The following is a 42,048-nucleotide window of genomic DNA, read 5'->3' as shown; positions in this document are numbered from 1 at the left end:
AGTATTGACTGTGACAGGGCTTACACCATACAGGCAAGCATGCCGAAGTACGAGCAGAACACTTTCCCGATTGCCAAAACCCATGGCGGAGAGGTTAATGTTATGGCTGACCTGAAACCTATTGAGGAGATAGTTACAACAGTTATTACCCTTAACGACATTTTCTTTGAGTTTGATAAGAGCAACATCACCAAAGAGGCTGCTTTTGAACTTGATAAGTTAGTTGAGGCAATGAATAACGATAAGGATATGGTAATCATGGTTAAGGCGCACACGGATAACCGAGGTAGTGCACAGTACAACATGAACCTATCTAACAAAAGGGCTAAGGCTACAGTTCAGTATGTCATCTCAAAAGGTATCGCTAAGGAGCGTATCTCCGGACAGGGATATGGTGAGAGCGAACCACTTGTTGACTGCAAGGAGAACTGCACCGAAGAGCAACATGCTCAAAACAGACGATCTGAGTTTATTATCGTGAAGAAATAATATTTCATCATAATTATATAGTGAACAGCCTGTGCCTTTTGGTACAGGCTGTTCGTTTTTTATATAAGTATTTTGGTTTGTAATAGGTTACGTTTTTTTGTTTAAATTTAAAGTAACTGATTAAACCAACTAATTATGACTAAGAAAATATCTTTATTGGGCTATGTGCTATTGCTGTTTTTTACAGGTAGTATTTATAATTTATTTGCCTGTACACGCGTAGTGTACAAAGGGAAAAATGATTTATATCTCACAGCAAGGTCTATGGACTGGAGCGAGGATATAATGACAAACCTGTGGATTTTTCCAAAAGGGATGCAAAGAACAGGTGAAACAGGTAAGAACACCGTAAGCTGGAAGTCAAAATACGGTAGTGTTATTGCCAGTGCCTACGAAATTTGTAGTACCGATGGTATGAACGAGAAGGGACTGGTGGCTAACCTGCTTTGGCTTGTGGAGTCGGAATATCCTGAATGGGATCATAAAAAACCAGGGCTTGCCATATCGGTATGGGTACAGTATGTACTGGATAACTATGCTACAGTGAGTGAAGCGGTAGAAGGCCTGTCTAAAGAAGAGTTTGTTGTGGTAACAGATAATGTGCCGGGACAGGGGCGTAAGGCAACTCTACATCTTTCAATATCGGATGCTAAGGGTGACAGTGCTATTTTTGAGTACATAAACGGGAAACTGGTTGTTCATCACGATGGTTCCTATACGGTAATGACTAATTCGCCTGTATTTGATAAACAACTGGCTTTAAACGAATACTGGAGTGAGATAGGGGGTACTGTTATGCTGCCGGGAACTAACAGGGCTGCCGATCGTTTTGTGAGGGCTTCTTTTTATGCCGATGCCGTTCCTAAAACAGATAATACCCGTGTAGCTGTAGCAAGCATTTTTAGTGTTATAAGGAACTGTTCTGTGCCTTATGGTATATCTACCCCAAATCAGCCGAATATCTCCTCTACACGCTGGAGAACGGTCTCAGACCATAAGAATTTAGTGTACTACTACGAGTCGGTACTCACCCCAAACGTTTTTTGGGTTGATTTCAAGGATGTAGATTTCTCTGAAAAGGGTAAAGTAAAAAAACTTACCGTTGCCGGAGGGGAGACCTATGCCGGTAATGCTGTAAAAGACTTTAAGGATAGTAAACCGTTTAAATTTCTGGGAATCGAAAATTAAAATAGAAGGCTGCATATAGCAGCCTTTTTTATTTAAAACCGTTCTTCGGTAAGTTGTATGTCTTCCGGTGTACGAATCATAAACTGGTAGGTGTCCCCATATTTGGTTAGGATGCCCTTTATTTTTCCGCTTTCATGAGGGATGTTATTTCCTGCAAAAGAGGCAAAACTACTCGTTCTAAAAATAAGAGTGTTTCCGTTTTCATCGGTTAGCAGGTTGTTGGTGCCTCCGCCAATATCGTTGGCTGAATCATAAAAAGGAAGCCCTACAGCATCATCGGTAAACTGTACATTGTCTATTTCTACAAGACGATGCAGGTAGCTGTCATTTTGCAGTTGTGTTAATGAAGTATGCTGAACGATGTTTTCTTCGCTTATTACAGTACACGAGCGATTAAGTATATTGGTATATTCAGTGGGAGAAAATCCGGTAAGGGTAGCAAAACCATTGTGAACAGATAGCTCGCCTATTTGCAGTGAGCTATTGTAAATTCGGTTATACGTACCTTTAAGTTTGATGAGTACTTTTCGCCCCGGCTCATAATTAATAAATGTAGAAGTAGCATTAACCAAAACACTAAACCCGAAATCACCGTTTTCGGTTTGTAATGAAAGTGTTTTATAGAAATTTCCTGAGGCATCGCTTGAAGTCACATAGGCTTCAATTACATCATCATCGGTATATTCCTGTATGTTTTCTGTAGCATTAATATCCTGTACTCCGATTGTTTTTACCAAAGAGGTTTCGGTACATTCCAGGTTAGGTACACTGTAATCATCGTCGTTGATACAGGCTGTTATTGTAATGCAGAGCAATAGCGCGATATATTTTTTCATGCTTAGAAGTTGTAATAGATATTTAGGTAAAAAGTGCGGCCGTAGCTATAAAAATACTTGGGGCCAAAGGAAGGTGTTCCACTGGAAACATCCTGATTTAGCTGCCTGTAATTGGCATTTCTGGCCTGTTCGTAACCTCCGGTTTTGTATATGCTGTTGAATATATTATTGATACTGGCAAAAAAGCCTAAGTAGGTTTTCTTTTTAACCCGCCATGATTTTCCGCCCACGGCATTAAGCAGAAATATATTGTCAAACTGTTCCTGTTTCAAAAGTTCACGGGTGCGACTTTGTGTCGCTTCGGGAAAAGGAAAGCTGTTTACATCCTGCGGATTCTTTAAAAAGTTATCAGTACGCAGCAGTGCTGATATGTCCAGATAACTCCCCGTAAGGTAATTGGCATTTATCCCAGCCCACCAGTATTTTGGGTCACGGTATTCAAAACCAAGAGATAGCGCCTGCTGTGGCATTCCCGGCAGTTTATAATCTTTAAGTTTAGAAGTTCCAAAACTTGTTGTTGGTCCGGTAATACTACCCGGAGTATTAACCTCCTGCTGTAGTGAAGCAAAAGCATCGTTATTAATATAAACCGTAGGGTTACTGTTATAAGTGTACTGCCCGTATGCCATACTAAACAGTACTTTGAACATGGTATTGAAGTTGTATTCGGTGCTAACCTCTGTGCCCATAAGCTTTTTGTTAATCCCTGTAACGGTTTCGGCAATAAAAGCATTGGTTTCGGTATTCTCTCCTTGGTAGACTCCTTCGGCAAAAAAGAAAGAAGTTTCGGTAGCGTTATTAATCAGTGTATAAAAAGCACTAAGGCGTACTTTAAACTTCGGGACACGGATTATATAGCTCGCATCAATCGAGGCTATGTTTTCACTCTCTATACCCTGAACAACACTGTTGTTTAAGCGTGCATTAGGGAAGGTATTGCGTAGGGCAGGTGCTTTTGTCATGTACATTCCGTTTAGTGCAAAGAGCACACGCCCGGTTATTTTGTAAAGCAGACCACCCTTAAAGCCGAAGTTATCAAAATTTACCCTGTTGCTTTTACCGAGTGAAGAGTTGGCATAAATTCCGTTTCGGTATAATCCTTCTCTTTGATAATCAGAACGGGAATAGCTTTGTGACAGATACAAATCGGTTTTACGATAGGTAAACCTGAACTGCGTAAACACATCTAATTGACTGGCAAATAAATTGTAATTATAACCATAGGTGTCGTTAACACCTACTGTTCTGTTAGGATTGTTTAGGTCTGACTGCGCCTGACTCCCACTAAAAAACGGACTGATATCATTATAATGGCTACCGCCCAGTAAGTCCAGTAGTTTTTTATAGTTATGGGATTTTAAATGTTTAAACGAAATACCTCCGTTAAAAACAATATCTGGTGACAGTTGCGACTGTAATGTTGAGTTTATGGAAAGTGTATTGTCGTCATTACGGTCTTCATACAAAACATATTTGCTTACCGATGGTTCACGGCCTGTTTCCATATTGTTTACATCTGTTACCGCACGGGTATTGGCCAAATACATATTGTTCCAGTTTATTTGCGGCTTTGCTGTAAAGCTGCCCAAAGCCTGTTGTGCCAATAATGTATTTTCGGGACTGTTACCAATGTTAATACCTCCAATACCTCCTGGCTGGTAAGCGCTATCAGGGACTAGAGCCGGATTATTTTCATACTGAGAAGTGTAGTAACTGGGTAGGTTTCGGTAATAGGAAGGATCAGGGTTTGGTACGTTTTGAAAATCAATCCTGCTATTACCTATTTTACCAAACTGATAGGCAATGTTAGACTGCAGGGTATTACGGGTATTGATTTTATAGTAATGGCTTAAAATGAAAATAGGTTCGGCAATATCAATATCACGGCTGTTTCTTTTTTTACCGTCCTGATACCCCCAGTAAGAATTGTATTTTTTACCCATAAGATTGGTTACCTCCTGAGTGTTTGCCGAGTTTTTACCACGGCTGCTTTGTGCATAGATACCTGTAAAATTTACACTGTGGTTGTCATTAAACTTTTTCTCCATACTTACAAAAAGCGAATTGCCTCCGTAGTCGGTACCGTCAAAATTAGCTTCTTCCGCCCAGCGGTGTGATGCTGATAGTACATATCCGAAACCTTTTTTGTTCATGCCCGAAGCGTAGGTCGCCATGCTTCTACAGTTGTAGGAAGTGTTTGTCGCGGTAAATGATACCCTTGTTCCTTTCCTGAACTGTGATGCACGGGTGTTTATTTCCTGTGTTCCCAGTAGTCCTCCAAAACTATAGTCAGACGGGGTAGTGCCCAAATTGAATTCCTGATTGCGGGTAGCATCGTTAAGTCCGCTCCAGTTATTCCATTGTGGTCTGCCATCGCTTATTTTGTTCATCATTACACCATTTATCATTGTTGTGGCATACCGGCTGTCCAGTCCGCGGGTTTTGTATCGTGCCTGAGACCAGCTGTAGGCCGCCGCCTGTTGCAAAGCATCTTTTGAAGCCTGAAGCAGTCCGGATGTATTGTCGGTTACAATACTCTCGTTAAGGTCATTTTCGGTAAGGGTTATAAGGTTCAGTTGCTGATCGGCAGTGAGGTCAAGTTCTAAAAGGACAATTCCCAGGTCTAGGTTCCTTTCGGGGATAACTGTAAGATTAAAAGTTTGGGAGACATATCCGTTACTACTTACTGTTAGTGTTTGTTTTCCGGTTGGAACTTCTATTGCCAGTATCCCTTCAGAATTGGTAATGGCTGTCTGATTAGTGCTTTGTAGTGTGGCAATAGCGCTTTCCATAGGATAGCCGCTTTGCATATCTATTACTTTACATTGTACCATTGCACTTTGCTGTGCAATACAAGCGGAGGTGTATATAAGCAGTAAAAAACTAAATATTAGTTTTTTCATGAAGGTAAGGTGATTGATAAATATTTTCTTAAAACGGTAAATATATATTTTTTAGAATAAAATTTTAACTTTGGGTGGAAGCTTGTTTTAAAATTTACTTGTGAGGAAAAAAATTACGATAAGCATACTGCTATTATTACTGTTTTCCTGCCTTTCGGCACAGGACAGGACTTTTATGGTACATACCATAGCCTTTTACAATACCGAAAACCTTTTTGATACCATAAATAATCCCAAAACAAATGATGAGCAGTTTTTGCCTTCCGGCGAATACTTTTGGAATTCGAGAAAATATCAACATAAGTTGGATAATATTGCAGAGGTTCTTGCAGATATAGGATCTGATGCTAACCCCGACCCGCCAAGTATAATTGGCCTTGCAGAAGTTGAAAACAGACAGGTGTTGGAAGATTTGGTGCAAAACTCGAAACTGGTAAAAATGAATTATGGTATTATTCATTTTGATTCGCCCGACAGAAGGGGGATTGATGTAGCCTTGTTGTATGACAAAAAAAAGTTTAGACCCGAAAGTTATAAAAGTATACCACTGGTATTTACTATTGACGAGAAAGGCAGGATTGCTAAAAATGTTCCTGATACTATAACAGATACAAAATACAGGAAGTATTTTACCCGTAGCCAGTTGCTGGTCACGGGGCTTTTGGAAGGGGAAGAGTTTAGTTTTATAGTGAGCCACTGGCCATCAAGGGGAGGAGGCGAAAAGAAAACACGTCCTTACAGGGATGCTGCCGGTGAACTGAATCGTAAAATAGTAGATTCATTATTCAACATAAACCCTAAGGCTAAAATTGTTACTATGGGTGACTTTAATGATGGCCCATATAATAATAGCGTACGTAAGGAGCTTGCCGCTAAGGACAGGAAGGAACATGTTAAACCTTTGGAACTGTATAACCCAATGGGAGAACTGGCGCGTAGCGGAATAGGATCTGTAGCTTATAGGGACAACTGGGATATTTTTGACCAGATAGTACTTTCTGAACCCATAATTCATGACGATTTCAATACACTGCAATTCTGGAAAGCCGGAGTTTACAATAAAACTTATATCACCCAAAAATCCGGTAAGTACAAGGGGTATCCATTCAGGACGTGGGATGGCCAGGTAGGTTACAGTGATCATTTTCCGGTATATGTTTATCTTATCAGGGAGATAAAAAAATAAGTGTCTCCAGCCTCTATTTTCCGTACCTTAGTGTAAAATTTTAAATTCCTTATCATGGCAACCATGAAACCCTTTAACCTTAATAAGTGGATTGAAGAAAACCGTCATCTTTTAAAACCCCCGGTAGGAAATAAAAACATCTATCCGTTGTCGGACGACTACATCGTAATGATAGTTGCCGGGCCTAATGCCCGAAAGGATTATCATTACAATGAGACCGAAGAACTGTTCTATCAGCTTGAAGGAAGTATTAAAGTTATAGTTCAGGAAGACGGGAAGCGCAAGGAAATGAAACTTAACGCGGGGGATATGTATCTGCACCCGGCAAAAATGCCACATTCACCGGTTAGGAGTGAAGGGTCTATAGGGCTTGTGATTGAAAGAGTGCGTGCAGGAAGAGGTTTTACCGACGGCCTTTTATGGTTTTGTGAAAACTGCAACCACAAACTGCATGAGGTGTATTTTGAACTGCACGATATAGAAAAAGACTTTTTACCGCATTTTGAGCATTTTTATAACAGTGAGGAAATGCGTACCTGTAATAAGTGCGGGACGGTAATGGAAGCTGACCCTAGGTTTGTAGCTAAAAAATAGCATTTAACAGGTTGTTGATTTGTTATAGCTAAAGGCATTTGCTAAAATTAATTTTTTGCGGGAGTGCTTGCTTTCAGGAAGAAAAATTTGTTTTAATCTTATTTTGAGGGCTGAGTATTATTATTTTATAAACAAAACCCCTCTTTTAATGGTTAAAATTAAAAAAGGCATATATTTGTAAAATATAACAATTAAAAGCATAAAAGTTAAAAAATGGCAACACTTACTGATCAGTTTGGTATTCAGGAAGCCCTTTCTAAGCTGGGCATACAGGAAATAAACGAAGGTACTTCTACAGGAAGCAACAGCTTTGCTAACGGAGAAATTATAGAATCATACTCTCCGGTAGACGGTACCCTTATTGCTAAGGTAAAAGCATCTACTCAAGAGGATTATGAAGCGGCTGTGACTAAAGCTCAGGAAGCTTTTAAATCATGGAGGCTTGTACCGGCACCAAAAAGAGGTGAGATTGTACGTCAAATGGGTGAAGAACTACGCAAGTACAAAGAACCACTGGGGCAACTTGTTTCTTATGAAATGGGTAAAAGCCTTCAGGAAGGTTTAGGTGAAGTACAGGAGATGATAGATATTTGTGACTTTGCAGTAGGTTTATCACGCCAGCTTTACGGACTTACAATGCACAGTGAAAGACCAATGCACCGCATGTATGAGCAGTACCATCCGGTAGGGGTTGTAGGTATTATATCTGCATTTAACTTCCCGGTAGCGGTATGGAGCTGGAACGCTATGCTTGCATGGGTTTGTGGAGACGTTTGTGTTTGGAAACCAAGTGAAAAAACTCCGTTATGTGGTATAGCATGCCAAAACATCATAAAAACAGTTTTAGAAAGAAACAACATACCGGAAGGTGTTAGCTGCCTTATAAACGGTAGAGATAACGGTGATCGTATGAATACCGATAAGCGTTTACCACTGGTATCGTTTACAGGTTCTACACATGTAGGGCGTCACGTATCTAAAACCGTTGCCGAGCGTTTTGGTAATACCATTCTTGAATTAGGTGGTAACAATGCTATTATAGTATCTGAACATGCCGATATAAATATGGTACTTGTAGGTGCTGTATTTGGTGCTGTAGGTACTGCAGGACAGCGTTGTACTACAACCAGAAGACTAATAGTTCACGAAAGTGTCTATGATAAGACTATTGAGGTACTAAAAAGTGCTTATGGTCAGTTAAAAATAGGTAACCCGTTAGACAACAATAATCACGTAGGACCGCTTATCGATAAAGATTCGGTACAAAACTACCTTGATGCTATTGAAAAAGCAAAACAGGAAGGCGGTAATATTATTGTAGAAGGCGGCGTTATGCAAGGTGAAGGTTATGAAAGCGGATGCTATGTTAAGCCTTGTATCATTGAAGCTAAAAACAGCTTTGAAATTGTACAGCACGAAACCTTTGCTCCAATATTGTATGTAATGAAATACAATGATTTGGAAGAGGCTATTGCTATGCAAAACGATGTTCCTCAGGGATTATCGTCTTCCATCTTTACAAGTAATATGAGAGAGATGGAGTTATTCCTTTCACATGCAGGATCTGACTGTGGTATTGCCAATGTAAACATTGGTACATCGGGTGCAGAGATTGGTGGTGCTTTTGGTGGTGAAAAAGAAACCGGAGGCGGACGCGAAAGTGGATCTGATGCATGGAAAGCTTATATGAGAAGACAGACCAACACCATAAATTACGGATCTGAACTGCCATTGGCACAAGGAATCCGATTTGATTTATAGTTAATTAAACTGTTTAAGTGTTATGTGTTAAGAAGGCTGCCTGTTGGCAGCCTTTTTTAATTTTTGTTTAAGCCAAATCATTTAAAATGGCAAGTAATTTTCGGGCGTGATTTTTGGCTTTTACTGTAATATCATCACTACTGAAACCTGCGGTTAGTGAAGTTTCATAAAAGTAAATGGGGTCTATGTAAGTCATTTTGCTTTTATAGGCCGTTTGTTCCAGATTCTTACAAAACTCATGAATCCTGAAATTATGCTCGCCAAAAGTTTTGTACTCTTTTTTGGCTCCGCCGATGGTAAAACTGGATAAAAAGTTTTTCCCCTCTAATTTATTGCCTTTTGATCCAAAAGCAAACTGATATTCATATACCACATCAAACCAGTGCTTCAGTATAGCGGGCATATTATACCAGTAAAACGGGTATTGAAATACTATGGTTTTGTGTTTCAGTAAAGCTTGCTGTTCGGCTTTGGGATCAATTTTAAAATCGGGGTACAATTCGTATATGTCCCTTACCTCAATATCCGTATTATTTTTCTGTAATTCCTCAATAACGGTTTTATTGGCTACAGAGTTTTTGATGTTAGGGTGTGCTAAAATAATTAATGCCATTTTTTATACTATAAAAATTATAGTTGCAAAATTATTTTTAGTAGTATAGATTTGCAATAACTATCAACTTCGATAGGTTAAAAATCAATGAAGTATGAAAAAGGAATGCATTGGAGATCATGTTCTTCTCAACGGAAAAAAATATCCATGTACAGTGAGTCTTACCATGGATTTAGTAGGAGGGAAATGGAAAACGGTTATACTTTATCATCTCAAAGACGCTGAGAAAAGATACAGCGAATTAAGGAAAGAAATGCCTGCCGTAACTGAAATGACACTTAGCCTGCAACTGAAACAACTCGAAAAGGACGGTTTTATTTCCAGAAAGGTATATGGTAAAAAACCACCTATAAAGGTTGTATATAGCCTAACTGATTTTGGCAAAACATTTATACCCGTATTAGACGCTATCACACAATGGGGTAATAGTGTTGTAAGCAACAAAGGCACTTTTGTAAGTGCTAATGACTAGGCTTTACTTAACCCAAAGGGAGTCGGTAAAATAATGCCTGCAGTCCATAAAGTTTCTTACTACCTGAAATCCGGTTGATTTGGCTAATCTGTTTATTTCTTCTAAACTGAATTTTTTGGAAAGTTCGGTCCATATCAGTTCGTCTTTCTCAAAGCTGAAATCAGTATCCAGCACATTACTGTGAATCTGTTGTTTTTTCAGGCTGATAAGGTAAGTATGTACCTCTCCGTTTTCGGGATTGTAAAAGCTGTAAAAATCAAACTGATCCAGGTTGGCATCAGCATCCAGTTCGCTGTTTATCCTTTTAAGGAGGTTCATGTTAAAGGCCTTGGTTATACCGTGAGGATCATCATAAGCCTTTTGTATTACTTGCGGATTTTTACGGAGGTCCATTCCTAAAAGCAGCATATCGCCTTTTTTCATTCCGTCGTTAAACTTATTAAGCAGGTCTTTTGCCTCATCTAAATGATAATTGCCTATGTTACCGCCCATAAACAGGAAAAGGTTTGGTACTTTGGTGTCGGCCATACTTTTAAGCACGTCAAAATAATCCCCTGTTTTGGGTTTCATCTTTACATCAGGTAGTGCCGTTTTGATATTCTTTTCAAGAGCATTAAGGGCCTCCTGTGATATATCAATAGGGATATAGGTAAAATCAGCTTTACGGTCTAAAAAAGCCTTTAGCATCTGGCGGGTTTTCATTCCGTCGCCCGATCCAAATTCTACTATGTTAAACGGCTCGTTAAAATTAAGGCTGTCCAGTATATTGCCAGACTGGCCTGTGAGTATCTCAAACTCACAGTCTGTGGGGTAATATTCGGGCATTTTCATGATTTGCATAAAAATGCGGCTGCCATTATCATCATAAAAATATTTGGACGGGATGTGTTTTTCATCCGATTTTAGTCCGTGCAGTATGTCTTCTGCAAAGGGGGTAGGTGCAGTTGTGTTCATTTTATTATTTTTTTGCCAAACGTATTCCGGTAAACTGCCAGCGTTCGTTAGGATGAAAGAAATTCCTGTAGGTAGATCGGCTATGGTGTTTTGCAGTAGCACATGATGCCCCTCGCAAAACCATTTGGTTAATCATGAATTTGCCGTTGTATTCGCCTATGGCGCCTTTTGCTTTTTTAAAGTTAGGGTAGGCCAGGTAGGCACTGTTAGTCCATTCCCAGCGCTTTCCCCAGTCCAACTTAAACGAGGCTGCTTCCCATTCAAATTCGGTAGGTAGTCTCATGCCTTTCCATTCGGCAAAAGCGGCTGCCTCGTAAAAACTGATATGGGTTACTAAGGCTTCGGGGTTTATTTTTTGGATTCCGGCCATAGTAAACATGTGCCATTCGCCATCTATTTTGTGCCAGTATAGCGGAGCCTTAACTTCATTTTCGTTTATCCATGCCCAGCCCTCATCCAGCCAGTAATTAAAATTACTGTAACCACCTGCTTCAATAAATTCGAGGTATTCGAGATTGGTTATAAGGTTTTGCGATATTTCAAACTCTTCAAGATATACCTTATGCCTGCCGTGTTCATTATCAAAACTGAATCCGTCTCCGTTATGACCTACTTCATATACACCCTCAGGAAAGGCAAAAAATCCGGAATCAGAATTTTGCTGGTTTTCCCAATCAATGTTCACGTCATACACGGGGAAAATAGGGTTGCATCCCAAAATGTATTTAATATCGGTTAGTAACAGTTCCTGATGTTGTTGTTCGTGATTTATGCCCAGTTCCAAGAGTTCGTGTACTTGTGGATCCTTAAGCTGCAGGAGCAGCTGCATGTGTATATCTATATAATTTCGGTAATCATATACCTGTGCAACCGTAGGACGTGTTATATGGCCTCTTTCGGCTCTAAAAGTGCGGTTCCCTACCGTATTGTAATAACTGTTGAATAGAAAACAAAAGTCATCGTCATAAATTTTATAGTCCGGCAAGTATTTTTTAAGCAGAAATTCTTCAAAAAACCAACTGCTGTGCGCCAGATGCCATTTGGGCGGACTCACAAAATTTACGGGTTGCGGGACATAATCTTCAGTGTTCAGCACACTACATATTTCCTCGGTGCGCTTACGTACATGGTTATATATTTCGGTTATGTTCATTGGTGGATAACAAGAGTTTACCACTAATTTACAAAGAATGTTAACGAGGTGGATTTTTTAGGTATGCTTTTAACCAAATTATAACAATCGTTTTTTACAAAAAAAATGAATAGCGAGGGTGTTTTGAGGCAGTTTTAATGTATGTTATTGTAAATAAGTTATTTATTCTAAATTTAAATTACGGCGACAGTTTTGTTTATTAAGAAAATACTTTACATTTGCACCACAAAATAAAATTAACAGTTAAAACAGAAGTAAAAATGCGTTTAATAAAATCTACATATCAACTTGAGCTTGGAGGAAATTACCTTCATGCAGTGCCGGGTTTTATTGCGCACAATATTTTTAGATAGTCACAAAATTTCTAATATATAAGTAACCCGGAACTGAAAAGCTCCGGGTTTTTTTATGCAATGAAAAAAAGTAATGTAAACATACTATTTCACAGTACCCAAAACCTATGGGAGGACACTGTATTTTATGAACCGGATAATTCCTGAAAGGAGGAATAGTGCCTTTTTTGTAGGTATAAGCCCGGTTCTTGTTAAGGACCGGGCTTTTTTTTAAGCATAAAATTAAAAATCGATAAATGATCAGAATCAGAAAAACAGGCATCACCTAGAGCAGTGCTGCCGCAAAGCAGTAAACTATGGAAACACAAACTACAATGGCTATGGCATCAGCAGAATTAAGGGGTACAGGTTTTGTAGCTCTTGTGAACAGAGCTTTCAAACAGCCACAGCAAATTTTAGAGAAAGAAAACACTATAGAAAGTGTTATTTGCTATCATTTCTCAACAATGAGCGCTGTTAATCATACCTGGAAAAGAGAAACTTTTAGGAGTGTATTACTTCATTTATATAGTGAAGGTTGCTACACCTTGTTAAAGAGTCCTGATTTTATTGAGGTTTTAGCTAACATGAGTGCCTTTGGTAAAATGATGGTTAGGAGTGTTGATTCATGGAAAAAAGAAAGCTTTGTGGCCGAAGATCAGTTAAGGTCTTTCATAAAACACTGTTTTACCAATTATGATGTGCCTCAGTTTATGGAAAACGCCTTTGGCGGTGAAAATAAAGTACACATGTTGTGGTATATACAGTTAGGCAGGGGTGATAGTGTACAGAAGCTTAGCGGCTTCCCGGTAGAGTTTACCAAAAGGATGGCCCACGAGTTCAGGAATATTAAAAGGGCATTAACCATACCTCGGGCTATAAGAATGGCTCAGGCTTTGGGTTTTGGTGCAACTAACGAACGTGCCGAACTTATTGCATGGTCTGCTTTATCTGAAGGCTTTGATAGCGAGGCATTCCGTACAGAATTGGTAAAATTCTTTGCTGTTGCCGAAGGCGATATAAGGCTGGATTTATTCCAGATAACCATTGATTATCTGTTTTATATGAAAGCTGAAAATGATGCCTTTACCATGAAAGGCAGAACCTGGGATGTTTTGTATGTACAGGCTTTGGGCTGGCATAGGGACATGCTTAAAAAGAAAGCAGCCGAAAGCAACAATAAATGGAAGCCTGCCGATATGGGTAACTTTTGTATGGAAGAAGATGAAACCCGTTTTGTTATCACTCAGCTTACAAGCTCTGAGGCATTGTATGATGAAGGTGAGGAAATGGAGCACTGTGTGGCCGATTATGTGTATCAGTGTTCTGTAGGTGAGAGTGCGATTTTCTCTTTAAGGAAGTTTACAAAAGGTGATGAGTTTTATGAAACACTTGCTACTATTGAGGTGCTTCCTGACGAGAAAGAGGTAATTCAGGCTAAGGCAAAATACAATGATATGATAAGTCAGGAGGCTCATGATGTTATTGTAAAATGGGCTCAACAGGAGGGTCTTTCACTTCAATATGATTGTTATATGCCAGAACCTGAACCTATACCTCAGCCGCTACCACGTGCTCAGGAACGTGTGGTTCAGTTACCACAAAGGCAGGGTCAGCGTTATGAGCCTTTCCAAAATGCAGGTTTTAATAACCAAGCAGAAGACAGGCAAATAGGTTATATAATAATAGCTATTATAAAAATCCTATGGCTTGTAGCAAAATGCAGCCAGATGCATTAATACTGGCAAAGTGTAAAATTTAAAATTATGGGAAAATTAAAATTAAGAGGCAAAGACCTCATAGCTATAGGATATCCACAAAACAAATCGATAAGTATTGCCATGGAGGCTATGCTTAAACATTACAAGCGGGAACCTAAAGAAAAAGTACTTAAAATGCTTAAGGAAGTACTCCTTGCGCCTGAAAATTATAAACAGGATGGTGTTTTTGGTAAAATAGCCGAAGCACTTACCGATGTTAAGAAAACCGAGTTTAGGCACCTTAATGCCACACGTGCACCATTTACCATTTTTGGTGAAGAGGAAATACAAAAGAGTGCTAAAGACCAGTTGTATGCTGCCCTTAAATTACCTGTGGCAAAAGCAGGGGCACTTATGCCCGACGGTCATCACGGTTACGGACTGCCGATAGGCGGGGTTCTTGCAACCGAAAATGCTGTAATACCTTATGGTGTTGGGGTAGATATAGGTTGCCGTATGTGTCTTAGTATATATGATATTAACCCTTCATTTATAGAGGGGCATAAGGACAAGTATGTAAATATCCTTGAAAAGCAAACACGCTTCGGGATGAATGAGGTGCATTATAAACCTAATGATCATGAGATTTTTGAACGTACTGAATTCAGGGATATACCTTTTGTGAAAAGACTTAAAGATAAGGCTTATAAACAATTGGGCTCATCGGGTGGTGGAAATCACTTTGTGGAGTTTGGTATAATTGAGGTTACCACTCAGGATGACGTGCTTAAGGTTCCACCAGGTCAGTACATAGGAGTGCTTTCACATAGTGGGTCCAGAGGCCTTGGTGCTAATATTGCCAAGAACTATACTTACCTGGCAACTAAGCAAACCCCGCTTCCTAGAGAGGCGCAGCATTTGGCGTGGCTGGATTTAAATACTCACGATGGGCAGGAATACTGGCTAGCCATGAACCTTGCAGGAGATTATGCATCGGCATGCCATCAAGATATCCATAAAAGGATAGCAAAGGAGCTTGGCGCAAGGCCTCTTGCCATGGTAGAAAACCATCACAATTTTGCCTGGAAGGAAGTTATAGACGGGCAGGAACTTATTGTGCACAGAAAGGGAGCAACCCCTGCACAAAAAAATGTGCTGGGTATTATACCGGGTTCCATGACAGCACCGGGCTATATCGTGAAGGGCAAAGGTAATGAACAGTCATTAAACTCGGCATCACATGGTGCAGGTAGGGTTTTATCGCGTGCAGAAGCAAAAAGGTCACTTACAAGGAGTGATCTTAAAAAAGTGCTTAAAAATCATGGTGTTACACTTATAGGAGCCGGTATGGACGAAGCGCCTATGGCTTATAAGGACATCAATAGAGTAATGGCATATCAAACCGACCTGATAGACGTGGTTGGGATGTTTACGCCAAAAATCGTCCGAATGGACAAAGGATAATCAAATAACGGCTGCTATTGCAGCCATAAAAAAATAACAATGGGAATTAGTACCTATGAGGTGATGTATATCCAGGCATTGGACAATTACCCTTATAATGTGGAAGAATGTATAGAAAAGCTGCAATATGTAATTGCCGGAGATGATGAGCACGCGGGTGCGCATTGCCTTATGGGGCGTATTTATGAAGAGCAGCTTAAAGATTTTAAACAGGCCGAATACTATTACAGGATGACATTATATCTTGATAGGGACTATACTCCTGTTTACAGCCAGTTTGCAGGTCTTTTAATAAACCTTAAACGATTTAAAGAGGCAGAAACCATTATTGATATTGGGATGAAAGTACCGGGTATAGATGAGGCTTCTTTAATTTACCTTAAAGGTTTACTCTATGAAAAATATGAGATGTATGCTACGGCTATACAGTATTATACTGATGCCAAGAAACTATGTTTTAACAACTATTTCATGGATGATATGGACGGACACATTAAAAGGGTTAAAGACAAAAAAGACCTCGAGAAGAAGTCTGATAAAAATAAATCAGACAAAAAGAAGGAGAAGAAAAAGAAATCTGAAAAAAGCTCCTGATGCAAAAAAGACGGCCATGTGCCGTCTTTTGTTATTTATAAGTCATTGTGACTAGTTGCGTCCGTTTTCATTTGGGTATAGTAAATGTACGGGGTCACTTTGCCAGTATTCTTTAGTATTGGCATCCATAATGGTTAAAGGACCTTTAAATGCTGCTCCGGTATCTACGTTCCAAACATTGGCTTTGTTTATGGGGACGGTTTCACCTATTCGGGTAACGGGAGTATGCCCAATAAACACTTCCTTGTATAAGGTAAAGCGTTTTGGGTAAGAAGGGTCGTTTTTAGGTATGGTTTCGTCCAGAGCTAAAGCCGTTTCCCAAAGGGTTCTTTCCCAATAGAACATTTTGCTGAAGTATTCGTTTTGCACACCGTTAAGGTTGGTAAATCCGGCATGTACAAACAATCGGTTATCTTCATCAAGATGGTAGTTTTGCAGGCTTTCCATAAAGTCAATATGCTGTTCTTTTTGATCATCACTAACTTTAATATAAGACTGGGTTGTAACCCTGCCACCATGCATAAACCACTGTTCGGTATGGTTGCCTGTTTTAAGCCAGTCTGTAAGCAGGTCATCATGATTACCGCGCATAAATATACATTGGTACTCCTGTTTAAGTTGTATCAGGAAATCGATAACCTCTGGAGACTGTCCCCATCCGTCAACATAATCTCCTAAAAAAATTAGGAGGTCATTTCGGGTTACGGCTGCTCTTTTCAGTATTTGTTGTAGTGCCTTAAAAGCACCATGTATGTCGCCAATTACAAGTGTTCTGCTCATTTTACAAGTTTACAAAAAAATACAGGACAGCAAATATTAAAAAAAATGTAAAGTAAAAGAGGTGTTTTTGATTGTTTAAAAATGTATTTTTATCCCTCAAACCAATTAAAAACCACAGTAATGAAAAAAATCCTTACCTTATTCCTGGCGGGAACGCTGGGATGTTTTGCGCAAACTTCTGTTGAAGGCTTTGAAGGCGCAGTTTTTCCTCCGGATGGCTGGAGTATATATGACAATGGAGTGGGGCCCATAAAATTTTGGCAACAAACTATTGAAGAAAACCCTTTTACCCCTCCTTATGAAGGAAGTTACGCTGCTTATATAGATCGCGAAAATGTACCTAATGTATATGGCCCTGCTCAAGACTGGCTTGTAACACCTTATATTACTGTCACTGGAGATAGCCCGGCAATTCATTTTTATTCCAGATTAGGGTTAAATGGAGACCAGGGAGGTGTTTTCAGGCTTATGATTAGTACTGATTCAGATTCTGCTAACCTTGAATCGTATACAGCTCTTAAAGAGTGGAGTGAATATGAAATTAACCCTGCTCAACAGATGTATAATGAGATTTATGTTCCTATACCACTTGAGTTTATTGGCCAACAGGTTTATGTTGCTTTTGTAATGGAAGCTGATTTAGGAGACAGATGGTTAATAGATAATGTGTCTTTTGTAGAGAATTACTGTAAGCAGCCTACAAATCTTGATGCATCTGTTACTGTGCCTAACTCGGTTACCTTAAACTGGACAGGTGGTAATGAGTCAGTATGGGAAGTGGAATTCCTTGCACAAAATGAAATGCCAACAGGTGCTGGTGTTGAGGTAAACGAAAATAATTATACAGTTACTGGTCTCGCTGCAGGAAACTACAAATATTATGTAAGGGCTATATGTTCTGAAACCAATAAAAGTATATGGTCAGGTCCTTATAGTTTTATACTTTATAACGGTATAGACGGTGTTGTTAGTTATGACAGTGATAAAGATAAAGAATGTGATTCTCTACTTGAGGGCGCAGAGGTAGTACTCACAGTAAACGGAGAAACTCAATTTACAACCTATACAGACAGTCTTGGCTATTATAGTTTCTATCCTTTGTATTACTACACCACACTCGATGTAAGTGTAGAGGTAATTGCTCCGGAAGGATTTAAAGATATTGATCCTGTAGCCCTGTCTGTTGATTTTAGTGTTCAGCCCGATGTAAGTATTGATATGTGTTTTGATAAAGTGAAAAAACACTTGCCTGATAACATTGAGGTGGAAGCGAAGAGTGCTAAAAATTTTAGTGATACTCAGTTTTCAATATACCCTAATCCGGTTACAGACAGGCTTTATTTCACTTTACAAAATAACGGGCAGCCGGAAACTGTACAGGTGTTTGATGTAAACGGTAAACTGTGCATTGAACAAAATAAGCCACAAGGTAGTGTAGATGTACAAAAACTCCAGCCAGGCTTATACTTTATTAAGCTCAGTACCGGTACAGAAACAAAAAATATAAAGTTTATTAAACAATAAAAAAAGGCAGGTTTTAAACCTGCCTTTTTTGTAATTTATTATTTTTAAGTGTTTTAGGTGGTTGTGTAAGCGCAAAAATGTAAGCGAATACTGATTTTTTTGAAAATAAAAATGTATTTTTGGATAAAAACCAATTTAACCGCTTATGAAAAAGAAATTACTCACATTGTTTTTAGCAATGTCAATGGGCTGTTTTGCCCAAGCCCAACAGGCTATTGAAGGATTTGAGGGGGATGTTTTCCCTCCTGAAGGATGGACTATTTACGACAATGGGGTTGGAGTATTACAATCCTGGACCCGAATAAATCCAGGAGATGCTTTTTTACCTGCTTATGAGGGAGATTATGCCGCTTTTATAGATAGGGAAGATGTTCCGGATGGTAATATTGCTCAAGAATGGCTTGTAACTCCTTCAGTAACTGTTACAGGTGAAAACCCTGCACTTCATTTTTATTCAAGATTAACCCTTAATGGCGATCAGGGTACCAATTACATGATTATGTTAAGTACCGGTTCGGATCCGTCAGATCTTGGAAGTTATATTTCCTTACAGGAGTGGACTGAATATGAAATTAACCCTCAACAACAGGAGTATAATGAAATATTTGTTCCAATCCCTGAAGCTTATATTGGGCAGCAGGTTTATTTAGCTTTCGTTATGGAAGGGGATAATCAGGACCGGTGGCTTATAGATAATGTTTCATTTGACGAATCGTATTGTCTTGAGCCGTATGATGTGATTATCTCTGATATTACAGATACATCGGCGACTGTTAGCTGGACCGGTAACGGAGAAACACAATGGGAACTGGAGATTATGGCTGCAGATGACCAACCGTCCGGAAGTGGTGTAATAGCTGAAGAAAATACGTATATTATAACTGATATCGGAATAGGAGCGTATAAAGTTTATTTAAGAGCAATATGTTCTGAAACCTCACAAAGTCCATGGATAGGACCATTCTACTTTGATAACATGAATAGTTTTAGTGGTGTGGTTAATTACGATAGTGATGGAGATGAGGTTTGTGATACACCTCTTGCCGGTGTAGAAGTAGTTGTGACCATTGGAGACGAACAAATATCTCTTTATACAGATGATGAAGGGTATTATAGCCTGGGGCAACTGGAATATGATTCACTGGATGTTTCTATTCAGGTAAATGCTCCTTACGGGTTTGAAGCGATGCCTTTATATCAGGATAATCTTGATTTGAGTAATGATGATGCTACTGTAGATTTTTGTTATGATATGCCCGATCCTGTTACTGATTTGGCAGTTACGCTTATCCCTACAAACCTTGCAAGACCCGGGTTTGTGAGTCATTATGATTTATTAGTAAAAAATAATGGTACTGTAGCAGTAGCTTCGGCAACTGTATCAATAACATTTGATGATGATAAGCTTGACTTTGATGATGCTTCTGAACCATATACTGTTGCAGGGAATGTTTTAACCTTTGAAGTTACAGATATACCGGCACTATCAACAAAAAATATTGATGTTGATTTTTATTTACTAACTCCTCCTGATAATGAAGAAGGGGATGTATTAACATATACATCGGAGGTTACAATAGCTGAAAACGAGAATACTCCTGAAGATAATACAGCTGTATTAGACCAAACAGTAGTAAACGCTAACGATCCTAATGATATTACGGTACATGAAGGTGATGAAATTACAATAGACGAAGCCGAAGGTTACCTGCATTATACTATTCGTTTTCAAAATGTGGGAACAGCATCTGCCGTTAATATAAAGCTGCATAATGTGCTTGATGATAATTTTGAATGGGATACTTTTGAGCCATTGGCTTCCAGTCACGATTATGTAGTTGCAAGACAGGGTAATTTACTTGAGTACCGTTTTGATGAAATTTATCTGGCCGACAGTACATCAGACGAGCCTGCAAGTCATGGTTATGTAACTTACAGAATTAAACCAAAAAGCTCTGTTGTTTTAGGAGATACTTTTGAAAGTACTGCCGATATTTATTTTGATTTTAATGCGGCGGTAGTGACTAATACTGCTAATACAGAGATAATAGAACTGTTAGGTGTTGACCAATATACTGTTAATAATTTTGTTTTATACCCTAACCCGGTTAGTGACAGGCTTTATTTTGGTTCTCAAAACGGAGAGGAGCTAACATCGGTACAGGTTTATGATGTGAACGGAAAACTTTGCATGGAGCAAAATAATCCGCAGGGAGATATAAATGTACAAACCCTTCAGCCGGGCTTATACTTTATAAAGCTCAGTACTCAGGCTACAGTACAAAACATGAAATTTATTAAGAAGTAATAATAAAAAAGGCAGGTTTTAAACCTGCCTTTTTTATTTATGAGTATTTCATTTTTCGTAATACGCGCATAGCCTCTTTAAAGGAAACATATACCGATGGGTCTTCATAAGCCTTTAGTAGTGGTTTAGCATCTACCAGTCTGTCTTTAGCATCTTCAAATCCGTTTAGATAGCAAATCATAAAGGTGGAAGGGAGGTTATTCATATCCCTTTTTTCCCTCTCTGATAGTGATATGCCTTTTTCCAGTTTTGCCAAAAGGGAGAGGTTGGAATTGTAAATATGATACATCATTTTACGATTGTACTGTGGCGGATCGAATATCAGGTTAGAATCAATCTTGTAGTATCCATTATCATGAAAACGAATGGTTACTTCTTCCAGCGGATAATAACTGGTTTTGTCATTAAGACCAAGTGATACGTATTCGGTAATGGAAAAAGTATCATCGGTATGGTCAATGCTCACTTCATCCAGAGCAGAATAGAACAGCTTTACCTGTTCGTTTATCAGTTCTATATCCACTCTTGAATAATAGGTTTTGCCTCTAATCACTTTTTTATTTCCTGCCCAGCACACTATAAACAGCTCCTTGAACACTTTATAACCCGATGTCATATCCTTATGCCGGGTGTTGAGAAAATCGAGCACACCTTCTAACGTATGGGCAATACTGTTGCGGGAATTGTTCTCTATATCAATAACCGTAGATGTATTTTGATAGTTTAATGAAGGGACTTCCTCTACAGGTATTGAATTACTGCCCAGTCGCATAAATACCGTACCCATAGGGATGGTATAAATATTCTTTTTAAAGTAAGAAATCTTATTGTTGGGGCGTATGGTTACCAGTCCTACCACTTTATCTTTTGAGAGTTGTGGGAAAGGTACATTTTCATACTGAATACGTGGAGGATTTTCCAGAAAGGCATTTACCAGATTTTGTATGCGGCTGTCATCATAAAAATCAGTCCCTGTTATTTCATTATCATGGTCTTCCACACCCACAACAATATAAGAGTTGTTAGACGGGTTGGAGTTAGACAGTGCACATATATGCTTAACAAACTTGGCTTTTCCTTCTCTGGTGTGAAGATTAAGCTGACGCTTCTTGTCATAAAAGCTGCTCTCATCGTTGTGAGCCAGCAGGTTTTTTATGAGAAGTCGTTTGTTAATCATTTTTTTAAGGTTACTTTTTCCTTGTTTCTGGCTTAGGGTTACTTGCTGACTGATTAAATTTACTGCCTTTGTATTCGGTTGAATTAAGATAAACAATAAATGAACCTAATTTACTGTTCTCCAAATTGATTTTTACAGTTAAACTCTCAAATTGTTCTTCATTTATATTCTTTCGGTCTAACGCTCGGTATAGTTGTGACTTCAATTCTCCACAGGATCCTTTGGCAATGCTTAAAAAATGGATAAACTCCCTGTTTCCGCTTCTCTCAAAACCTTCTGAAATATTATCCATTACTGAGCCAGAAGACCTGGACATTTGATTACGCAAGTCAAAATCTTTTCCTAAAGATGTTTTTTCAAATAATAGCCATATATCGTTACAGATATCTCTGGCGGTTTGCCATACCTGTAAATCTTCAAATGATTTTATTTTAGCCATAAACTATCTGTTGTGTATTAACTCGCAACTAATAACATGGAACAAGGAACTGATTACACTTTTTTGTTTAGTATTGTCGCGCTGGCCTGTGCGGTTGGCAGTACCAACAGGTCGGCTATATTTACATGGTATGGCCTTGTTACCACAAAGGTGATAATATCGGCAATATCTTCGGCTTTTAACGGAGAGTATCCCTTATATACATTTTCGGCACGCTCTGTATCTCCTTTAAAACGCACTTCTGAGAATTCTGTTGCAACAAGCCCCGGGTTTATTGCTCCTACACGAATACCATATTGGTTTAAATCCATACGCATACCCTGATTAATGGCATCAACAGCATGTTTTGAGGCGCAGTAAACATTACCGTTAGGGTAAACCTCTTTTCCGGCTATTGACCCTATGTTTATAATGTGTCCGCTGCGTCGCTCTACCATACCCGGTATAACCTCTTTTGAAACGTATAAAAGACCTTTTACGTTAATATCCAGCATGGCATCCCAGTCATCTACATCTCCGTTTTCAATAGGGTCCAGGCCGTGGGCATTACCTGCATTGTTTATCAGTATGTCAATGTTTTTCATGTCGTCGGGGATTGATTGTATTGCATCGGCAACAGCCTCTTTGTCCCTTACGTCAAAATTAAGTGTGTGTACTTGTGTTAGTCCGGAAAACTCATCCTGAAGCTCGGCCAGGCGTTCTTCACGCCTTCCGCATAAAATAAGCCTGAAATGATTTTTTGCGAAGTAGGTTGCCGTGGCTCTGCCTATACCGCTGGTCGCTCCTGTTATTAATGCTGTTTTCATAGTGGTAAGTAGTTAATGTTATTCTTGTTTAGTTTTTGTATTGTTTGTTAGGGCACTTTATTCCCTATGCTTTCTGTCCAGATGGCAAACCAGTCTTCCAGTTCCAGTTCCACATCAACAGCTTTCATCTGGTTTTTAAGCCTGTCGGGATTAGTGGAGCCCGATACCGGTATAATGCCTGCCGGGTGTCTTAATATCCATGACAGTAAAATCACATCGGCAGTAACCTCATATTTTGCAACCAGCTCCAGCAACAGTTTTTTAAGGCGCTGGGTTTGCTCATTATCTTCTTTAAATACACTGCCTATAGGGCTCCAAGCCATCGGCTTTATATTGTTGAGTGTCATGTAATCTAGAGAACCGTTCAGCATAGGCTCTATATGCGTGGCAGAAAATTCTATCTGGTTGCAAAATACCTCTGTCCTTGATTTGATAAGGTCGGTTTGGGAATTGGTAAAGTTGGAAACCCCGAAGGAACGTATTTTTCCGTCGGCTTTCAGCTTTTCTACAGCCTCTGCAATTTCATCGGCATCCATAAGCGGACTCGGCCTGTGCAGCAGTAGTATATCAAGATAATCGGTTTCCAGGTTTTTAAGTGAACCTTCGGCTGATTTGATAATATAATCTTTAGAATAATCGTAATGCTTTACCTTATTGTTGCGTATGCCTATTGTGTGCTGGATACCGCATTTAGATATGATTTGTACGTTTTCCCTTTTTACTCCGCTATGGGTAAAAGCTTTTCCAAATTCGCCTTCGGTAGTATAACCGCCATAAATATCGGCATGGTCAAAAGTGGTGATTCCGTACTCAATGCATTTGTGAATCATTTCTGACATTTCGGCAGTACTGAATTTCCTGCTCCATTCACCCCAATTCATAGCACCGGCTATAATGGGAGATAACTTAATATCCATATATTTTTAATAAGATTTTTATTGTGATAAATTTACGTTTTTATATACTTAAACAGCGCTGTGTTCGTTTTAATTGCTGCAAATTTTATCGATTTTGCAGTTCTTTTGGCTTAAAATTATAAAAACAAAGAACTGATTTGTTATAACTTGGATGTTTTGATGTAGCATTAACACTACGTTAACAATAAAAATGCAATTTCGGCAATGAATTTGTAATGTAAAAAAAGCTTATTAACTTCACACTTCTAAACTCTATATACTATGGAAGAAAATACTGCCGCTTTAGACATAAGGGCAATTAATGAGAAAATAGAAAGAGAAAGTGCTTTTGTAGACCTGCTTGTTATGGAAATGAACAAGGTTATTGTGGGGCAAAAGTATATGATAGAACGTCTTTTGATAGGACTTCTGGGTCAGGGTCACATTTTGCTTGAAGGTGTACCGGGACTGGCAAAAACCCTAGCTATTAATACCCTTTCGCAGGCGGTGCACGGAAGCTTTAGCCGTATACAGTTTACGCCCGATTTACTTCCTGCCGATGTAGTGGGTACCATGATTTATAACATAAAAGAAAACGAATTCAGTATCAAGAAGGGGCCTATTTTTGCCAACTTCGTTCTTGCCGATGAGATTAACAGGGCTCCTGCAAAAGTGCAGTCGGCATTACTTGAGGCGATGCAGGAAAAGCAGGTTACTATTGGGGAGACCACCTTTAAGCTGGAAAAACCGTTCCTTGTAATGGCAACGCAAAACCCGGTGGAGCAGGAAGGTACTTATCCGTTACCTGAAGCACAGGTTGACCGTTTTATGCTGAAAGCCGTTATTGACTATCCAAAAATTGAAGACGAGCGTATGGTTGTACGCCAAAACCTTGCAGGCTCGTTTGATAAGGTAAACCAGGTAGTATCGCTGGAACAGATATTAAGGGCACAACAGGCCGTTCGTGAAGTATATATGGACGAGAAAATCGAGAAGTACATACTTGACCTGATTTTTGCCACGCGTTACCCTGAACAGTACAACCTAAGCGAACTAAAACCACTTATAAGTTTTGGTTCGTCACCAAGGGGAAGTATCAACCTTGCACTGGCATCAAAATGTTATGCCTTTATCAAGAGAAGAGGTTATGTAGTGCCTGAAGATGTTAGGGCAGTAGTACATGATGTGCTTCGTCACAGAATTGGTGTTACCTATGAGGCCGAAGCCGAAAACATAACTTCTATGGATATTATTAACAAGATAGTAAATCAGGTAGAGGTGCCATAAACCGTCATAAAGTCAAATGTCATAAAGGGATAAGCGGTATCGCTATACTTTATGACTTTAAAAACGTTAGACTTTTAGACTGTAAAGATTATGGATACAAAAGAGATATTAAAAAAGGTACGTAAAATAGAGATAAAAACCCGAAGGTTGAGTGATCACATCTTTTCGGGTGAATATCATACATCCTTCAAAGGCCGTGGTATGACCTTTAGCGAGGTGCGCCAGTACCAGTTTGGAGACGACGTAAGGGCTATAGACTGGAATGTTACTGCACGTTACAATGAACCATACATCAAGGTTTTTGAAGAAGAGCGTGAGCTTACCATGATGCTTATGGCCGATGTGAGTGGTTCTGAAAGCTTTGGTACCAAAAACCAGTTCAAAAGGGAAATTGTAACCGAGATTGCGGCTACCATGGCATTTTCGGCAACACAAAACAATGACAAAATAGGGCTTATCCTTTTTTCAGATGAAATAGAACTTTTTATTCCGCCTAAAAAAGGAAAATCACACGTGTTGCGTATTATTCGCGAGCTTATTGAGTTTCAGCCTAAAAGTAAAAAGACCGATGTTTCGCAGGCACTTAAATTCCTGTCGGGCGTACTTAAGAAAAAAGCCATTGTTTTCCTGATATCTGATTTTATGTCGGACGACTATGAACACAATCTGAAAATAGCAGCCAAAAGGCACGATATTACAGGTGTTAGAATATACGACCAACGCGAGGAAAAAATGCCAAATCTGGGCCTTGTAAACATGACTGATGCAGAAACCGGACAGACTATACTGGTAAATACCGGATCAAAACAGGTAAGGCTGGAGTATGAAAAATACTATCAGGGCAAAGTAAAATACTTTAACGAAACCTTTAGCCGATGTGGTGCCGGGTCTTTAAGCACTCGTGTAGACGAGTCGTATGTCACTAAGCTGCTGGGCTATTTTAAATCACGATAGTTTGGGTTAATAATCATGATAAAGATGACCAAAACAAAATTATTTTCGTTTTTGCTGATGTTGCTTGCGGTTAGCGCATTTGCACAGCAAAAGCAGGTGGAAACAAGTATCGACTCCACTAAAATTAAAATAGGGTCGCAGTTTCACCTTACTTTAAAAACCACTGTAGATACAGCCGCTAACGTAGGCTTCCCTGAAGGAAAGAACTTTGGGCAGCTGGAGGTACTTGAATCCTATCCTACAGATACGGTAAAGAAAGGTGCATTGTATGAGCTTATTAAAAAATACGGACTTACACAGTTTGATTCAGGGCGCTATGTAATACCTAGCCTTCCGGTTATTATTGACAATGAGCCGTATCAAACCGATTCGCTTAGTATAGAGGTAGCCAATGTAAAGGTAGATACCCTAAAACAAAAAATGTATGACATTAAGGATATAGCCACAGTCGAATCTAAAATGAACTGGTGGTGGCTGTATGTATTGTTAGGACTGGCAGCGCTTGGTGTAGCCGGTTATTTTGTTTACAGGTATCTTAAAAACAGAAAAGTTGCCCCAAAAGAAGCACCTGTTGTATTTTCAAGCCCTATAGAGAAAGCCACGGTTAAGCTTAGGGATTTAGAGAAAAAAGACCTGCTACAGCGAGGAGCGATAAAGGATTACTACAGTGAACTTACCGATATTGCCCGTACTTACATTGAAGAAGCGATACACGTGCCTGCAATGGAAAGTACTACGAGCGAACTTATAGAAGCAATGCGTGCGGCAGTATCGCGTAAACGTATGGCGCTTACAAGGGAAACTTTTGAAGAGCTTGAAAAAGTACTCCGCACGGCAGATATGGTAAAGTTTGCCAAGTCCAAGCCGCTTGATTTTGAGGTGGCAGAAGACCGAATGAAAATAGAAAAAACCATTGTAGTTATAGATAAGTCCATTCCGGAAGAGAAGGAAGAAGACGAAGAGCATACACTGGCGTGGCTTGAAAAACAACGTCAGAAAGAGGCCAAAAGAAAAAAGAATATAATTATTGGTAGCTCAATAGGGGTAGTAGTGCTACTTCTTGCAGGCTTTTTGGTGTTTAAAGGAGTTGGCTTTATTAAGGATAACTTCTCACCAACAAATCAGTTACTAAAAGCCGAATGGGTAAAAAGCCAGTATGGTAGCCCGGGTGTTATTATAGAAACACCTAAGGTACTTAAAAGGGCAGATGTCGATAAAACTATACCTAAGGAAGCTATTGCTGTTGTCAAAGAGATGCAAATGTTTACTTATGGCATGCAGTTCAGTAATTTTTATGTGGCGGTTTCTACGCTTAGCTATAAAAAACCTACAGATGTAAAACTGGATATGCTTTTTGATGATATGTCTAAACAATGGGAAGCCTTAAAAGCAAAAGATATATTGGTAAAACAGGAGAGCTTTACTACACCTGATGGAGCCGAAGGCTTAAGGGCTTATGGTAGTATGAGCATGCCAAATCCATTGGGTGATGGTGGTGTGAAATACGATTATGAGATACTGTATTTCAAACAGGCAAACGGTATACAACAGGTAGTAATGATGTATCCTGCAACAGATGAGGATGCTCCTAAAATTGTGGACAGAATTAAAAACTCAGTCGAATTCAGAAAACAAAACTAAGATGAAAGATGTCACTTTTTTACATCCCGGTTTCTTTTGGCTGTTTACATTACTGCCACTGGCTATAGGATGGTATATATGGAAAAGAAAACAGCAAACGGCTACGCTTAAAATAAGTTCGGTAAACGGATTTAAAGTGAAGCCTTCACTGCTGGCAAGGTTAAAACCAATGCTGTTTGTGTTCAGGGTACTGGCTTTAAGTACTATGATTATAGCCATGGCTAGACCACGAAGTGTAGATGTGGACAGCAAAACAAAAACTACCCGTGGTATTGATATTGTTATGGCGATAGATGTGTCGGGGAGTATGCTCGCAAAAGACTTAAAGCCCAACAGGCTTGAGGCACTTAAAACAGTAGCCGAGAAGTTTGTGGACGAAAGGCCTAACGACCGTATTGGACTAGTGGTTTATGCCGGGGAGAGCTATACTAAAACTCCTGTTACCAGTGACAAGGAAATGGTAAAGGCGGCTATAGAATCGGTTAAATATGACGACAGGGTGCTGGAAGACGGTACCGGTATAGGTGTGGGTCTTGCTACGGCGATTAACAGGTTGAAGGAAAGTAAGGCAAAAAGCCGTATCATAATATTGCTTACCGATGGTGTAAACAATGCCGGGTTTATTGACCCAAGGATGGCTGCTGATATTGCTAAGGAATACGGAATAAAGGTATATACCATTGGGCTTGGTACCAACGGCAATGCTGAAATGCCTTATGCAAGGAAGCCAAATGGAGAGTGGGTATACAGGACTATGAAAGTAGAGCTTGATGAGGCACTAATGAAAGAGATTGCCGAAAAGACTGACGGACAGTATTTCAGGGCAAACTCAAACAGTAAGCTTGAAGCGATTTATGACGAGATCAATAAGCTTGAAAAAACCGAAATAAAAGAGCTTAAGTATTATAATTATACCGAAAAGTACAGACCATACCTGTGGTTTGCCTTCGGGTTGCTACTTATTGAGATTATAGTAAGAAAAACGGTTTACAGAAGTTTTATTTAGTTATGTACGAATTAGACGAGTCAAAATATTTGTATTTGTTTGGGGTGCTGCCGGTTTTGGTACTGCTGTTCCTTTTTAACTTATACTGGAAAAGAAAAAAACAACGTGAGTTTGGCGACAGCGATTTGGTTAAGCGGTTAACTCCCGAAAAATCGGTTTTTAAACCTGTGCTTAAATTTATAGTACTTATGCTGGCACTTTCGGGTATTATACTGGCTTTAGTAAATCCTAAAATCGGTACTAAGACCGAAACAGTTAAACGCGAAGGTATAGATATTGTTTTTGCCATTGACGTATCCAAGAGTATGCTTGCCGAAGATATTGCTCCAAACAGGCTGGAAAAAGCCAAACAGATAGTCTCGCAAATCATCAATCAGCTGGGAACCGACAGGATTGGTATAATAGGATATGCGGGAGGTGCTTATCCGGTACTGCCTATCACGTCTGATTACAGTGTGGCAAAAATGTACCTGCAAAACATGAATACCGATATGGTTTCGTCTCAGGGAACAGCCCTTAGTCAGGCAATAGAGTTGGCTACTACTTATTATGATGATCCGCAAACCAGTAAATTGCTTGTACTTATCAGTGATGGTGAAGACCACGGAGAAGGATCGATGGAAGCTGCCGAAGCCGCGAAGGAAAAGGGAATAAAAATTATCACTATAGGTGTGGGTACCGAAAAAGGAGGAACCATTCCGCTAAAGCGTAACGGAGTAACCGAGAGTTACAAACGTGATAAGGATGGTGAGGTAGTAATTACCAAACTATATCCTGATGCGCTTAAAACTATTGCCGAACGTTCTAACGGTGGTTATATTTATGGCGGAAATACCAGGGAGGTGACTGAATATGTAAAAAAAGCGCTTGATAATATAGAGAAAACCGAATTTGAGTCGAAAGAGATTGCTACTTACGATTCACAATATCAGTGGTTTTTAGGGGCAGCATTTTTACTGCTGTTTATAGATGTTTTCCTTTTAGACAGGAAAACGGCATGGATAAGGAAGTTAAACCTTTTTAATGAAAAAGAATAGATGAAAGGATTAGTAACATATAGTTTGCTTTTATGCTCGCTTGTGGCTTTCTCCCAGGAAAAGGAGAAGGACAAAAAAGACGAATACCTTTCAAAAGGAAATAAGGAATTCTCTAAAAAGGAATACAGGGATGCTGAGGCAGATTACAGGATTTCACAATCCAGAAATCCAGCCAATTCGCAATCCATGTATAACCTTGGGAATGCCATTTACAGGCAGGGTAAGCCAGGCGAAGCCATGTATGCCTATTTTGATGCCATAGAAAAGGCTGAGACCAAGAAAGACAAACACAGGGCTTACCATAATCTGGGTAATATGCTTATGGAGCAAAAGGATTACCAAACAGCTGTAGAGGCTTACCGTAATGCTTTACGGAATGATCCTTATGATGAGGAAACGCGTTATAATTTTGCATTGGCTAAGGAAATGCTGAAAAACAATCCGCCGCAAAATCAAAACCAGAACGAGGATAAGAACGACGAGAACAAGGATCAGAATAAAGACAAAAACGACAAGAATCAGGATAAAAACCAGTCGGGAGATAATAAGGACGACAAGAACAAAAAACCTGAAGACAAAGGTAACCACCCTAAAAAAGATAAGGGAGACGACCAGAAGGACAAAGGTGGTAAGGAAGATAAGGATAAGCAGGACGATAAAGGTCAAAACAAACCCGGCGACGGCCAGCAGGGAGATCAGGACCAGAAACCACAACAGGCAAGTCCTTCAAAACAACGAATGGAAAATCTGCTTGATGCCATGAATAACGAAGAGAAAAAAGTTCAGGACAAGATAAATGCCGAAAAAGTAAAAGGCGTACCACGAAATAGGGAAGAAAAAGACTGGTAACAGTTTAAAAAGATTGGATACTTATTTGAAAAATATATATTGTTCAGATTAAGGAATTGAAAACGATGAAAAGATACATCTTACTAATACTATTGTTATTTGCGCAGGGTATGTTTGCCCAGGACGTTGAGTTTAAAGCCGAACCCAGCCGAACCAAACTGGGGGTAAACGAGCGCCTTAGGATAAGTTTTACCATGAACAAGGACGGAGATAACCTTGTACCCCCGTCTTTTAACGGATTCAGGGCACAGGGACCTATGCAAAGTATAAGGAACTCATGGGTAAACGGTAAGCATACGTACAACAAAAGTTATGACTATACACTTATACCTACCTCAAAGGGTACTTTTACCATAGGTTCGGCGAGTATTGAGATAGAAGGCAAGATATATAAAACAGACCCTATTACTATTACCGTAGGTGAGGCAGTTAAGATTTTAGATCCGTTTGAAGCAGCCAAGCAAAGTGCTGCCGAAGGGATTCATCTTGTGGCAGAGGTAAGCAACAGTAGCCCATACATTAACGAACCGGTTAGCGTGGTATATAAGCTTTACGTTAGCCAGAACAGCAGTGTGACCAATTTCTATGAAACCGAAAATCCTAAATTCAATGATTTTTGGAGTCAGACAGATCGTACCGATCCTCAAAATCTTAAGATAGAAAAAGGAATGTATAACGGAGAAATGTACCGTTATGTAGTATTACAAAAAACGGTGCTTTATCCGCAAAAAAGCGGTAAGCTTGAAATAGAACCTTTGTTGCTTAATGTAACCTTACAGGTTCCTACAGAGCGTAACCGTTTTGGTTTTGTAAGTTATTCCAATGAGGACAAGGTAGTATCTTCTGGTAGTAAATACATCAATGTGAAAGCCTTGCCTGATGAAGGCAGACCTGATGATTTTACAGGGGCTGTAGGTAGTTTTGATTTTAAGGTAACGCCTTCCAAAACCAATCTGGAAACGGGGGAATCGCTTCAGCTGGATGTAACTGTTAGCGGAAAAGGTAACCTTAAACTGTTCACGCTACCTAAACCTGTAGTGCCTTCGGCTCTTGATATGTTTGACCCTGAGCATAAGGAAAACGTATCGGTACCATTATCAGGTATGACAGGTAATATATCCGATGTTTATACCATAGTACCGCAAAACAGAGGTAAATACCCAATTAAGCCGCTTTCGTTCTCCTATTTTGATCCAAAAGCAGGTAAGTATAAAACCATAACTTCTCAGGATATTATGATTGAGGCTACCGGAGATGCCGTTGCTTCAAATACACCATCCGACAGTACAGGGGTTCAAAAACAATCGGTACAGTCGTCACAGCAGTTTAGGTTTGTAGACCTTGATACCAAACTGGTAGCTATGGATAGGGAAGATTTCTTCGGTTCAGGGTTATTTTACTCATTGCTGTTTGTTCCGTTCCTGTTAATACCGGTAATAGTACTGGCAAGGAAGAAAAAGGAGGCTTACGACAGTGATGTGGTAGGTAACAAAATTAGGCAGAACAACAAACTGGCTAAAAAATACCTTTCGGCAGCCAAAAAAGAGCTGGGTAATAAGGAGGCATTTTATGTAGCGCTTGAAAAAGCCCTTCATAATTTCCTTAAAGCCAAGCTGCGCATTGAGACTTCCGAAATGAGTAAGCAAAATATAGAGGAACTGTTACTTAACCGAAAAGCTGATGCACAAACGGTAACCAATTTCATTAAGATAATGGATAGTTGTGAGTTTGCCCGTTATGCACCGTCATCGGGTGCGGCTATGCAGCAGGATTATGAAAGTGCAGTAACGGTAATAACAGCTTTGGAGAAACAGGTGTAAGGTGTTTTTTGAATCAGGCAAAGTAGAGATACAATGAAAAATTTAGCATACATACTATTGTTTTTTACGCAGTTAATGGCTGCACAATCGGCATTTGATAAAGGTAACGAACAGTATAGGGAAGGCAACTATCAGGCTGCCGTACAAAGTTATGAGAGCATCCTTAAGCAAGGTAAGGAATCTGCCGAAGTATACTTTAACCTGGGTAATGCCTACTATAAACTTAATGAGGTAGCTCCGGCTATTTACAATTACGAGAAAGCGCTGTTGTTAAAACCTAATGATAAGGATGTAAAAATAAACCTTGGGTATGCCCATAAAATGGTTATAGACGATATTAAGGAAGTGCCAAAGGTGGGTTTTACCAAACTGTTTTATGGCATGGTGGGTACTTATCATTATGATACCTGGGCTTGGATAGCGGTAGCTTTTGCTTTTGGGGTATTACTGTTTTTTGTCGGTTATTACTTTGTTGGGTCTACAGTATTAAAAAGAATGTTTTTTGCAGGGATATTTGTTTCGTTGTTAATTATAGTTATCAGTATAATATCGGCGGTATTTGTAAAAACGCAGGAGTCTAAAATGCGCCCTGCCATTGTGTTTAGTGAAGTGGCATCGGTTAAGAGCGAACCGCTAACAAATGCGCCGGATGCCTTTATACTGCATGAAGGCTCTAAAGTCAATGTTGTTGAGGTATTGGGGAAATGGAAGAAAATTGAACTTGCAGATGAAACCACGGGTTGGATAAGCGATGCTGATATTAAAGAGCTGAAAAACTAAATAGTCTGTTCTTCGCTAAAAACTTCCGGTTTTTCTTCCGGTAGCTGCTGTTCCTTAAAGTCGGTAAACCATTCTTCCAGAATAGGGAAAATAGTGTTTGATATTTCCAGCATCGGGTAAAAAAAGATAGATTCCTTTAGAGTTTCTTCCTTAGCCAGGAGATTATTACTGTTCAGTTTCAGGAAAAAATTAAGCGATACACTCAGTATCAAAACCATTTTAAGGAAGCCAAACACTCCGCCCAGAATTCGGTTAAGCAGCCCCAGGCTGGCAAAATCGGCCAGTTTGGTAAAAAACTTGGCAAGAAGTATTATTCCTACCACTACACCTATAAAAGTGATTAAAAATGCGGTTATGGATATATAACGTGGTTCCCACTCCACATACTTACTAAGTACATCTGCCAGGAAGCCCGAGAATTTCAGTGCGATAAAAATTCCGGCAATTAGCGAAACCAGTGAGGCCAGTTCTACAAATAAGCCTCTCCACAGTCCTTTTATAAGTCCGTAAAGCAGTAATCCGCCCAGTATAATATCAATAACACTCATTGAAAACAAAGTTAGCAGACTTTGGTAATAATCCAAATACTACTGTTACTTATAATTACAAAGCAAGTAACTATCTTTGCGCTTTAAAAAAAGATATAATGTCAAGGGACGAACAACTGAAAATACGCTGGGAACAGCTTGTAGATATATTATCCAAACGTTTTGCCGATGGCGAAATGCTGGATCTGGATGCCATAATTTACCTAATAGGGGTACAGGAACTGGGCAAGTTTAAACGCAAGTTTAAAAAAGACGATAAAATAAACCTTATGCATATTGCCATTTGCAGGTTATTAGAGCCTTATGGCTATTATGAATTTGATTATTTTGACGAAGAAGGATGGCCGCATTACACGGTTAAGGAAGAGCTTCCGCCGCTAAAGGCAGGGGAGCAGTCTGTTTTAATGAAAGGTGCTATTGTAGACTACTTTTTGGAAAAGGGACTTATTTCATAATTGGGTTTATAATCCATAAATATTAAATATACCCTAAAAATAGGTGGCACATCATTTTTAAAATGCATAAATTTGCACACTTTTACTGAACAACGATGATAGAAAAGATTAAAAGTTATATTGCTGAAGCCGAAGCTTTTCAAACCCAAAACAAGGAAGAGCTGGAAGCATTCAGGATTAAGTTCCTGAGTAAGAAAGGTATTGTAAATGACTTTATGGCCGAATTTAAAAATGTTCCTAACGAACAGAAAAAAGAATTCGGACAGGTTATTAACGCCTTCAAATCAGCAGTACAAAACAAAGTTACCGAACTTCAGGATGCTATGGAAAGCAAAGAGGAGGCAAAAGGCGTTTATGGCGACCTTTCGCGTCCGGGAGAACCTTTCCAGGTAGGGTCACGTCACCCTATATCTATTGTGAAAAACCAAATGATAGATATATTTGCCAATATTGGGTTCAACGTATCTGAAGGTCCTGAAATTGAAGATGACTGGCATAACTTTACGGCACTTAACCTTCCGGAATACCATCCGGCAAGAGATATGCAGGATACGTTTTTTATCCAAACCAATCCTGATGTGCTTTTAAGAACACATACATCATCAGTACAGGTGCGTTATATGGAGGAGAACAAACCGCCTATCCGTACCATTTCTCCGGGAAGGGTATTCAGGAATGAGGCTGTTTCTGCACGTTCTCACTGTATATTCCACCAGGTTGAAGGTTTGTATATTGATAAGGATGTCTCTTTTGCCGACTTAAAGCAAACCCTGCTTTATTTTACAAAAGAGATGTTTGGTAAATCTAAAATACGTTTACGTCCGTCATATTTCCCGTTTACTGAGCCAAGTGCCGAATTGGATATTTATTGGGGACTAAAAACAGAAACCGATTACAGGATTACTAAAGGTACCGGATGGCTTGAAATAGGCGGTTGCGGTATGGTAGATCCAAACGTATTAAAAAACTGTGGTATTGATGCTGAGAAGTACAATGGTTTTGCCTTTGGTATGGGTATAGAAAGAATAGCGATGCTATTATACCAAATTGGCGATATCAGGATGTTCTATGAGAACGATGTACGTTTCCTTGAGCAATTCAAATCAAGCATATAATTAAAAGGCCCGCAATTGCGGGCCTTTTTTTGTTATCCTACTTTTTTAAGATTGTATTTTCCTTTTTGTTCGCCTTCTATAGCAGTGCCGTCTGGGGCGAGTACCTTAATACTGTTTTCCTGTATTTTAAACTTTCTGCCCATTCCATTTTCATCAAGGGTTATTATACTTCCGGTATCATCCCATGTAAAGCTTCCGGTATTCATGTTAGCTGTTTCCTGTTTTTCAAGGTAATGCTCCGATAGGGAATAGGTATTGTTGTCGTTTATTTGCAGTTCGATTTCAATTCCGGGGCAATCTGCACAGGGGACAGTACCACTATATACCCCTGTCCAGTCTAAAGAATTTTGACTGTTATCCCCAGTAGGTATTGATGTTGAGGGGTTTTGTGTGCCTGTTGTGTCGGTAACAGTTTCGGTTTGGGTTTGTTCATCCGACGATTTTTCCCCATTTTTGCATGATGTAAAAGCCAATAGGGCCAAAATAGCTAGTGCTGAAATTTTTTTCATGGTGTTTTGGTTTAATAATGTTTAATAAAAATTTAGAGGAATTTAAAGGTACTAAAATGAGGAAAGATATTACAATACCTGTGGTAGAAAATGTTTATGTCGCAGTTATGCAGGAGTGGAATGAAGATTTTAACGAAAACACATGGTATGCTTATCTGATTAATGATAACAAAGACAAAATTGAAGCCGCAATAGTGGTATCAAATGCCAATGGTGTAATTGACGGTGAACAACGCAAAACTTCTATGATGCGCCATGCTTACCAGGAAGTGCCGGGAAATTCGGCTGTAAAGATCGAAATGATGGACAAAACCGTTTTACAGTTACACAATAAGTTCATGGTAACTTATTTTAAAGACAATGTAATGTATGAGAAAGACTATATTTTTATAGCAGGTTCCATTACGGAAGATGATGTACAGGAACTGCCTGTTATTGAGAAAAAAGGTATTCTTAGCAAATAAGCATACAAAGCATAATAAAAAAGCTCCGGAACACCCGGAGCTTTTTTATTATATGCACTCAGCATTGGTTTTATGAGGTAATTTTTTCATCTTTATCAAAATTTTACCTAAAAAATGAATAAATCATTATTACTTTTTTTACTGCTTTTTACAACGGCAGTTTTTTCCCAGTCGGGCAACTATTCTCAATATGTAAATCCGTTTATAGGCACCGGTGGGCACGGCCATACTTTTCCGGGAGCTACAGTGCCTTTCGGGATGGTACAGCTAAGTCCTGATACCCGTATTGATGGTAGTTGGGATGGTTGCGGAGGTTACCATTATTCAGATTCGGTTATCTATGGTTTTTCACATACCCATCTTAACGGTACAGGGGTTTCAGACTTTGGAGACATTATGCTGATGCCTACTATGGGCGAGCCAAAACTGGATGCAAAAGAGTATTCCTCTTCATTTTCGCATGATAATGAAACTGCTTCTGCCGGATATTATTCGGTAATACTTGATGACGATGGTATAAAAGCCGAACTTACTACAACAACAAGGGTAGGTTTACACCAGTATACCTTCCCTAAAAAAGGTCAGGCCAATATTATACTGGATCTTAACCATCGTGATAAGCTTATAATGGGAGAGGTGAGGGTTATAGATGAGAAAACCATTGAGGTGCTTAGGGAGAGTTCGGCATGGGCACGCGACCAATATGTGTATGCCCGAATTGAGTTTAGTACTCCGGTAAAGGTAACGGCAGTAAACAACAATGCTTTTGCTCCGGCTAAAGTGACCGACAAATTTTTTGCAGGTTCGTTGTTAGCCATTAGCTTTAGTAAAGAAGTGAAAAAAGGAGAGAAGCTATTGGTTAAGGTGGCGTTGTCGCCTACAGGGTATGAAGGTGCTGCCAAAAATATGAAAGCGGAAATGCCGCGTTTTAATTTTAAAAAGACTTTAAAGGCTGCTAAAAAGCTTTGGGATAAAGAGCTTTCTAAAGTTGAAGTAACCTCTAATGACAAGGAGAAACGGGCTGTTTTCTATACCGCTTTATATCACACAATGATGCAGCCTAACATCGCTATGGATGTTGATGGTATGTATCGTGGCCGCGATAATACCATTCATAAGGCACAAGGATTTGATTATTATACTGTATTCTCGCTGTGGGACACTTTTAGGGCAGCGCACCCATTATATACCCTTATTGATAAAAAACGCACGTCAGACTTTATAAATACCTTTATAAAGCAATATGAGCAGGGCGGAAGGCTTCCGGTTTGGGAACTGGCCAGTAATGAGACCGACTGTATGATTGGCTACCATTCTGTTTCGGTTATTGCCGATGCTATGGCTAAGGGAATTGAAGGGTTTGATTACGAAAAGGCTTTTGAAGCTGCAAAATACAGTGCCATGCTGGATCATTTGGGGCTGGAAGCCTACAAGGAAAACGGCTTTATAAGTATTGACGATGAACACGAAAGTGTATCAAAAACTGTAGAGTATGCTTATGATGACTGGTGTATTGCCCAAATGGCAATGATACTGGGTAAGACAGATGAGTACAACTACTTTATGAAGCGTTCCCAATACTGGAAAAATATTTTTGATCCTGTAACGGGACACATGCGTCCTAAAAAGAACGGAGGTTGGGACAAGCCTTTTGATGCCCGCGAAATCAATAATAACTTTACCGAAGGTAACAGCTGGCAATACAGCTTTTTTGTGCCTCAGGATATAGAAGGACTTATCGCTGCTTTTGGCGGGAATGAAAAATTTGAAACGAAACTTGACGAAATGTTCAGCCTGCCAAGTAAAACCACAGGTCGCCATCAGGTAGATGTTACGGGACTTATAGGGCAGTATGCACATGGTAACGAGCCAAGTCACCACATGGCTTACCTGTATAACTACATTGGCAAACCCGAAAAGACTACAGAGAAAGTACATTACATACTGGATGAGTTTTACAAAAACGCACCCGACGGACTTATAGGAAATGAGGATTGCGGGCAAATGAGTGCCTGGTATGTGTTAAGCAGTTTAGGGCTGTATGATGTGACTCCGGGGGATAATTACTGGCAAAAAACAGAACCGTATTTTACAGAAGCAAAAGTGCATTTGGAAAATGGAAAAACGGCTGTTATAAGAAAAAAAGATTATAAGGAAGACCTTAAGTTTGTTGATCCGGTTGTTGGCACTCAGGCTCAGTCTTACACTAAAATAGTTCCTGTGCCGGTTATAGAGGCCGAAGGGAAATCATTTAAGGATACTACTATGGTTTCTTTAATAGCACCTTTTGGAGCACAAAAAATGTATTACATTATCAATACACCGCTAAACGAAAATGAAAATAGGGTGTTTGAAGAATTTACCGCGCCTTTTGAGATTACGGAAAGTTGTGAAATACTTGCCTATATTGAAACAAACCGAAAAATAAGCCATGTGGTTACGGCCAATTTTGTAAAAAAGCCAAATGATTATACCATTGAAATAAAATCTAAATTCAACAGTATGTATCATGCCGGAGGTCCTGAAGGACTTATAGACGGGATAGAGGGCACTACCAACTGGCGTAAAGGTGACTGGCAGGGTTACCAAAATCAGGATTTTGAAGCGGTGATTGATTTGCAGAAAGAAATACCTGTAAATACTATTGATGCTGGCTTTTTGCAGGATAGCCGTTCGTGGATATTAATGCCTGTAAAAGTTGAGTATTATGTTTCGGATAACAACAAGGACTTTACCTTAGTAAAAACTATTGAAACCAAAACAGATGCAAGGCAGGATAATGTGATAGAACATTTCACGGCAGAACTTAATAATATAACTGCACGATACGTAAAAGTAAAAGCCTATAATTTCGGGACATTGCCACAATGGCATCAGGGTGCCGGAGGGCAGGCATTTATATTTATAGACGAAATAACTGTTAAGTAATAAGAATAGATGAAGAAGATGGCTTAGTTGCCGTCTTCTTTGTTTATAGCTTCTTCGGTTTTTTCTTCATGCTCTCCCGGGAACATAAACGAGATTATTACTGATATAAGCAATACACCGCCCACTACCATTAATGATACCGGAGAGGAAATATGGTAAAACGGACTGATAAGCATTTTTACACCAATAAAGGCAAGAATCACAGCAAGTCCATAATGTAGTTTGCTAAACATGTACATAAAGTTAGCCAGTAAAAAGTAAAGCGCCCTTAATCCAAGTATGGCAAAAATGTTTGAGGTATAAAGGATAAAAGGATCATCCGGAGCAATGGCAAAAATTGCAGGGATAGAATCTACCGCAAAAAGTAGATCGGTAAACTCAATAACGGTTACTACAACCAAAAGCGGAGTAGCTATTCTTACCCCTTCCTTTATTACAAAAAAACGGTCGCCTTCAAAGTCTTTGGTTACTTTAAAGAAACGATATATCAGCTTTGCCCCCGGACTTTTGGAGAAATCCTTGTTTTCGTCGTCGTCCTCATGGGCTCCCCACGATTTGATTCCGGCAAAAAGCAAAAAGAAGCCAAATAAGGTTAAAACGACATTAACGCTTACAGTTTGTCCGAAAATTTCCATTTCGGGCAAATAGGTCATGTTTATAAGCTCTACACCGGTAAATATAAATATGGCACGGAACACCAATGCACCAATAATACCCCAAAAAAGTACTTTGTGGTGCAGGTACTTTGGAACATTAAAGAACCCGAAAACCATAATGAATACAAAAAGGTTATCTACAGAAAGGGCTTTTTCTATCCAATATGCACTTTGGAACTGTGCAAACTGCTGGAAGCCCATTAAATAGTAAATTACCCCGCTAAAGGCCATAGCCAGCGATATCCATACAATAGACCATACTAATGCTTCCCTGTTGCTTATTTCGTGGCTTTTTTTGTTAAAAACGCCAAGGTCCAGCAGTAGCATCACGACAACAAGAATGGTAAACCCGGTTAATATCCCCGGGTGATTTATAAGATGGTCATGGTTCATGGGTAGTTGTTTTAATCCAGTTTATCTGTAAGCTTTTTAAATACGGGTTTGGCATCTTTCCCTTCATATAAAATACTGTAAACAGCATCTATAATAGGGGTTTTTGCTTTATATTCCTCATTTAGGTTATAAGCACTTTTTGTAGCATAATATCCTTCGGCAACCATGCTCATTTCCATCATGGCCGATTTTACCGTGTAACCTTTTCCTATCATGTTACCAAACATCCTGTTTCTTGAAAAAACAGAATATCCTGTAACCAGAAGATCACCCAGGTAAGCCGAGTTGTTTATATTACGCTTCATTTTATGCACTTTGCGTATAAATTTTTTCATTTCCCTTATGGCGTTACTCATTAACAGTGCCTGGAAATTGTCTCCATAACCTAACCCGTGTGCAATACCGGCAGCAATAGCATAAATGTTTTTAAGCATGGCTGCATACTCGGTCCCTACAATATCGTCAGATATTTTGGTTTTAATGTAATAACTGTTAAGGTTTTTGGCCATTACCTTAGCTTTTCTCTGGTCGCCGCAGGCAATGGTAAGATATGAAAGTCTTTCCAATGCAACTTCTTCCGCGTGGCAAGGTCCTGTTATAACCCCGATGTTGTCGTATGGAATGTTGTATTTTTCATGGAAGTGTTCCCCTACAATAAGGCTTGTTTCGGGAACAATACCCTTAATGGCAGAGAAAATAACTTTTCCGTCAAGGCTTTCGGTAAGCTTTTCCAGTTCGGTGCTTAAAAAAGCCGATGGTATGGCAAATATTATATAATCGGCATAAGCTACCGCCTCATTAATATCGTTTGTAAGTCTAAGTTTTTCGGTGTCAAATTCAACCGAGCTAAGGTAGTTCGGATTGTGCTTTTGCAGCCTTATGTGTTCAATGGCGTAGGTGCTCCTCATATACCAGGCAACCTCACTAACATTTTCACAAAGCATCTTTGTGATTGCTGTTGCCCAGCTTCCACCACCTATTACAGCGAACTTGGGAGTATCATTCATTTTGTTTGTTTGTTTTTTGCAAAGCCCAAATGTACTTAAAAATAAGGCATGTGCCAATGGCTTTTTAGGTTAGCTTTTATGGTAAAATCGCATATTCGTAAACATTAACATATAATTAAGTGCTTTTAATACAATTTAAGTTGAGAGGGGTGCGTTATTTAATAGAATTTTGTTTTAGACGAAGTTTACAACAAGGTTAGTTAAATTTTTTGTTTTTGGTGTTTTAAAAGGCATTCACGGTGTAGCCGGAATGCCTTTTATTTTTTTAATAGCTCATTTCAACAATAGCCTTCACTTTTTCGGGTGTAACGTTTTGGCGTTCCCCAAGTCCTTTCCAGCCACGTTCCTCAAAACGTTTTACTATAAAATCGGCAGTCTTTTCATAGTCGGCTGTATAGTTAGATATTTTGGTTTCCATTCCCATAGTATG

38 protein-coding genes (1 of these 38 running past the window's edge) are annotated in these 42,048 nt (G+C 39.3%); 23 read left to right on the top strand and 15 right to left on the bottom strand.

The annotated features are described in order from the left end of the window. The coding region (locus ABS768_RS12190) for an OmpA family protein (RefSeq protein ID WP_408075237.1) at window positions 1-489 on the top strand (489 nt) is incomplete at its 5' end. Between the two features lie 135 nt (window positions 490-624). Further along, the gene (locus ABS768_RS12185) at window positions 625-1,677 is read left to right on the top strand and encodes a linear amide C-N hydrolase (protein WP_408075236.1); all 1,053 of its coding nucleotides are present in this window, start codon (window positions 625-627) and stop codon (window positions 1,675-1,677) included. Between the two features lie 32 nt (window positions 1,678-1,709). Here ABS768_RS12185 and ABS768_RS12180 read toward each other — a convergent pair whose 3' ends face one another. Together ABS768_RS12180 and ABS768_RS12175 are read right to left on the bottom strand one after the other, a co-directional pair. Continuing rightward, window positions 1,710-2,513 carry a DUF5689 domain-containing protein gene (locus ABS768_RS12180; RefSeq protein WP_408075235.1) on the bottom strand — a complete coding sequence of 268 codons (804 nt, stop codon included), beginning with the start codon at window positions 2,511-2,513 and terminating at the stop codon, window positions 1,710-1,712. 2 nt (window positions 2,514-2,515) lie between these two features. After that, window positions 2,516-5,416, bottom strand: a complete 2,901-nt coding sequence (locus tag ABS768_RS12175; protein ID WP_408075234.1) for a carboxypeptidase-like regulatory domain-containing protein — start codon at window positions 5,414-5,416, stop codon at window positions 2,516-2,518. 100 nt (window positions 5,417-5,516) lie between these two features. Here ABS768_RS12175 and ABS768_RS12170 point away from each other — a divergent pair, with 100 nt between their 5' ends. From ABS768_RS12170 to amaB, 3 genes are all read left to right on the top strand, one after another. Then, window positions 5,517-6,602 carry an endonuclease/exonuclease/phosphatase family protein gene (locus tag ABS768_RS12170; RefSeq protein ID WP_408075233.1) on the top strand — a complete coding sequence of 362 codons (1,086 nt, stop codon included), beginning with the start codon at window positions 5,517-5,519 and terminating at the stop codon, window positions 6,600-6,602. 54 nt (window positions 6,603-6,656) lie between these two features. Beyond that, the gene (locus ABS768_RS12165; protein ID WP_408075232.1) at window positions 6,657-7,196 is read left to right on the top strand and encodes a 3-hydroxyanthranilate 3,4-dioxygenase; all 540 of its coding nucleotides are present in this window, start codon (window positions 6,657-6,659) and stop codon (window positions 7,194-7,196) included. A 213-nt stretch (window positions 7,197-7,409) separates the two neighbouring features. After that, window positions 7,410-8,957, top strand: a complete 1,548-nt coding sequence (gene amaB / locus ABS768_RS12160) for an L-piperidine-6-carboxylate dehydrogenase (protein WP_408075231.1) — start codon at window positions 7,410-7,412, stop codon at window positions 8,955-8,957. A 67-nt stretch (window positions 8,958-9,024) separates the two neighbouring features. Here the strand turns inward: amaB and ABS768_RS12155 are convergent, their stop codons facing one another. Continuing rightward, window positions 9,025-9,570, bottom strand: coding sequence for an NAD(P)H-dependent oxidoreductase (locus ABS768_RS12155; protein ID WP_408075230.1), 546 nt, complete (start codon window positions 9,568-9,570; stop codon window positions 9,025-9,027). Between the two features lie 94 nt (window positions 9,571-9,664). Between ABS768_RS12155 and ABS768_RS12150 the strand changes: the two genes are divergently transcribed. Beyond that, entirely contained in the window at window positions 9,665-10,042 is a 378-nt protein-coding gene (locus tag ABS768_RS12150; RefSeq protein WP_408075229.1) for a winged helix-turn-helix transcriptional regulator, read from the top strand. A gap of 3 nt (window positions 10,043-10,045) precedes the next feature. Here the strand turns inward: ABS768_RS12150 and egtD are convergent, their stop codons facing one another. Both egtD and egtB read right to left on the bottom strand, forming a co-directional pair. Then, window positions 10,046-10,996, bottom strand: coding sequence for an L-histidine N(alpha)-methyltransferase (egtD, locus tag ABS768_RS12145; protein ID WP_408075228.1), 951 nt, complete (start codon window positions 10,994-10,996; stop codon window positions 10,046-10,048). 4 nt (window positions 10,997-11,000) lie between these two features. Then, window positions 11,001-12,149, bottom strand: a complete 1,149-nt coding sequence (egtB, locus tag ABS768_RS12140; protein WP_408075227.1) for an ergothioneine biosynthesis protein EgtB — start codon at window positions 12,147-12,149, stop codon at window positions 11,001-11,003. A gap of 649 nt (window positions 12,150-12,798) precedes the next feature. On the opposite strand from egtB, the gene ABS768_RS12135 reads away from it, so the two are divergent. From ABS768_RS12135 to ABS768_RS12125, 3 genes are read left to right on the top strand one after another with little or no spacing between them, the layout of a single operon-like run. Next, on the top strand, window positions 12,799-14,220 hold the full coding sequence (locus ABS768_RS12135) for a PcfJ domain-containing protein (RefSeq protein WP_408075226.1): 1,422 nt from the start codon (window positions 12,799-12,801) through the stop codon (window positions 14,218-14,220). Between the two features lie 27 nt (window positions 14,221-14,247). Beyond that, complete coding sequence (locus tag ABS768_RS12130; protein WP_408075225.1) at window positions 14,248-15,645, top strand: RtcB family protein; 1,398 nt, start codon at window positions 14,248-14,250, stop codon at window positions 15,643-15,645. Between the two features lie 39 nt (window positions 15,646-15,684). Then, on the top strand, window positions 15,685-16,239 hold the full coding sequence (locus ABS768_RS12125) for a tetratricopeptide repeat protein (protein ID WP_408075224.1): 555 nt from the start codon (window positions 15,685-15,687) through the stop codon (window positions 16,237-16,239). 51 nt (window positions 16,240-16,290) lie between these two features. Here the strand turns inward: ABS768_RS12125 and ABS768_RS12120 are convergent, their stop codons facing one another. Beyond that, a complete protein-coding gene (locus ABS768_RS12120) occupies window positions 16,291-17,019 on the bottom strand; it encodes a metallophosphoesterase family protein (RefSeq protein WP_408075223.1) in 729 nt (242 codons plus the stop codon). A 120-nt stretch (window positions 17,020-17,139) separates the two neighbouring features. On the opposite strand from ABS768_RS12120, the gene ABS768_RS12115 reads away from it, so the two are divergent. Next, a complete protein-coding gene (locus tag ABS768_RS12115) occupies window positions 17,140-18,543 on the top strand; it encodes a choice-of-anchor J domain-containing protein (protein ID WP_408075222.1) in 1,404 nt (467 codons plus the stop codon). 145 nt (window positions 18,544-18,688) lie between these two features. After that, a complete protein-coding gene (locus ABS768_RS12110) occupies window positions 18,689-20,851 on the top strand; it encodes a DUF7619 domain-containing protein (protein WP_408075221.1) in 2,163 nt (720 codons plus the stop codon). Window positions 20,852-20,888: 37 nt separating this feature from the next. Here ABS768_RS12110 and ABS768_RS12105 read toward each other — a convergent pair whose 3' ends face one another. The 4 genes from ABS768_RS12105 to ABS768_RS12090 are packed head-to-tail and all read right to left on the bottom strand — an operon-like array spanning window position 20,889 to window position 24,190. Then, window positions 20,889-22,028, bottom strand: coding sequence for an ATP-binding protein (locus ABS768_RS12105; protein WP_408075220.1), 1,140 nt, complete (start codon window positions 22,026-22,028; stop codon window positions 20,889-20,891). A 10-nt stretch (window positions 22,029-22,038) separates the two neighbouring features. After that, window positions 22,039-22,467 carry a four helix bundle protein gene (locus ABS768_RS12100; protein ID WP_408075219.1) on the bottom strand — a complete coding sequence of 143 codons (429 nt, stop codon included), beginning with the start codon at window positions 22,465-22,467 and terminating at the stop codon, window positions 22,039-22,041. Window positions 22,468-22,520: 53 nt separating this feature from the next. Then, the gene (locus ABS768_RS12095) at window positions 22,521-23,273 is read right to left on the bottom strand and encodes an SDR family NAD(P)-dependent oxidoreductase (RefSeq protein ID WP_408075218.1); all 753 of its coding nucleotides are present in this window, start codon (window positions 23,271-23,273) and stop codon (window positions 22,521-22,523) included. A gap of 47 nt (window positions 23,274-23,320) precedes the next feature. Next, on the bottom strand, window positions 23,321-24,190 hold the full coding sequence (locus ABS768_RS12090) for an aldo/keto reductase (protein ID WP_408075217.1): 870 nt from the start codon (window positions 24,188-24,190) through the stop codon (window positions 23,321-23,323). A gap of 261 nt (window positions 24,191-24,451) precedes the next feature. On the opposite strand from ABS768_RS12090, the gene ABS768_RS12085 reads away from it, so the two are divergent. From ABS768_RS12085 to ABS768_RS12050, 8 genes are all read left to right on the top strand, one after another. Then, window positions 24,452-25,456 carry an AAA family ATPase gene (locus tag ABS768_RS12085; protein ID WP_035133130.1) on the top strand — a complete coding sequence of 335 codons (1,005 nt, stop codon included), beginning with the start codon at window positions 24,452-24,454 and terminating at the stop codon, window positions 25,454-25,456. A gap of 90 nt (window positions 25,457-25,546) precedes the next feature. Further along, a complete protein-coding gene (locus ABS768_RS12080; RefSeq protein ID WP_408075216.1) occupies window positions 25,547-26,410 on the top strand; it encodes a DUF58 domain-containing protein in 864 nt (287 codons plus the stop codon). A 24-nt stretch (window positions 26,411-26,434) separates the two neighbouring features. Further along, window positions 26,435-28,051, top strand: a complete 1,617-nt coding sequence (locus tag ABS768_RS12075; RefSeq protein WP_408075215.1) for a BatD family protein — start codon at window positions 26,435-26,437, stop codon at window positions 28,049-28,051. A gap of 1 nt (window position 28,052) precedes the next feature. Next, window positions 28,053-29,057 (top strand): vWA domain-containing protein, encoded by a 1,005-nt coding sequence (locus tag ABS768_RS12070; protein ID WP_408075214.1) that lies wholly within the window; start codon window positions 28,053-28,055, stop codon window positions 29,055-29,057. A 2-nt stretch (window positions 29,058-29,059) separates the two neighbouring features. Then, a complete protein-coding gene (locus tag ABS768_RS12065) occupies window positions 29,060-30,094 on the top strand; it encodes a VWA domain-containing protein (protein WP_408075213.1) in 1,035 nt (344 codons plus the stop codon). After that, window positions 30,095-30,943, top strand: a complete 849-nt coding sequence (locus ABS768_RS12060; protein ID WP_408075212.1) for a tetratricopeptide repeat protein — start codon at window positions 30,095-30,097, stop codon at window positions 30,941-30,943. A gap of 65 nt (window positions 30,944-31,008) precedes the next feature. Further along, entirely contained in the window at window positions 31,009-32,763 is a 1,755-nt protein-coding gene (locus ABS768_RS12055; RefSeq protein ID WP_408075211.1) for a BatD family protein, read from the top strand. 33 nt (window positions 32,764-32,796) lie between these two features. Beyond that, complete coding sequence (locus ABS768_RS12050; RefSeq protein WP_408075210.1) at window positions 32,797-33,543, top strand: tetratricopeptide repeat protein; 747 nt, start codon at window positions 32,797-32,799, stop codon at window positions 33,541-33,543. On the opposite strand, the gene ABS768_RS12045 is transcribed toward ABS768_RS12050, so the two are convergent. Beyond that, on the bottom strand, window positions 33,540-34,091 hold the full coding sequence (locus tag ABS768_RS12045; protein ID WP_157484791.1) for a CvpA family protein: 552 nt from the start codon (window positions 34,089-34,091) through the stop codon (window positions 33,540-33,542). The two genes, ABS768_RS12050 and ABS768_RS12045, sit on opposite strands and share 4 nt — an antisense overlap. 98 nt (window positions 34,092-34,189) lie before the next feature. Here ABS768_RS12045 and ABS768_RS12040 point away from each other — a divergent pair, with 98 nt between their 5' ends. After that, window positions 34,190-34,546 carry a hypothetical protein gene (locus ABS768_RS12040; protein WP_408075238.1) on the top strand — a complete coding sequence of 119 codons (357 nt, stop codon included), beginning with the start codon at window positions 34,190-34,192 and terminating at the stop codon, window positions 34,544-34,546. A gap of 95 nt (window positions 34,547-34,641) precedes the next feature. Further along, the gene (gene pheS, locus ABS768_RS12035; RefSeq protein WP_035133148.1) at window positions 34,642-35,661 is read left to right on the top strand and encodes a phenylalanine--tRNA ligase subunit alpha; all 1,020 of its coding nucleotides are present in this window, start codon (window positions 34,642-34,644) and stop codon (window positions 35,659-35,661) included. A 32-nt stretch (window positions 35,662-35,693) separates the two neighbouring features. On the opposite strand, the gene ABS768_RS12030 is transcribed toward pheS, so the two are convergent. Beyond that, window positions 35,694-36,170 (bottom strand): copper resistance protein NlpE, encoded by a 477-nt coding sequence (locus ABS768_RS12030; protein WP_408075209.1) that lies wholly within the window; start codon window positions 36,168-36,170, stop codon window positions 35,694-35,696. A 56-nt stretch (window positions 36,171-36,226) separates the two neighbouring features. On the opposite strand from ABS768_RS12030, the gene ABS768_RS12025 reads away from it, so the two are divergent. Together ABS768_RS12025 and ABS768_RS12020 are read left to right on the top strand one after the other, a co-directional pair. Beyond that, a complete protein-coding gene (locus tag ABS768_RS12025; RefSeq protein ID WP_408075208.1) occupies window positions 36,227-36,634 on the top strand; it encodes a hypothetical protein in 408 nt (135 codons plus the stop codon). A 114-nt stretch (window positions 36,635-36,748) separates the two neighbouring features. Continuing rightward, window positions 36,749-39,562: a GH92 family glycosyl hydrolase gene (locus tag ABS768_RS12020; protein WP_408075207.1), complete on the top strand. Its 2,814-nt coding sequence runs from the start codon at window positions 36,749-36,751 to the stop codon at window positions 39,560-39,562. A gap of 23 nt (window positions 39,563-39,585) precedes the next feature. On the opposite strand, the gene ABS768_RS12015 is transcribed toward ABS768_RS12020, so the two are convergent. From ABS768_RS12015 to ABS768_RS12005, 3 genes are all read right to left on the bottom strand, one after another. Then, window positions 39,586-40,611: a TerC/Alx family metal homeostasis membrane protein gene (locus tag ABS768_RS12015; RefSeq protein WP_408075206.1), complete on the bottom strand. Its 1,026-nt coding sequence runs from the start codon at window positions 40,609-40,611 to the stop codon at window positions 39,586-39,588. An 11-nt stretch (window positions 40,612-40,622) separates the two neighbouring features. Beyond that, on the bottom strand, window positions 40,623-41,618 hold the full coding sequence (locus ABS768_RS12010; RefSeq protein WP_408075205.1) for an NAD(P)H-dependent glycerol-3-phosphate dehydrogenase: 996 nt from the start codon (window positions 41,616-41,618) through the stop codon (window positions 40,623-40,625). Window positions 41,619-41,883: 265 nt separating this feature from the next. After that, window positions 41,884-42,048: the final stretch of an iron-containing alcohol dehydrogenase gene (locus ABS768_RS12005; RefSeq protein ID WP_408075204.1), read on the bottom strand. It continues 996 nt past the right edge of the window; 165 of the gene's 1,161 nt are visible here — the last part of the coding sequence; its start codon lies off the right edge, out of view; the stop codon is at window positions 41,884-41,886.

Origin of the sequence: Flavobacterium rhizophilum, from assembly GCF_046000485.1 — a bacterium.
In the GTDB taxonomy this organism is placed as follows: Bacteria; Bacteroidota; Bacteroidia; order Flavobacteriales; family Flavobacteriaceae; genus Flavobacterium; species Flavobacterium rhizophilum.
Note: the sequence above shows the minus strand (reverse complement) of the source record. Positions and strands in the feature narration are given on the sequence as shown.

Bases quoted from the DNA above. Each gene is read 5' to 3' on its own strand.
- ABS768_RS12185 (WP_408075236.1), top strand. From the start codon at position 625: ATGACTAAGAAAATATCTTTATTGGGCTATGTGCTATTGCTGTTTTTT.
- ABS768_RS12180 (WP_408075235.1), bottom strand. From the start codon at position 2,513: ATGAAAAAATATATCGCGCTATTGCTCTGCATTACAATAACAGCCTGT.
- ABS768_RS12175 (WP_408075234.1), bottom strand. From the start codon at position 5,416: ATGAAAAAACTAATATTTAGTTTTTTACTGCTTATATACACCTCCGCT.
- ABS768_RS12165 (WP_408075232.1), top strand. From the start codon at position 6,657: ATGGCAACCATGAAACCCTTTAACCTTAATAAGTGGATTGAAGAAAAC.
- amaB (WP_408075231.1), top strand. From the start codon at position 7,410: ATGGCAACACTTACTGATCAGTTTGGTATTCAGGAAGCCCTTTCTAAG.
- ABS768_RS12155 (WP_408075230.1), bottom strand. From the start codon at position 9,570: ATGGCATTAATTATTTTAGCACACCCTAACATCAAAAACTCTGTAGCC.
- ABS768_RS12150 (WP_408075229.1), top strand. From the start codon at position 9,665: ATGAAAAAGGAATGCATTGGAGATCATGTTCTTCTCAACGGAAAAAAA.
- egtD (WP_408075228.1), bottom strand. From the start codon at position 10,996: ATGAACACAACTGCACCTACCCCCTTTGCAGAAGACATACTGCACGGA.
- egtB (WP_408075227.1), bottom strand. From the start codon at position 12,149: ATGAACATAACCGAAATATATAACCATGTACGTAAGCGCACCGAGGAA.
- ABS768_RS12135 (WP_408075226.1), top strand. From the start codon at position 12,799: ATGGAAACACAAACTACAATGGCTATGGCATCAGCAGAATTAAGGGGT.
- ABS768_RS12130 (WP_408075225.1), top strand. From the start codon at position 14,248: ATGGGAAAATTAAAATTAAGAGGCAAAGACCTCATAGCTATAGGATAT.
- ABS768_RS12125 (WP_408075224.1), top strand. From the start codon at position 15,685: ATGGGAATTAGTACCTATGAGGTGATGTATATCCAGGCATTGGACAAT.
- ABS768_RS12120 (WP_408075223.1), bottom strand. From the start codon at position 17,019: ATGAGCAGAACACTTGTAATTGGCGACATACATGGTGCTTTTAAGGCA.
- ABS768_RS12115 (WP_408075222.1), top strand. From the start codon at position 17,140: ATGAAAAAAATCCTTACCTTATTCCTGGCGGGAACGCTGGGATGTTTT.
- ABS768_RS12110 (WP_408075221.1), top strand. From the start codon at position 18,689: ATGAAAAAGAAATTACTCACATTGTTTTTAGCAATGTCAATGGGCTGT.
- ABS768_RS12105 (WP_408075220.1), bottom strand. From the start codon at position 22,028: ATGATTAACAAACGACTTCTCATAAAAAACCTGCTGGCTCACAACGAT.
- ABS768_RS12100 (WP_408075219.1), bottom strand. From the start codon at position 22,467: ATGGCTAAAATAAAATCATTTGAAGATTTACAGGTATGGCAAACCGCC.
- ABS768_RS12095 (WP_408075218.1), bottom strand. From the start codon at position 23,273: ATGAAAACAGCATTAATAACAGGAGCGACCAGCGGTATAGGCAGAGCC.
- ABS768_RS12090 (WP_408075217.1), bottom strand. From the start codon at position 24,190: ATGGATATTAAGTTATCTCCCATTATAGCCGGTGCTATGAATTGGGGT.
- ABS768_RS12085 (WP_035133130.1), top strand. From the start codon at position 24,452: ATGGAAGAAAATACTGCCGCTTTAGACATAAGGGCAATTAATGAGAAA.
- ABS768_RS12080 (WP_408075216.1), top strand. From the start codon at position 25,547: ATGGATACAAAAGAGATATTAAAAAAGGTACGTAAAATAGAGATAAAA.
- ABS768_RS12075 (WP_408075215.1), top strand. From the start codon at position 26,435: ATGACCAAAACAAAATTATTTTCGTTTTTGCTGATGTTGCTTGCGGTT.
- ABS768_RS12070 (WP_408075214.1), top strand. From the start codon at position 28,053: ATGAAAGATGTCACTTTTTTACATCCCGGTTTCTTTTGGCTGTTTACA.
- ABS768_RS12065 (WP_408075213.1), top strand. From the start codon at position 29,060: ATGTACGAATTAGACGAGTCAAAATATTTGTATTTGTTTGGGGTGCTG.
- ABS768_RS12060 (WP_408075212.1), top strand. From the start codon at position 30,095: ATGAAAGGATTAGTAACATATAGTTTGCTTTTATGCTCGCTTGTGGCT.
- ABS768_RS12055 (WP_408075211.1), top strand. From the start codon at position 31,009: ATGAAAAGATACATCTTACTAATACTATTGTTATTTGCGCAGGGTATG.
- ABS768_RS12050 (WP_408075210.1), top strand. From the start codon at position 32,797: ATGAAAAATTTAGCATACATACTATTGTTTTTTACGCAGTTAATGGCT.
- ABS768_RS12045 (WP_157484791.1), bottom strand. From the start codon at position 34,091: ATGAGTGTTATTGATATTATACTGGGCGGATTACTGCTTTACGGACTT.
- ABS768_RS12040 (WP_408075238.1), top strand. From the start codon at position 34,190: ATGTCAAGGGACGAACAACTGAAAATACGCTGGGAACAGCTTGTAGAT.
- pheS (WP_035133148.1), top strand. From the start codon at position 34,642: ATGATAGAAAAGATTAAAAGTTATATTGCTGAAGCCGAAGCTTTTCAA.
- ABS768_RS12030 (WP_408075209.1), bottom strand. From the start codon at position 36,170: ATGAAAAAAATTTCAGCACTAGCTATTTTGGCCCTATTGGCTTTTACA.
- ABS768_RS12025 (WP_408075208.1), top strand. From the start codon at position 36,227: ATGAGGAAAGATATTACAATACCTGTGGTAGAAAATGTTTATGTCGCA.
- ABS768_RS12020 (WP_408075207.1), top strand. From the start codon at position 36,749: ATGAATAAATCATTATTACTTTTTTTACTGCTTTTTACAACGGCAGTT.
- ABS768_RS12015 (WP_408075206.1), bottom strand. From the start codon at position 40,611: ATGAACCATGACCATCTTATAAATCACCCGGGGATATTAACCGGGTTT.
- ABS768_RS12010 (WP_408075205.1), bottom strand. From the start codon at position 41,618: ATGAATGATACTCCCAAGTTCGCTGTAATAGGTGGTGGAAGCTGGGCA.